The sequence below is a fragment of the Parapedobacter brassicae genome (assembly GCF_051400755.1).
Taxonomy (GTDB): Bacteria; Bacteroidota; Bacteroidia; order Sphingobacteriales; family Sphingobacteriaceae; genus Parapedobacter.
Genome location: NZ_JBLFFL010000001.1, coordinates 1 through 57671 on the forward strand (window position 1 = coordinate 1; position 57671 = coordinate 57671).

General features: G+C 49.9%; 52 protein-coding genes, 2 tRNA genes and 1 pseudogene (1 of these 55 running past the window's edge). 21 read left to right on the forward strand and 34 right to left on the reverse strand.

What is annotated here, in order from left to right:
- Positions 1 to 430: 430 nt before the first annotated feature.
- The 3 genes from ACMGDE_RS00005 to ACMGDE_RS00015 all read left to right on the forward strand — a co-directional run bounded on the left by ACMGDE_RS00005 (position 431) and on the right by ACMGDE_RS00015 (position 2489).
- Positions 431 to 1648 (forward strand): alpha/beta hydrolase, encoded by a 1218-nt coding sequence (locus tag ACMGDE_RS00005; protein WP_436830688.1) that lies wholly within the window; start codon positions 431 to 433, stop codon positions 1646 to 1648.
- A gap of 40 nt (positions 1649 to 1688) precedes the next feature.
- On the forward strand, positions 1689 to 1964 hold the full coding sequence (locus ACMGDE_RS00010; RefSeq protein WP_436830689.1) for a DUF6965 family protein: 276 nt from the start codon (positions 1689 to 1691) through the stop codon (positions 1962 to 1964).
- 222 nt (positions 1965 to 2186) lie between these two features.
- Positions 2187 to 2489 (forward strand): hypothetical protein, encoded by a 303-nt coding sequence (locus ACMGDE_RS00015; RefSeq protein WP_436830690.1) that lies wholly within the window; start codon positions 2187 to 2189, stop codon positions 2487 to 2489.
- 56 nt (positions 2490 to 2545) lie between these two features.
- Here ACMGDE_RS00015 and mobC read toward each other — a convergent pair whose 3' ends face one another.
- From mobC to ACMGDE_RS00040, 5 genes are all read right to left on the reverse strand, one after another.
- The gene (gene mobC, locus ACMGDE_RS00020; protein ID WP_436830691.1) at positions 2546 to 4561 is read right to left on the reverse strand and encodes a conjugal transfer protein MobC; all 2016 of its coding nucleotides are present in this window, start codon (positions 4559 to 4561) and stop codon (positions 2546 to 2548) included.
- Positions 4562 to 4618: 57 nt separating this feature from the next.
- Positions 4619 to 5956 carry a relaxase/mobilization nuclease domain-containing protein gene (locus ACMGDE_RS00025; RefSeq protein WP_436830692.1) on the reverse strand — a complete coding sequence of 446 codons (1338 nt, stop codon included), beginning with the start codon at positions 5954 to 5956 and terminating at the stop codon, positions 4619 to 4621.
- Positions 5938 to 6348, reverse strand: a complete 411-nt coding sequence (locus ACMGDE_RS00030) for a mobilization protein (protein ID WP_436830693.1) — start codon at positions 6346 to 6348, stop codon at positions 5938 to 5940. The genes ACMGDE_RS00025 and ACMGDE_RS00030 overlap by 19 nt, the downstream gene beginning before the upstream one ends.
- 179 nt (positions 6349 to 6527) lie before the next feature.
- Positions 6528 to 6707: a hypothetical protein gene (locus ACMGDE_RS00035; RefSeq protein WP_436830694.1), complete on the reverse strand. Its 180-nt coding sequence runs from the start codon at positions 6705 to 6707 to the stop codon at positions 6528 to 6530.
- A gap of 116 nt (positions 6708 to 6823) precedes the next feature.
- Positions 6824 to 7564, reverse strand: a complete 741-nt coding sequence (locus ACMGDE_RS00040) for a Cthe_2314 family HEPN domain-containing protein (RefSeq protein ID WP_436830695.1) — start codon at positions 7562 to 7564, stop codon at positions 6824 to 6826.
- A 173-nt stretch (positions 7565 to 7737) separates the two neighbouring features.
- Between ACMGDE_RS00040 and ACMGDE_RS00045 the strand changes: the two genes are divergently transcribed.
- Both ACMGDE_RS00045 and ACMGDE_RS00050 read left to right on the forward strand, forming a co-directional pair.
- Positions 7738 to 7908, forward strand: coding sequence for a hypothetical protein (locus ACMGDE_RS00045; RefSeq protein WP_436830696.1), 171 nt, complete (start codon positions 7738 to 7740; stop codon positions 7906 to 7908).
- Positions 7862 to 8644, forward strand: a pseudogene (locus ACMGDE_RS00050) (recombinase family protein); the annotation flags it as partial. The gene ACMGDE_RS00045 and the pseudogene ACMGDE_RS00050, both read left to right, overlap by 47 nt.
- A gap of 737 nt (positions 8645 to 9381) precedes the next feature.
- Here the strand turns inward: ACMGDE_RS00050 and ACMGDE_RS00055 are convergent.
- The 9 genes from ACMGDE_RS00055 to ACMGDE_RS00095 all read right to left on the reverse strand — a co-directional run bounded on the left by ACMGDE_RS00055 (position 9382) and on the right by ACMGDE_RS00095 (position 20178).
- Positions 9382 to 9464, reverse strand: a tRNA-Leu gene (locus tag ACMGDE_RS00055).
- 74 nt (positions 9465 to 9538) lie between these two features.
- Entirely contained in the window at positions 9539 to 10441 is a 903-nt protein-coding gene (locus tag ACMGDE_RS00060; protein WP_436830697.1) for a Ppx/GppA phosphatase family protein, read from the reverse strand.
- 1 nt (position 10442) lies between these two features.
- Entirely contained in the window at positions 10443 to 12512 is a 2070-nt protein-coding gene (gene ppk1 / locus ACMGDE_RS00065; RefSeq protein ID WP_436830698.1) for a polyphosphate kinase 1, read from the reverse strand.
- Between the two features lie 97 nt (positions 12513 to 12609).
- Positions 12610 to 13641: a Gfo/Idh/MocA family oxidoreductase gene (locus ACMGDE_RS00070; protein WP_436830699.1), complete on the reverse strand. Its 1032-nt coding sequence runs from the start codon at positions 13639 to 13641 to the stop codon at positions 12610 to 12612.
- A 15-nt stretch (positions 13642 to 13656) separates the two neighbouring features.
- A complete protein-coding gene (locus ACMGDE_RS00075) occupies positions 13657 to 14214 on the reverse strand; it encodes a DUF4142 domain-containing protein (RefSeq protein ID WP_436830700.1) in 558 nt (185 codons plus the stop codon).
- A gap of 86 nt (positions 14215 to 14300) precedes the next feature.
- Positions 14301 to 16877, reverse strand: coding sequence for a phosphoenolpyruvate carboxylase (locus ACMGDE_RS00080; RefSeq protein ID WP_436830701.1), 2577 nt, complete (start codon positions 16875 to 16877; stop codon positions 14301 to 14303).
- Positions 16878 to 16997: 120 nt separating this feature from the next.
- Complete coding sequence (locus ACMGDE_RS00085) at positions 16998 to 17639, reverse strand: response regulator (protein WP_436830702.1); 642 nt, start codon at positions 17637 to 17639, stop codon at positions 16998 to 17000.
- Positions 17640 to 17707: 68 nt separating this feature from the next.
- Entirely contained in the window at positions 17708 to 19930 is a 2223-nt protein-coding gene (locus tag ACMGDE_RS00090) for an ATP-binding protein (protein WP_436830703.1), read from the reverse strand.
- 116 nt (positions 19931 to 20046) lie between these two features.
- The gene (locus tag ACMGDE_RS00095) at positions 20047 to 20178 is read right to left on the reverse strand and encodes a hypothetical protein (RefSeq protein ID WP_436830704.1); all 132 of its coding nucleotides are present in this window, start codon (positions 20176 to 20178) and stop codon (positions 20047 to 20049) included.
- 145 nt (positions 20179 to 20323) lie between these two features.
- Between ACMGDE_RS00095 and ACMGDE_RS00100 the strand changes: the two genes are divergently transcribed.
- Together ACMGDE_RS00100 and ACMGDE_RS00105 are read left to right on the forward strand one after the other, a co-directional pair.
- The gene (locus tag ACMGDE_RS00100; RefSeq protein WP_436830705.1) at positions 20324 to 22486 is read left to right on the forward strand and encodes an FUSC family membrane protein; all 2163 of its coding nucleotides are present in this window, start codon (positions 20324 to 20326) and stop codon (positions 22484 to 22486) included.
- A gap of 39 nt (positions 22487 to 22525) precedes the next feature.
- Positions 22526 to 23500: a YpdA family putative bacillithiol disulfide reductase gene (locus tag ACMGDE_RS00105; RefSeq protein WP_436830706.1), complete on the forward strand. Its 975-nt coding sequence runs from the start codon at positions 22526 to 22528 to the stop codon at positions 23498 to 23500.
- Here ACMGDE_RS00105 and ACMGDE_RS00110 read toward each other — a convergent pair.
- A complete protein-coding gene (locus ACMGDE_RS00110; RefSeq protein ID WP_436830707.1) occupies positions 23475 to 24101 on the reverse strand; it encodes a TetR/AcrR family transcriptional regulator in 627 nt (208 codons plus the stop codon). The two genes, ACMGDE_RS00105 and ACMGDE_RS00110, sit on opposite strands and share 26 nt — an antisense overlap.
- 114 nt (positions 24102 to 24215) lie before the next feature.
- Here ACMGDE_RS00110 and murB point away from each other — a divergent pair, with 114 nt between their 5' ends.
- From murB to ACMGDE_RS00125, 3 genes are all read left to right on the forward strand, one after another.
- Positions 24216 to 25244, forward strand: coding sequence for a UDP-N-acetylmuramate dehydrogenase (gene murB, locus ACMGDE_RS00115; protein ID WP_436830708.1), 1029 nt, complete (start codon positions 24216 to 24218; stop codon positions 25242 to 25244).
- 203 nt (positions 25245 to 25447) lie between these two features.
- On the forward strand, positions 25448 to 25963 hold the full coding sequence (locus tag ACMGDE_RS00120) for an RNA polymerase sigma factor (protein WP_436830709.1): 516 nt from the start codon (positions 25448 to 25450) through the stop codon (positions 25961 to 25963).
- The gene (locus ACMGDE_RS00125; protein WP_436830710.1) at positions 25950 to 26204 is read left to right on the forward strand and encodes a cytochrome b5 domain-containing protein; all 255 of its coding nucleotides are present in this window, start codon (positions 25950 to 25952) and stop codon (positions 26202 to 26204) included. The genes ACMGDE_RS00120 and ACMGDE_RS00125 overlap by 14 nt, the downstream gene beginning before the upstream one ends.
- Before the next feature lie 5 nt (positions 26205 to 26209).
- Here ACMGDE_RS00125 and ACMGDE_RS00130 read toward each other — a convergent pair whose 3' ends face one another.
- A complete protein-coding gene (locus ACMGDE_RS00130; RefSeq protein WP_436830711.1) occupies positions 26210 to 27136 on the reverse strand; it encodes a PfkB family carbohydrate kinase in 927 nt (308 codons plus the stop codon).
- 91 nt (positions 27137 to 27227) lie between these two features.
- Here ACMGDE_RS00130 and ACMGDE_RS00135 point away from each other — a divergent pair, with 91 nt between their 5' ends.
- The 3 genes from ACMGDE_RS00135 to ACMGDE_RS00145 all read left to right on the forward strand — a co-directional run bounded on the left by ACMGDE_RS00135 (position 27228) and on the right by ACMGDE_RS00145 (position 31306).
- Positions 27228 to 27596, forward strand: a complete 369-nt coding sequence (locus ACMGDE_RS00135) for a hypothetical protein (protein ID WP_436830712.1) — start codon at positions 27228 to 27230, stop codon at positions 27594 to 27596.
- Positions 27597 to 27699: 103 nt separating this feature from the next.
- Positions 27700 to 30003, forward strand: coding sequence for a TonB-dependent receptor domain-containing protein (locus tag ACMGDE_RS00140; protein ID WP_436830713.1), 2304 nt, complete (start codon positions 27700 to 27702; stop codon positions 30001 to 30003).
- A gap of 4 nt (positions 30004 to 30007) precedes the next feature.
- Entirely contained in the window at positions 30008 to 31306 is a 1299-nt protein-coding gene (locus ACMGDE_RS00145; RefSeq protein WP_436830714.1) for a hypothetical protein, read from the forward strand.
- On the opposite strand, the gene pstB is transcribed toward ACMGDE_RS00145, so the two are convergent.
- From pstB to ACMGDE_RS00165, 4 genes are read right to left on the reverse strand one after another with little or no spacing between them, the layout of a single operon-like run.
- Complete coding sequence (gene pstB, locus ACMGDE_RS00150) at positions 31303 to 32064, reverse strand: phosphate ABC transporter ATP-binding protein PstB (protein ID WP_436830715.1); 762 nt, start codon at positions 32062 to 32064, stop codon at positions 31303 to 31305. The genes ACMGDE_RS00145 and pstB overlap by 4 nt on opposite strands.
- Positions 32061 to 32903 (reverse strand): phosphate ABC transporter permease PstA, encoded by an 843-nt coding sequence (gene pstA / locus ACMGDE_RS00155; protein ID WP_436830716.1) that lies wholly within the window; start codon positions 32901 to 32903, stop codon positions 32061 to 32063. The genes pstB and pstA overlap by 4 nt, the downstream gene beginning before the upstream one ends.
- Entirely contained in the window at positions 32900 to 33790 is an 891-nt protein-coding gene (pstC, locus tag ACMGDE_RS00160; protein ID WP_436830717.1) for a phosphate ABC transporter permease subunit PstC, read from the reverse strand. Before pstC ends, pstA begins: the two co-directional genes overlap by 4 nt.
- Positions 33791 to 33803: 13 nt before the next feature.
- Positions 33804 to 34634: a substrate-binding domain-containing protein gene (locus ACMGDE_RS00165; protein ID WP_436830718.1), complete on the reverse strand. Its 831-nt coding sequence runs from the start codon at positions 34632 to 34634 to the stop codon at positions 33804 to 33806.
- 199 nt (positions 34635 to 34833) lie between these two features.
- Here ACMGDE_RS00165 and ACMGDE_RS00170 point away from each other — a divergent pair, with 199 nt between their 5' ends.
- Together ACMGDE_RS00170 and ACMGDE_RS00175 are read left to right on the forward strand one after the other, a co-directional pair.
- A complete protein-coding gene (locus ACMGDE_RS00170; protein WP_436830719.1) occupies positions 34834 to 34992 on the forward strand; it encodes a FeoB-associated Cys-rich membrane protein in 159 nt (52 codons plus the stop codon).
- A 33-nt stretch (positions 34993 to 35025) separates the two neighbouring features.
- Entirely contained in the window at positions 35026 to 35868 is an 843-nt protein-coding gene (locus tag ACMGDE_RS00175) for a universal stress protein (protein ID WP_436830720.1), read from the forward strand.
- A gap of 91 nt (positions 35869 to 35959) precedes the next feature.
- Here the strand turns inward: ACMGDE_RS00175 and ACMGDE_RS00180 are convergent, their stop codons facing one another.
- The 5 genes from ACMGDE_RS00180 to ACMGDE_RS00200 all read right to left on the reverse strand — a co-directional run bounded on the left by ACMGDE_RS00180 (position 35960) and on the right by ACMGDE_RS00200 (position 43503).
- On the reverse strand, positions 35960 to 36745 hold the full coding sequence (locus ACMGDE_RS00180) for a nucleotidyl transferase AbiEii/AbiGii toxin family protein (RefSeq protein ID WP_436830721.1): 786 nt from the start codon (positions 36743 to 36745) through the stop codon (positions 35960 to 35962).
- A complete protein-coding gene (locus ACMGDE_RS00185) occupies positions 36742 to 37359 on the reverse strand; it encodes a type IV toxin-antitoxin system AbiEi family antitoxin domain-containing protein (protein ID WP_436830722.1) in 618 nt (205 codons plus the stop codon). Before ACMGDE_RS00185 ends, ACMGDE_RS00180 begins: the two co-directional genes overlap by 4 nt.
- 205 nt (positions 37360 to 37564) lie before the next feature.
- Entirely contained in the window at positions 37565 to 38641 is a 1077-nt protein-coding gene (locus ACMGDE_RS00190) for a phosphatidylinositol-specific phospholipase C1-like protein (RefSeq protein ID WP_436830723.1), read from the reverse strand.
- Between the two features lie 19 nt (positions 38642 to 38660).
- Positions 38661 to 40403 (reverse strand): RagB/SusD family nutrient uptake outer membrane protein, encoded by a 1743-nt coding sequence (locus ACMGDE_RS00195; protein ID WP_436830724.1) that lies wholly within the window; start codon positions 40401 to 40403, stop codon positions 38661 to 38663.
- A gap of 40 nt (positions 40404 to 40443) precedes the next feature.
- Positions 40444 to 43503, reverse strand: a complete 3060-nt coding sequence (locus ACMGDE_RS00200) for a SusC/RagA family TonB-linked outer membrane protein (RefSeq protein WP_436830725.1) — start codon at positions 43501 to 43503, stop codon at positions 40444 to 40446.
- Positions 43504 to 43956: 453 nt separating this feature from the next.
- Here ACMGDE_RS00200 and ACMGDE_RS00205 point away from each other — a divergent pair, with 453 nt between their 5' ends.
- On the forward strand, positions 43957 to 44163 hold the full coding sequence (locus ACMGDE_RS00205) for a hypothetical protein (RefSeq protein ID WP_436830726.1): 207 nt from the start codon (positions 43957 to 43959) through the stop codon (positions 44161 to 44163).
- A 241-nt stretch (positions 44164 to 44404) separates the two neighbouring features.
- The gene (locus tag ACMGDE_RS00210) at positions 44405 to 44788 is read left to right on the forward strand and encodes an HU family DNA-binding protein (RefSeq protein ID WP_436830727.1); all 384 of its coding nucleotides are present in this window, start codon (positions 44405 to 44407) and stop codon (positions 44786 to 44788) included.
- Between the two features lie 376 nt (positions 44789 to 45164).
- Here the strand turns inward: ACMGDE_RS00210 and ACMGDE_RS00215 are convergent.
- The 4 genes from ACMGDE_RS00215 to mgtE form a co-directional block, all read right to left on the reverse strand.
- Positions 45165 to 45238 (reverse strand) — tRNA-Asn (locus tag ACMGDE_RS00215).
- A gap of 131 nt (positions 45239 to 45369) precedes the next feature.
- Positions 45370 to 46458: a WD40/YVTN/BNR-like repeat-containing protein gene (locus tag ACMGDE_RS00220; protein WP_436830728.1), complete on the reverse strand. Its 1089-nt coding sequence runs from the start codon at positions 46456 to 46458 to the stop codon at positions 45370 to 45372.
- Positions 46455 to 47111 carry a hypothetical protein gene (locus ACMGDE_RS00225; protein WP_436830729.1) on the reverse strand — a complete coding sequence of 219 codons (657 nt, stop codon included), beginning with the start codon at positions 47109 to 47111 and terminating at the stop codon, positions 46455 to 46457. The genes ACMGDE_RS00220 and ACMGDE_RS00225 overlap by 4 nt, the downstream gene beginning before the upstream one ends.
- Positions 47108 to 48487 carry a magnesium transporter gene (gene mgtE / locus ACMGDE_RS00230; protein ID WP_436830730.1) on the reverse strand — a complete coding sequence of 460 codons (1380 nt, stop codon included), beginning with the start codon at positions 48485 to 48487 and terminating at the stop codon, positions 47108 to 47110. Before mgtE ends, ACMGDE_RS00225 begins: the two co-directional genes overlap by 4 nt.
- 39 nt (positions 48488 to 48526) lie before the next feature.
- On the opposite strand from mgtE, the gene ACMGDE_RS00235 reads away from it, so the two are divergent.
- A complete protein-coding gene (locus ACMGDE_RS00235; protein WP_436830731.1) occupies positions 48527 to 48691 on the forward strand; it encodes a hypothetical protein in 165 nt (54 codons plus the stop codon).
- Between the two features lie 602 nt (positions 48692 to 49293).
- The gene (locus tag ACMGDE_RS00240; protein ID WP_436830732.1) at positions 49294 to 51954 is read left to right on the forward strand and encodes a TolB-like translocation protein; all 2661 of its coding nucleotides are present in this window, start codon (positions 49294 to 49296) and stop codon (positions 51952 to 51954) included.
- A 3-nt stretch (positions 51955 to 51957) separates the two neighbouring features.
- On the opposite strand, the gene ACMGDE_RS00245 is transcribed toward ACMGDE_RS00240, so the two are convergent.
- The 3 genes from ACMGDE_RS00245 to sppA are packed head-to-tail and all read right to left on the reverse strand — an operon-like array spanning position 51958 to position 55825.
- Positions 51958 to 53148: a phosphoglycerate kinase gene (locus ACMGDE_RS00245; protein WP_436830733.1), complete on the reverse strand. Its 1191-nt coding sequence runs from the start codon at positions 53146 to 53148 to the stop codon at positions 51958 to 51960.
- Between the two features lie 53 nt (positions 53149 to 53201).
- Complete coding sequence (locus tag ACMGDE_RS00250; RefSeq protein WP_436830734.1) at positions 53202 to 54053, reverse strand: hydroxymethylglutaryl-CoA lyase; 852 nt, start codon at positions 54051 to 54053, stop codon at positions 53202 to 53204.
- Entirely contained in the window at positions 54053 to 55825 is a 1773-nt protein-coding gene (gene sppA / locus ACMGDE_RS00255; protein ID WP_436830735.1) for a signal peptide peptidase SppA, read from the reverse strand. Before sppA ends, ACMGDE_RS00250 begins: the two co-directional genes overlap by 1 nt.
- A gap of 148 nt (positions 55826 to 55973) precedes the next feature.
- Between sppA and folK the strand changes: the two genes are divergently transcribed.
- Together folK and ACMGDE_RS00265 are read left to right on the forward strand one after the other, a co-directional pair.
- On the forward strand, positions 55974 to 56543 hold the full coding sequence (gene folK, locus ACMGDE_RS00260; RefSeq protein WP_436830736.1) for a 2-amino-4-hydroxy-6-hydroxymethyldihydropteridine diphosphokinase: 570 nt from the start codon (positions 55974 to 55976) through the stop codon (positions 56541 to 56543).
- A 1-nt stretch (position 56544) separates the two neighbouring features.
- Entirely contained in the window at positions 56545 to 56898 is a 354-nt protein-coding gene (locus ACMGDE_RS00265) for an Hpt domain-containing protein (RefSeq protein WP_436830737.1), read from the forward strand.
- Here the strand turns inward: ACMGDE_RS00265 and purS are convergent, their stop codons facing one another.
- Positions 56899 to 57150: a phosphoribosylformylglycinamidine synthase subunit PurS gene (purS, locus tag ACMGDE_RS00270; protein ID WP_436830738.1), complete on the reverse strand. Its 252-nt coding sequence runs from the start codon at positions 57148 to 57150 to the stop codon at positions 56899 to 56901.
- 7 nt (positions 57151 to 57157) lie between these two features.
- Positions 57158 to 57671: the 3' portion of a CDP-diacylglycerol--serine O-phosphatidyltransferase gene (gene pssA / locus ACMGDE_RS00275; protein WP_436830739.1), read on the reverse strand. 200 nt of this gene lie beyond the right edge of the window; the window shows 514 of its 714 coding nt (coding positions 201-714); the start codon falls outside the window, past its right edge — the gene reads right to left on this strand; the stop codon is at positions 57158 to 57160.

A 57671-nucleotide genomic window follows, 5' to 3' on the forward strand; every position in this document is an offset into this window, starting at 1 on the left:
AGCTACAATGTCGTATTCGCGTCCGGCAATGGCGGGCAATATATCATGGTGATTCCAGAACTGGATACGGTTGTGGTGTTCATGGGCAACACGTACAATTCAAGGGCATCGAAGTTGCCTTTCCAGGTGTTGATGAAATATATCATACCGGCGTTGGACACACGCGAGCGTTAAGGGAAAGTGTTCGGATTCGGACAGGTATTGTCCGAATCCGAACACCATCCAAAACACAATCTGCGATAACCTTACCGCTGTGCATCTTTTGGCATTGGCAGGTTAGTTGTGGTGGCACATATACAACTAACGGTCCCATGATACGCAACTACTTCAAAATCGCTTGGCGGAACCTGGAAAAGCAAGTTCTATTCGCCCATCCCGGTGGAGTTTTTGCGCGACGAATGATGCATGCAACCTCCTAAAATCGCCCCCAATGAAAACAAAACTGTACATGCTTATTGCCTTGGTCGGCATTTTATCTCCCTGCCGGGCACAAAAAAAGGAAAATCAGCATTTCCAAACATTTATACAGCAGCTGGAGCGGGCGCCCCTGGCGGAGCGGCCGCGGTTGGTTGACCGGTATTTATCGGGAATCGAATCGACGCCCATTATCGAGGGGGAGAAAGACGTTCACTTTATCTGGTACGGAAAGGCAAAGGATTTGCAGATCGAAGGGGACTTGCAGCGGGCATGGGCGATTCCCGAAACGTTGAACAGGATAGCCTGCGGCGAACGGGATTTCTTTCACATTTCCTATACCATTCCCCCAGACGCCATTATGGAGTACCGTTTCATTGCCGATGGAAAAAGGGTGATTGACCTGGGCAACCCCCGGGTGACGCAAAGCTTTGATTACGGCAATCGCAATATCTTTTCCATGCCCGATTTCGCGCGCTCACCTTACCTAGACATCCGGCATGATATCGAAAAGGGCGTCGCCAATACCCTGGTTTTCCGAACAGGTGATTCCCTGTTTACCGACCGATTGATATGGGTTTATACACCCTACAACTACATGGAAGGTACGGAGTATCCGGTACTGTACGTGCATGACGGCATGTGGGCCATGTACCTGCGGCCGTTCATCAATGTGCTGGATAACCTGATCCATGAGGGAAAGATCGAACCCATCGTGGTTGTATTCGTTGCCTTTGAAGACAGGTGGAATGAATATGTCACCCGTAGCGCCGAGTACGCGAAGCTGATCGTCGAAAAGCTGATCCCGTTCGTGGAGGAAAATTTCGAGGTAAGCCGTTCTTCCGATAAAAGAGGGATAATGGGCGCATCAGCCGGTGGCCACAGCGCCGCCGTAACCGCTTTCAGGTATCCCGATTTCTTCGGGAATATCGCCTCGCAGGGTGGAGGGGCCGGGGGGTACCCCGGTTTGAACAAACTCGCCAACGAAGCCCTGGATATTTATTTGACGAAGAAAGACAACCATCCCCTGAAGCATATCTATACCGAGGTCGGCACCTACGACCTGGAGTTTCCGGACCAGAAAACGGGGCTCCTTGATGGAGCCCGCCAGTTCCACAAGCGGCTGGAAGAAAACAAGATCGGCCACGTCTATAGGGAAGTAAACAGCGGCCATACCGGTGATAGCTGGGATCAGGGCATCGATGATATTCTGATTCAGTTTTACGGGAAATAAAGGAATTGCAGGGTGTGGTCATCCATGTGATCGTACAGCATTGACAAGCATTCTCAATCCCGATAAGTTCATCGGGGTGAACCTCGCCGTTGCCAGGGAATGGGACCGGGATCTGGACAAATGCCCCAGTTATTGGCATTTATGCGAACTCGCGCGAATCTTGCAGGAAGCGGAGACTGCGTCATCAACGTACCGCAAGATCACCAGCGACAGCACTGAACCGAATATGTTGATCTACCTTGCCTACCTGGGCTTTGCTGTACTGGTATTTACGTTCATCACTCTCGGAATCGGGCTATTGCGGAAAAGCGGGTAGATACGCTTTTGGCGTTAGTCCAACCATCCTCGATACATCAAACTTACTGTCATCCTTGATTGTATGGATTTTTGCTGTCCTTTGGGAATGAAATATTGATTTCTAACATTGTAAAGTAGTCAAAAATACCCTGTCGTTTATCAGGGAATTTAATCCGACTACTTTCATGTTATGAATAATGAGGTATTAAATTATCAAAGAGCGTCCATGTACGAGGTCTTAATGAAAAGGGCCTACAGGACTGCTGAACGAAATCATGCCAAGGGCATCGATAATTCAGTCTATCGCCATCTGTACTACATTCCAAATGGCTTCTCGCTAACAGAAAAGAATTATGACAAGCAATTGGAAAAAGTCAAGCGATTTTTACTAAAAGCAACTGATCGGTTCTTACGGTTTAGGCTGGCTTCTGAAGAAGAACGGGGGATTTTACAATGCAGGAAAATCCTTCTTCATTCGTCTGATGAAGATGTTGTTTATGATTGTATCGTAAATCTGCTTGAAGCAACCCAGCGATTCAAATGATGTTATAATAGGGCTATCACAACGGTAGCCCTATTTCACTTCGTTAAATGGCAAGATCACATGGACAGTGTCGGATTGGATTGGTCGGTTACATTTTTTCCTTGCTGTATGGGCGTTTCAGGACTTTCCATCTCTATGCGCTCCAATTCATCCATCATCAGTTCCCTGACTTCGCGTTTGATGTTGAGGTAATTCTCGCGGATGTCCTCGGCGGTGACAGTGGCGATCCTTGGGATGGGCCGGTAGGTGGCTTCCTCGTGGGCGATGGCGGCGTGGTCATTCTGTATCTCACTATGGAACACCTTTAGCGCAATCTTTTCCTCGGGATTGTCGGCCACCATACCCACAAACGTGCCGGAAGAAAGCGTGGCAATCTTGGACGCGGGGATGGCGTGGTCAAGCTGCGCGGACTTGGTGAATGTAGTGTCGGAGCTGGAGAGCGTGCTGCTGGTGCGTTCCTGCACGATGCGGCCGAATGTTTCGGAGAGGGATTTGGCGGTGTCGCCGGTGACCTGCCCGCTGATGACATTGCCCACGATGCCCGCGATGACGTCTGCCTGTTCCGAGCCGTAATCCTTTTTGAGCTGGCTGAAATCCTGCACAGCGATGGTGGTGGCCACTTTGTTGGAGCGGGCGGTGGCGATGAGGCTGTCGATGTTATTGAAGTAGATGGTGGGAAATTCGTCAAAGATGAGGCTGCTTTTCTGTCTGTCCTTTTTGTTGACGAGCTTGATCATGCGGGAGATGTAGAGGGACAATACCGCGCCGTAGGTCTGGAGTTTTTCGGGGTTGTTGCCGACGCAGACGATCTTGGGATCAGTGGGATTATTGACGTCCAGCGTGAAGTCGTTGCCGGAAAGCACATAATACAACTGCGGTGAGGAAAGTCTCGCCAATCCGATCTTGGCCGATGCAATCTGTCCTTCCAACTGTTCCTTGGCGTTGTTCTGGAACGCTGAGATGAAGGGATTGATGAGAGTCTTGATTTCGTCCTGTTGGCTGAGTACGGCAAAGAGCGGATCATAGTCCATCTGCATGAGTTCAATCACGTGGGGGAGCGTGCAATAGATGCCATCCCGGTACCGGCGCAGGTACCAGATGATGGCGGTGAGGAAGTTGATGGGGGATTCGACGAAGAAATCGCCCTGCTTACGAATCCATTCTCTGTTGAGCCCGAGCATGATGGTGCGGCTGGCTTCGGTGGCATCGGTGATGTCGTCCATGCTGTGCGGGTCGAGCGGGTTGCAGCGGTGGGTGCGGCACGGGTCATCGAAATTGATGATATAGCATTTCGGAGGTGTTGGGTAATTCTTCCTGTATTGGAGCAGCTTGTTGTAAGCGATGCGGGTGAGGTCATCGTACTTGAAGTCGTAGATGAACAGGGTGAATCCCTTGCGGATGTGCTGGTCGATGATATGACGGATGACGAAGTAAGATTTTCCGGCTCCCGGCGTGCCGATGACGAGCAGGCCGCGAAAGGGATTGATGAAGTTGATCCAGCTGTCGCGGCACTTTCCCTTAAGGCTGTATTTAGCGGGCAGGTTGACGGAATATTCGTTCTCCAACAGCCGTTCTTCCTGTGGAAAGGTTTCGTTCTCGGTATTGAACGGATCATCCTGCAGGCCGAACCTGACGAGGCGGGAAAGGTGGGTGCCTCCGGTGAGCGTGAGCAGGTACCCCGCGGCCGTGGTGCCGATGTACAGGAAAGCGAGCGTGTCCACGGGCAGGGGCGCATACAGGACGAGGACTCCGGCGAAATAAAGGGAAAGGCCGGATGCGATGTAGGCAGTGATGCCCCGCCATCCGATTTTTTCATCTTTGCGGCCCTTGACGCCGAGAAGTGAAATGGCGAGGAAAATCAGGGCGATGAGCTTGGGAGTGGCCATGCCGTCAACGAATCCCGTGGTGATGAGATTGGCCAGCAGGCTGTCGGTGATAGTGGATGTCCAGCCCCAGAGGCGGAAGGCGAGGTAACAGGTGATGTAAGTGTGGATGCCGAGTACCGTGAGGCTGATGAGCCGGCCGAGGTCAGCGATTTTGCGCAGGGATTGGATGTCTTCTCCGGTGTTCATGTTTTAGCAATGAGATTTGAGACGTGTGATATGAGACTATGCGTTCTTACACAACTGTTATAGGGTGTGGCTGTGCGGATCACTGTCCGGGTGTTTCCGCCGTTTCCGTTTTTTCTTTTTCGGGATATGGGGGCCGTATTCGGGTGCCGTGCGGCCGAGCAGCGTGTCAAGCAAGCTTTTGCTGTCGGTGGTATGCGGAGTTGGTGGCCGGTTCTTGGCTAGTGTCCTTTGCAGGTAATTTGTCGGTGTTGGCGCGGGGCGCAGGAAGGTTTTGCGTTGGGGTGCGGGGGCTTGCTTCTGTGTGTTTTTTTGGGACGGAGGTGTTTCTCGCGGGATGTCTCTATTGCCGATTTTTTCGCCGATGGCCTTTGCGGTGTAGGCCTTGCCGAGGTGGCTGCCGTTGAATACCGTTCTGTGGATGTTGTCTACATAGGTGATGCCGTATAGCTGGCCCTTGTCGTTCTGCCGGAATTCTGCGTGGATACCCTCTCGCGCCAGTTCTTTGGTGAACGCGGATTTAGTGAATTGGATGTGGCTGTCCAATACTTTGCCGATTCGCTGGCGGAGCGCGTCTTTGTATTCCTTCCGTGACCCGGCGTTTTTTGCGAAGTGCTTTTCGAGGTTGGCAAGCGTAGGTTTTCCGTATATACTGCTGGCCTTGATCGGGATGCCTACCTTCTCCCCGCTCCCACCGATCAGTGCGTATTGCAGTCCGTTGCGCTGATGCATCCGGGTGCCTTCCTTGCCGCGGTCGGCCGTGACATTGAATTGGCTGAGAATGGCGTTCAGTTCTGCCAAACTGGTGAAGCTGTATTCCTTGATTATTGCGTTCACGACATTGGTGATGGCATGTTTGGTGGGGGACTTCCCATAGGCGGCTTTTCGGATGTCCGCCGCTTTGATGTCCTGCCCCTGCCCTTCCCCACGGCCTTCGGCCCTGACCAGGTTGTATTTCCTTTCGATTTCCTTCCTTGCCTGTTCCGATAACGTGCGCCCGATGTTATGGATGTCGATGCGCTTGCCGTCGGGTCGGATGTTGACCGTGGCGACGTGGATGTGGGGGTGCGCGGCATCGAGGTGCCGGTAGACGAGGAACGGCTGGTCGCCGAAGCCGATGCGCTCCATGTAGTCAGCGGCGATTTCCTGCAATTTCCGGTCGTCCGGCTTTTCCGAAGGGTCGAAGTTGAGGGATATGTGGATGGCGTTGGTCTTCACCCGGCCGTTGAGCATGGTGAGGTTTTCAAACCGCTGCTTCTTTTGCAGCCTGTCCATTGTGTCGATGTCCCCCGCGAAGCCGCTGGACAGGATCAGCCGGGCTTCACCCCGCTCCATCTTGTGTTCGTTGTAGTGGAGTACGCCGCCGATATCCTTGCCGCTTATGATCTTTGCAACCATCGTTGGGCCAGTTTGGAGATGAGGATAAGAAGCCGGTCAATCTTGGGTTCGAGGCGTCTGTATGTTTCGGTAGTCTTGATGTGATGGAATGCCCGTTCCGTCGGTGCTTCCGCGATGTGGAACTTATGCGTCTGCTGGTTGATGTTGATGCCGATAGCCTTGATTTCCTTGCGGATGAGTGCCATTTCTTCCATCGGGGCGTTGAGTGAGATATCGCGGTAAAAGCATTTGATGCGCTGGTTGGAGAGGATTTTGCGGACGACCTCGCCAATACTCTGGCAGTCGCTTTCCTTCTGGATTTTCTCCAGCCGGGCGTAGGTGGCCTCGTTGACCCGGACGACGATGGGCCGGCTGAGGAGTTCATCTGGGTTATTGAGTTTTTTCCTGGGCATGGGCATTTTTTACTGGCCGGCCACCGACTTCGCAAGTTCCGCAGCGAAGTCACCCGCCCACAGGCGGCAAGAGATTTTCGTATACGAAAATACATCTTGCTCCCCACCCGCGTGGGGCCACTGCTTCCCTGCCGGACGTGCGGAAACGGACGTTGGTGCATTGCTTTTCTTCTTGTATTTTATAGCTGTTCCGGCCTGTCCTTTAAATCCATCTTTTCCACCTCGGCGAGTGGTATGGACGCACGGAGTACCTGCCGGATGCGTTGCCGGGGGTTGCCTTTGGTTCTGCTGGCGGACCATGCGGTGCTGCGTGCCGGATGGCGGTTCCATTTGTTCCGTTTGGGAATATCGTTGTTCATGGCTATTGTGTATATTTATAGCCAAAGTTGGGGGGACGAATTGGGGTTGGTTGACAATCCTGTTGGGGAGGGGGAGGGAAATTATACGAATGCTCGTAAGACTCCACGACATTACATCACTTTAGGCTTTGCTTCATTTTTTCGTATTGTTCTGCCAAATCATCAAGGAGGGGCATTAATTTTTCAAAGCAGTTCTCATTCGTTTTCTCATATTCCTTCTTTCTATCAACGATGAATTTTGTTAATAGCGTTTTCCTTATTTCCTTTAATCCCAATGCCCTATCATTATCTTCCAAAATCCCCTTGGTTAATTGGGTATCATAAAACACCTGAATTTTTAGCAATTGCTTATTCAAGTAAGAGTGCCTATGAACAATGGTATTCCGCTCACCGGTATAATCCTTTAACGTTTTTTTAAATTCATTGAAATGCGGCGCAACACTCGTTCTTGCTACCTTTAAATTATTGATTATAACTCTTTCATTCACATCTTTTTCGTTTATTGCCAAATGGAATGTTGCGTTGATAACTTGAAGCACCCTATCTGACAGAGATGTCAGACGAATCATGTAATTTTCGATATTGTAAACTAAATGGTCCACCCGGCCAAACTCATTCTTTTTGTCATACCGGAAATTTGAGATTAGATTAACAGCGTTTTCTAGTTGTCGGCATAGTTCAAGCAAATGGACACAATAGAAACCCGTATTGTGGATGTAATATTCATATTCTGTGAAGTCAGGGTCTTCTTCAAACTCTATATCTGTCAATCTAAATTTATGGTCTCTAGCAATTACCCTGCTGTCGTTAATCAGGTTTTGAGTAAAACGATGTGATGTTATTTTATCGCTTGTCATTTTTCGGTTGGCATTATTTAGTAAGCTAATTTCAGTAATATGAATCGAACCGGCAATAATTATTTCAGTCTGTTGTGAAGCAGTTTAAAATTATAAGGCTCCCCGTGCGGATTGTCAAACATTGATTTTTAACGGTTGCACATTTACTCCTTTTCACCGTAAAAGGAATAAAAATGAGTAAACCAAATTCAATTCAATCAACTGAAAAACAAGAAATTAACCCTTGCATAGATGAGGATTTTTTTTTAAATTTAGTCGCGGAAATCATCATTGAGATCATTTTAAAAGAGGAGATTCATGAGCGCAATCGGTTACGTCAGGATAAGCAAAAAAGATCAGTCTAGGTATTCATTGGAATACCAGGAAAAAAGTATTCGTGATTATTGCGACACCAATAATCTTAAATTGGTATCCGTTTTTGTGGATGATGGTGAAAGCAGTTATACCTTTGACCGCCCGGATTACCGGGCTTTGGAGCGGTTCATCAAGGAGCAAAAAGGCGCCGTTAAATACCTCATCGTGCTGGATCACGACCGGTTTAGTCGTAACCTACCTGAGGCGTTGATGAAAATTGAGGAGTTACAGCAAAAATTTGGATTGAAGGTTTTGGCAACGAGCGAAACGGTGGATATCGACACCTCTGACCCTTCCGTATTTCTGCTCCGCGCATTTAAGTACCTCATTGCCAACCAAGAATTGTTTACCATCCGCCGTCGGGCTAAAATGGGTATTAGGCAAGCCCAGCAATCCGGCAGGTATGTCAACCTTGCACCCTTTGGATACCTCAATAACCGGGAGCCCGGCCAACGAAGCATGATCGTGGTGGATGAAACTAAGGCGTTTATCGTTCAGAAAATCTTTCGTGACTACTTATGTGGCATTCCCCAATTCCTGATTCAAAAGGACGTGGAAAAATTGGGATTCAAGCAGACAGCTAACGGAGCAATTGCGCGGATATTGGCCAATCCTGTATATGCTGGACTTGTGCGGGTAACTGGGACAGCGAATGAGCCGGAACGGATAATAAAAGGAGTCCACGAAGCCATCATCACCGAAGCAGAGTATTGGAGAGCACAGGAACTATTGGAAGCCAATCGCCGGGAAGAGAACCCTCATCCAAAAAGTGAATTTCCGTTGAAGACATTATTGTATGCCCCATGTTGCGGTGGCAAAGTCACGGCGGGAAGAACCAAGGGATACTCGAAACGCTATGTCTATTACCGCTGTATCAAACATTCCAGCACGAATCTCTCTGGCGCGAAAATGCATAAGAAAATGGAATTGATATTGGAGCATTTAAGTTTCAAGCAGGAGCATATCGACCGGATTACGGAAAAAGTATTGGCTGGCTTGGAGAAAGCTTCCTCCATCCGAAAGAAAGAGCTGGAAGCGACGAAAACCGAATTGGCAAAGGCAGAAGAAAAAATAATGGCCGTCGAGGAAAGGCTATTCGAAAAGGAAATTTCGAGCTTTACTTACAACCGCTGGCAGAAGAAACTGAATAACGAGATACTGCTATTGAAAGAAAAGATTGGTGAGCTCACCGTCAACATTACAGGCAGGGTCGAGAAGCGGTTAGAACTATTGAAATACCTAGTGGATGTGCCCAGTTTGATGAAAAAGGCCGAAGAGCACAGTTTCACAATGTGGTTGTCGCTGATGAACGCAAAGTTCAAACACAGGTTGACCTATGTAAATGGGGGTTTTAGAACTAATTACATCAACCCTGCATTCAAGCATAACCTACAGATACTCAAAGAGAAAGGGCTGCTATTTTTAGAGCAGCCCCATCCAGATTTTCTGAAATTCTCGTCTTGTGCGGAAGAGCAGATTCGAACTGCCACGCCCGTAGGGCGCCACCCCCTCAAGATGGTGCGTCTACCAATTTCGCCACTTCCGCAGAGGGATTACGGCCGCAAACTTAGATAAATTTGCACTGATATGCAAATTTATTGCAGTCCCATCTACCTTTCTTTATTCAAGCGTTTTTTCGGCAATAATTGGCGGCAGGTGTTTATCGATCAGCGTTTGGATGATCCCGTCCACCAGTCCTACGCGCGGGACAATGACCTGCCGGAGGCGGCCGTACTTCATCAAGGTCAGGAAAATCTCACAGGCGGGGATGATCACATCTGCACGGTCGTTGTTCAACCCCAATACATTAATGCGGTCTTTCAAGGAGAACGAATTGAGGTATTCGTACAGTGATTTCAGCTTATTGTAGGAAATGGGCCGATCTTCCTTGTCGCTGGCCAGTCGCGACAATTTGTTGATGTTGCCGCCGGTACCGATCCCGTAAACGGTTTTAAACATACGGGTATGGGTCTTGACCCACGCCTTCATTTCCTCCCACGTTTCTTCTTTGTCCTGATTGTCCAGTATGCGGATGGTACCGACGTTAAATGACGCGGATGCGACCAGCTTGGTATCGGCAAATACGGACAGTTCGGTGCTGCCGCCGCCCACGTCGATATATAGGTAGGCTTTCTTGTTGCCCAGCTGCTGTTCAATGTGGCTGTTATAGATGATCTTCGCTTCTTCGCTTCCGTCGATGATCTGCAGGTCTACGCCTGCTTCCCTGATTTCGTTTACCAGCGTTTTTCCGTTTTCGGCCTCCCGCATGGCCGAGGTGGCGCATGCCATGTAATGGCTCACCTTATAAACGTCCATCAGGTTGCGGAATGCGGCCATCGTCTTAGCCAGGTCCGCAGCCTTAGTCTCCGATATCCTGCGGTCGATAAAGGCATCATCCCCAAGACGCAGCGGTACCCGCACCAAGGTGTTCTTTTTGAATGACACAATATCGTTATTCTGAATAATGTCGGCTATCAGGAGTCTTACCGCGTTGGATCCAATGTCTATTGCTGCGTACCTCACGTTACTTGGGTTTATATTTTAAATAATTGTAAATGTCGTCCTGCGCACGGTGCCTGATCTTACGCCTAGCACCGATATATTGATTGTTGTTGAGCTGATTGATCTCACGGGCCTTGGTGTTGTCCCGCAACTGGATATCGATGATATCCCGTATTTCCCGCCCGATCCGCTCATCCAGGATCGGGAACGCCACCTCTACCCGACGGTCAATGTTGCGGGTCATCAGGTCGGCAGACGACAGGTAGATGAGCTCTTCTCCCCCATTTCCGAAAATCCACACGCGGGCGTGCTCCAGGTAGCGGTCTACAATGCTCCGCACGGTGATCCGCTCGCTGAATCCGGGTTGACCGGGCACCAGGCAGCACATGCCGCGCACAATGAGCTGTATGGTCACCCCGGCATTGTTGGCCTCGTAGAGTTTCCGGATGATCTCTTCATCCGACAGGCTGTTCATCTTCAGGATCATATACCCTCTTTTCCCCGATTTTGCAGCGTTGATCTCATTTGCGATGAGCTGATAGAACCGCTGGCGTGTTTCCAGTGGGGAGGTGATGATCGCCTGGTATCCGCGATAGAATGTTTGCTTCTCCAGCCCCTTGAAGAGCCTTCTAAGGTCTTTCGTGATCAAGGGATTTACGGTAAACAGACTGTGATCACAGTAGATCTGCGCTGTTTTCTCGTTGAAGTTTCCTGTGGCGAGGTTGGCATAATACACCAGTCCCTGTTTTTCCCGGCGGGCAATGAGGCAGATTTTGGCGTGTACTTTATACGCGACCACGCCGATATTGACATTCACGCCGCCCTCTTCCAGCCGATTGCGCCAATAGATATTGGCCTCTTCATCAAAACGGGCTTTCAACTCGAGCAAGCAGTTGACCTTTTTGCCGTTTTGCGCAGCGTTGATGAGCGCATTGATGACACTGGAGTTTTCAGCCAGCCGGTACAGGCAAATGCTGATTTCCTTGACCTTTGGATCAATGGCGGCCTCGCGCAGGAAATGCACGATATAGTCAAATGACTGGTACGGCAGGCTCACCAGGTAATCGCGCTGTGTCATTTGACTGAATATGCTCCGACCGAGGTCGAGATTGCTGAGGCGCAGCTGGGGCATGGGGGGATATTCCAACGACGGTCCGCCGACATTGGGGAAATCAATGAAGTCTTTGAAATTATGATATCGCCCCCCCGGTATGAGTGCCTCCGAATCCAAGTGCATACGTGATACGAGATAGTTAAGCGCATCCAATGGGATGTCACTGTCATACAGCAACCGCATGGGCCTGCCCTTATCCCGACGCTGCAAGCTCTGCGTCAGCGCATCCACAAACTTTTCGCTCATATTCGCATCGATATCCAGCTCGGCATCACGCGTGATCTGGATGCTGTAGGCCTCAGCCGTGTCATATTCGAAAATGAAAAACAGGTCATCCAAGCAATACCGGATGATATCATCGAGCAAGATGATAAATTTCAGTCCCTTGTTTTCGGGTAATATCAGAAATCGCGACATAATGGAAGTCGGGATCTCCACTAGCGCATATTTGACCTTTTTCCGGAAAATCAGCTTGACGATAAAATAGATATGTCGGTCCTTGAGCTCCGGGAACGGGTGTATGGAACCATGGCCTTCCAGCATGATCGGAACCAGGGTAGGCAACAGGTATCGCCTAAAATGCTCACGCACGTAAACACCCCGCCCCACGTTGAGCTGATGTTCATTGATAATGAAAATCTTCTGGGCTTCCAGCTCCTGGATGATCTCTTGTTCGTAGAGGTAATCGAAGCGCTTCTCCAATTTGACCACAATGTTTTTAATCTCATTCAGGATCTTCCTGGGATTAAAGCCGAGCATGGTCTTGGTCTTGTTATTGATGTCAACGAGCCGGTTGAGGGTGGCCACGCGCACGCGATAGAACTCGTCCAGATTGGATGAAAAAATGGCCAGAAAACGAAGCCGTTCAATCAGGGGAACGGTCTTATCTGCTGCCTCCTGCAGCACACGCTCGTTGAAATACAACCAGCTTATTTCACGATTTATCAGTGGAACTTTGCGCCTCACAACGGTTAACATATGGCCGTTTTTGTTTGGGGCCAATAATAACAATATAACGTTTTCTTAGTGTTAATCCTATGTTAATTCACTGTTACCAAACATCGTATTGTCGTCATCAACCGTTCCAAGCCGGCTGCTCAAGAATTTCCATTTGCCACAGGATTTCCTCCTGTTTCACAGGGAAGGGCTCATTCTTCCGGATCTGCGCGTATACTGCATTGAAAAGATCGTTATAATCGCCTTTTAGTGCCTCTCGATACCGAAGCTCCCGATCCCCGTTGGATTTGATAACGGTAATCAATCCCTCTTTCCCCGGAGGCTCTATTCCATATTCCGGGTCTTTTGGGGAGATGCCTGCCTGCAACTGGTCTTCCTGAACATCTGCCCGTACTTTTTGAAAAGACCCTTTGGTACCATGCAGCACATAGGCCGGAAGCGGGTTGGCAACCAGTAAACTGGCATGTATAAAGGCCGTAAAGCCATTGGGATAACTGAGTATCAACGTTGAAAAGTCATCTACCTCCGAACCTGGCCGATGCGTGGCGAGCAGCTTCAAACTTTTTTCGGGCTTGCCGAAGAGGCTGATCACCTGGTCGAGCAGGTGTGGACCGAGGTCATACAGCACGCCGCTGCCGGGAATATTTATTTCTTTAAAGGTCTTCGGACTTTTCTCCACGCGGTAACGATCGAACCGTACATGCAGCTCGATCAGTTCTCCTAGGGTTTCCCGTTCCACCACGCGTTTCAGCAGCTTGAAATCACTATCCCATCGGCGATTTTGAAAAACCATCACATGCTTACCCATTTCCTTGCCTAAGTCAAACAGCCGCCTGGCGTCTTCACTATTCGGCGCAAAGGGTTTTTCCACCAACACATGTTTTCCGGCCTTCAGTGCCTTCGTTGCATAGTCTACATGCGTATTATTTGGCGTATTGACAATGACGAACTCAATCTTGTCATCATTCAGCAACTCATCTACCGAGTCGTAACTGATGATGTCGGGATACCGCCTTTTGGCTCGCTTTTCATGTCGTTCCACCATGGCCCGCAACTCAAACCCACTTTTTTGGTCGATAAAAGGCGCGTGAAACACCCTTCCGGACATCCCGTATGACAAAATACCTGTGACGATGCTTTTCTTGGCCATGGCAATGCGCATTTATTAATGATGGGCTCCGTGATCTTCCTGCCCTCCGGCTAATGCAAACAGTTCCTTGACGGCAGGTAACTTTTCCTTTGCATAGTTTCTCAGGTTTTTATCCGTATTGCGATCTGCACGGTTCAACTGTTCCAGAATAGTTGCCTGTTCATGCTGCACGTGCGCGATGTACGCTTCGCTATCGAAGCTTCCCAGGCTATCTGCGCTGAAATGAGGGGGCACTGCGAAGCCCGGCATACCGGGATCTGGCAATACCACCAGATGTGCCTCAGCAAGGCTTTCGAGTTCGGCCCCGATCGGCTCATAGATCGCTACGACCTTTCCGGCCAGCTCCTTTGCCTTGGCAGAAGCGGATGATCCTTGTACGTGCTTAGCCAATTGCGTTTCGAACTCGGCCTTTTGGTGCACCGACTTAAAAAAGATGTAGCCTTCGGCATCGGCATTCGTTGCATTGTTGTAGAGTACCGCCCTACTGACGGGTTCGCCGGGATGTTTGGCACATGAACCCAAGGTAATAGCCGAAGCGAAAGCTGCGATAAAAGAAACATTCCTAAAACTCATAGTGAATCCATTTAATGCAACAAACTTAATGAAAATTGTGGTGCACATCAATAACTATTACACATCCGGGATCGCGTTGTTTACGGCTACGCCAAGTTGCGCCCGGCATTGACCACCCCATAGATGGTACGGGTCACCAATTTCGAAAACACCTCACTATCCGCTGCTTTAAGCCCGCTTTTTTGCAATTGTTTAATGGCATAATGCTGGATGATCAGCAGGGGCAACACGATCTTCTCCCGCATTGCGATCGACTCCCGCTCTACAGGATAGTTTTCCATGAGCACGTTGCTGTCACTGAGTTTCAGCACATATTGTTTTGTGCGATCGTACTCATCCCGCATTTTTTTCCAAAAGTCGCCGAACACCTTATCGTGCTGAATGTACGAGGTCAGCTCAAAATTTGATTTGGACATGGACATCATGCAGTTATCGATCACCGTCTTGAACATGCCCGAGGTTTCGTAGAGTTGCTTTACTTGGTCCCATTGCCCCGTTTCCTCGGCTTGCTTGAGGGCGGTGCCGACACCATAGAATCCAGGGATATTCTGTTTCAGCTGGCTCCAGGCGGTAACAAAGCTGATGGCCCGCAGGTCCTCCAGGCGTAGTTCCTTATCCGAATTGCGCTTGACCGGACGGCTGCTGATGTTGATCTGCGACAAGAATTTGAGCGGACTGAATTGCTCGAGGTATCGGAGAAACAGGGGATCGTGACGCAATGCTAAAAACTGCTCGTGGCTGGTATGCGCCATGTGATCAATCAGCTGCTTCTTCTCGGCCGACAGCGTATCACCATCCTTCTGTTCGATGGCCGAGGTGATGCCCGCATGCAGCAGCTGCTCGATGTTATAATGGGCGGTATCCAATGAGCCATATTGGCTGCTGATGGTCTGGCCCTGTATGGTCAATTGGATGTGGTCGTTGGCGATCTCCTTGCCCATAGAGGCATAGAAGCGCTGGGTCTTGCCGCCGCCGCGCGCAGGAGGTCCTCCCCTGCCATCGAAAAACACCAGGTCTACCTCATATTGCCGCGCGATGGCGGTAAGTTCTATCTTTGCCTTGTAAATGGACCAATTGGCCATCAGGTATCCCCCGTCTTTGGTGCTGTCTGAAAAGCCGAGCATGATGGTCTGTTTGTTGCCCCGCCGCTTGAGGTGCGCCTCGTATTGCGGATGCGCGTACAGCGCTTCCATCACCGCTGCCGCACGGGTGAGGTCGTCAACCGTTTCAAACAGCGGCACGAAATCGATATGCAAGGACGCGGTTTGCCAGCCGCTCCAGCCGAACAGCTCCATGAGCTCCAGGATATCGGAGGCTTGCTGGCAGTTGCTGATGATAAACCGCTGGGCGGCCCGTTCACCTCCCGATTGCTGGATCTCCTTGATCAAGCGGATCACGCCGAGGGTGTCCGCGACCAATGGATGAGCCGCATCGTCATGTTGCAGTTCATGTATTTCAAATTTCAGCGCCTGTTGCTTAGCCGCTTCGTCCAACTGCTCAAAATCAGGAGTAATCCCCACCTGCTTTGCATACTTCTCTCGGAGGTAAGCATGTGTCTGCCGGATCACGCTGCTATCCTGCCGGATGTCCAGGGTGGCAAAGAAGCTGCCGAACGTCCTTACTTTGCGGAGCAGATCATCAACCAGTTCTACAAATAGCCCATCGTGATAGTCGGTCAACACACGCTTGACTTCCTTTAAATTGTGCATGATTACCGTTCGCTCATCTTCAGGATTTTCCGAAGGATTGAAACTATTTTCATAAAATCGATCTTGCAACACATCCATGTACCGCTCGATGCCTTTAAAGGTGATGCGGCGCTTCAGCATCCGAAAATCGCGATAATAGCAGCGGAATAAAACCGTGCGCAGCAGCTGTGCAACCCGCTTGGTGCTTTCTACGGTCACATTGGGATTGCCGTCCCGATCACCCCCCGGCCAGAAGCCTAGCTCAATCAGCTGCTTATCCCCATCGGCAGGCATGTCAAATTCGTCTTCAATCTTGGACTGAATGGCCGAAGTTACCGGATAGAATACGTTTTCAAGAAACCATGCCAAGCTGACCGCCTCATCCACGGGCGTGGGTTTATTCTTCTTCATGAAGGGCGTCTTGCCCAATTGCTGCAATAAGAGGTGGATATTATTAATATCATTGCTTTTCAGCGCTTCCGTCAGATCGGTGATGATGGCCAATACCGGACCGGGATAAAACTGTGTCGGATGGGCTGTCAATACCAGCCTTAGGGAGAAATCATTCAGTTTCTTCACCAGCTTGCTCCGAAGCGCTTTGTTATTTTCGGTTTGCTTGAAGACCGAATCCAGCAACCCCGCTTCATCGGATCGACCCGTTTTGCGGAATGCCGCATCCTCTACCGCATCAAACAATACTACCTGCCGTTCGATATACTGAATGATCCGGAAGAGCAGGTCTATCCGGTCCGACTCGCGCACATATTGCTGATATTGCGCAAAGAAACTTTCGATAATGGCTTCAGGATCAAATTTCTCGGCCACACCACGTTCGCAATGGGTAGTAAAAAAAGGCAATAAAATGCCGGTATGTTTCACCTGATAAAACGGCAAGGTCATGAACAGGCTATTGAACAATTCGAAGCGCGTAAGCACCTCGCTTCCAAAGACGGCTTGTTTTTTACTTAACTTCATGCAACAGATCAATAAATGAAATTCATATAGGGGTGATCGCCAAATATATAAATATTCTTTAACGAAACCTCGTCTTTGTTGTAATGATAACAAAGACGAGCACAAAAAAATGAAAATAACTCAAATTACACCGTTATCGATGGCAAACCGGTAAAGCGATATTTTGGAGTCATCCAATCCGAGTTTCTTGACAATATTGCGCCGATGGGTCTGCACAGTGAATGTAGAAAGGTATAACTGATCTGCTATCTCCTTGGAGCTGTAATCGTTGCAGACCATCCGAATGATCTCGACTTCCCGTTTCGTCAGCTTGTACCGCTTCAGAAATTCATCGAAATACGAAAAGTTATCCGTTGCATGGTGTTCCCGCTGTGCAAAATCAGGAAACACCGGCTGACCGGCCAGCACATGCTGTATGCTGCTGCCTAGGCGATATAAGTCCTCGGATTTAACCAGGTAACCATCAGCCCCTGCTTCCCGGCACTGTTCGGCAAGTTGGGCGGACAAGTAGCTCGTGATGACAATGATTTTAAGCGATAGTTGAGATCTTTTGAGTTTATCCAGCACCTGCAGCCCATCGACGTTGGGCATGTTCAAGTCAAGCAACAGCACATCTGCTGCCGCCAATGCATCGGATTGCATCAACGACTTACCATCATTGAACGTGGCGATCACCTCAAACTGCTCGCTTTTATCCAAGACATCTTTAATGCCCTGTATCACCACAGGATGGTCATCTGCAATGATTACACGTTTCTTCATCATCTGAAATAGACATGGTCGGTGGCGTAGTGTAACGCAATACTACTGTTTTTTCGCGAAATCCGCAATTACATAGCTGAAGTGTCCGCTTTCGCTAAGGGCAGCTCAATCAAGACGAACGTTCCCTGGTTTTCGTGGCCACTGATCTCGATGGCTCCATTGAGGTATTCGATGTTGGTTTTCAGCAATTTGAGCCCCACACCTTCCGTCGCCACGTGTTTTTCGATTCCCTTGCCATTATCTTCCATGTAGATGGTCACGGAATTATCCAGCTCTACGATCTGCACCAGCACATGGGTGGCCTGTGCATGTTTGATGACATTGTTGAGCACCTCCTGCACAATGCGGTACAACCCCAGGCAAAACTCATTATTCCAATCACCTGTATCATCAAGCCCCTCTATGACCTCTTCGACCCTGATCTTGCCCGAAGCATTCACTGCACGGATCATGTCGAGGATAGCGGGTTTGAGTCCATATTTTTCGAGCGCGATGGGCATCAGGGTGTGGCTGATACCCCTCACCGTCTCGCTCACATCACCCAATAGCTTTTGCGCCGTTTGCAGTTTTATCGTCGCATCGCTGTCTGCTGCAAAAACATCCGGCACTAGCTGATCGATATTCAGCTTGGCGATGGAGAGCATAGCTCCCACCTCATCGTGTAGTTTGCCGGCAATTTTCTTGCGTTCTTCTTCTTCCACCTGCCGCAGGGCCTGAGCGGTACTGATCCGATGCTGCTGGGCAAGGCGCTGTAGCTGGGCCTGGTGGCGCTCCCTAACCTGCTTGCGGCGAAGAAGCAAAATACCCGTTACAGTGCCCAACGTGAGGACAACCAGCGCAGCGATCAGCAGGATATTGAATAACCGGTCGCGCTGTTTTTCCTGTTCAATGGTCCGCTCAAGGTCTCGTCTTTCCAGCTCATATTTCGACTCAGCTTTCAGCAGGTTTACCCGCTCGTTTTCTGTAAACATGCTCCTTTCGATATCCAGCAATTTGCTTTGGTACGCCGATGCCGTTGAAAAAACCGACTTCGCTTGATACAACTGCACCAAATGGGAATACAGATCCCTGAGATAAGTGGTGTTATGCTGCGTCCCTAATCGCTGCTCGGCCGCCAAAAGGTACCGCTCGGCTTCCGCTAAGTCGCCGGTCTCGACATTCAACTTCCCAAGGTTGGATAGTGTACTGCCAATTTCCAGATCGGACCCCACCTTCGTGCGGTATTCCAACGCCTTGATCATCTGCAGCTCAGCACGCTCGTACGCTTGCTCATCGCACAGAAAATTTCCATAATTATGATGCGCTAACCCCAACCCGCGGATATCATTAATAGCAGCAAAGCATTCGATTCCTTGATTGAAATAACTGGCAACGGAGTCCGTCTCTCCTTTTGCGATATACGCCACCGCGATATTCACCAAGCCCAATCCCAGCGCTTTGCGATCACCTATCTTGGTGGCTATTTCGATTCCACGTCGATGGTACACAATCGCCTTATCCATCTCATTTGCCCGTTTGAATACATTTGCAATATTGTTAAAAGACTGCATCAGGCTTGCACTGTCTTTCAACTGCTCCTTTATCCGGATGCTCTCAATGTGCAGTGCTACGGCTTCATCATACCGCGCGGTTTCCGTAAACGTATTGGCTTTATTCATATAGAGCACCGCGAGCAGCCGTTGATCATTTTGCTGCGTAGCCAATGCAATCCCCTCATCAAAATACGCAACCGAGGATTGAAATGCGCCCAGTATCCGGGTGATCACACCCAATTGATTGTAGTAGGTCTTCAACCTGTCTACGTCTGGTTCCGGAAATGACCGCTCTAATTCAAGCGCTTGCTGATAGTTTGCCTGGCCGCCCTTGATGTCGCCCATGGCATACAGCTCCCTTCCGATATTTCCATGCGCCAGTGCCTTCCCCTGTTCAAATTTTACCTCTTCGGCCAGTTTCACTGCTAGCGAATCGTATTTCAGGGCTTCCTGATATTTTTTGTTCTTGTGGTTGATGTTTCCTAACGTCACATACGCACGCACTACCGTCTGTGCATCATCGTTTTTTTGATGTTGAAAAAGAATGTTCTGGGTTTCCGCTATGGCTTGTTCATATGCTTCAACGGGATATTGAAGGGCACGTTCGAACATCAGCTCAGCAAGTCTTTTTGGATCTTTCTCTTTTTTGATAAGCCGATTAATACTATCGACGGCACGATCAGCGGATACCGATTGGGCATAGGGCAATTGCACGAGTGCCATCCCCAACGCGACAAGACAGGCTGATAGATCGTTCATGGTTGGGCGAGGTTGAGTTTAAATTCGTTTATTAGTTGATTTCTAAAGACAAGTATCGCTATTTTATTGGAAGTAAACAAAAAAAGGCAGCGCCTCCCAATGGCGCTTGCCTTTTTTTAAACAGGTTCAGGGATTGTGAGTTCCTCCGCCTCCGCGCACTGCTCGTCAATGCATACGCTCAATAGGCGGTCCGCTTCACCCAAGTACGCAAACATCGCTGCGATTGCTCCATGATCATGATGCACCATATGTGATGGAAGTGTTAAATAAATCTGTTGACTGTCGCAAACTTACTCCGGTGCGTGATGCCCTCAAATACCTACAAGTGAGTATTTTTAATATTTAGCCATCACAATCCTTTTGCGTACTTTTGTGCTTGCCATCCGTCAATGCATGAACAGGACTCAGGAAATCCAGAATTTTTTCTATAGCCAATACTTTGCAGATGGACTGCGCATCACCTTCGGAACACTCATCCCCGCAGTGATTTTTTCGTCGTTCGGCGATCTTCAGGTCGGCATCACCATATCGTTGGGTGCAATGGTCGTTGGCCTGTCGGATACACCAGGCCCCTTGAGCCACCGAAGGAACGGCATGCTGACCTGTACGGCTATCGTGTTAGTCGCGGCCATCATCACCAATGCCGTCAATAGCATGCCTGCGTTGCTCGCTGCGGTTATCGTATTGTTGAGCTTCCTGTTTTCCATGTTGTCGGTATACGGTGCACGTGCATCTTCGGTAGGCACCATGGGCATCCTCATCATGATACTCAACATCGATGCGGCAGACAGCACCTTCTTAAACGTGGCCATCCATATCGCTTACATTTTGACGGGGTGCGTGTGGTACATGGTACTGAGCTTATCGCTTCACCAAGTACGGCCATACCGGCAAGCGCAGCAGGAGCTGGCCGAGTCGATACACAATGTGGCCGACTACATCCGCATCAGGGCGAAGTTTTACGACACGAAGTCCAATATCGAGCAGAATTACCGCGACCTGATTGAGCAACAGATCGTGGTGAGTGAGCATCAGGACAACGTACGCGACCAGCTGTTCAGAAGCAAGAAAATCATCAAGGATACGACCAAAATAGGGCGGCGGCTCATCTTGATATTCACAGATGTGGTCGACCTCTTTGAACAGAGCATGGCGACGCACTACGACTACGATTCGATACGCGATCAATACGGCCGCACGGGGGTGTTGCAGCACTTCAACATCACCATCCGAAGGGTTGCTAACGAACTGGAGCACCTCGGTTATCAGCTCAACGCCAACAAAATCCCAAAGGCCCTGTATCAGTTCAAAACTGACATCGATCGAATACGTGCCGCTATTGATCAGGTAGAAAAGGCACACCAGCTCAACACCTTGCCGCTGAAAAAGGTCCTCATCAACATCCGTAACCTCATCCAGCGCATCGATGGCATGTATGCCTACTTCGACATGGAGTCCAAAAACACCTTTCGGAGAGAAGAGGCCGACCATAGCCGATTCATCGAACATAAGGAACTCGATCTTAAACAGCTGCGCGAAAACCTGACCTTGAAGTCGACCCTCTTCAGGCATGCCATCCGGATGAGTCTCGTGATGGGTATCGGCTACCTCCTTTCGCTGGCCATCAATGTCGGCAGTCACAGCTATTGGATCCTTTTGACCATTATGGTGATCTTGAAGCCTGGATTCAGCCTAACCAAACAACGAAATTTTCAACGGCTGATCGGCACCATCATCGGCGGAATCGGCGGGGCGCTCATCCTGATGCTGATCCATGACCAAACTTCCCTCTTCGTGCTCCTCCTATTATTTATGGTGGCAACCTACAGCTTGATCCGCATCAATTACATCGTCAGCGTCATGTTCATGACGCCTTACATCTTGATCATGTTCAGTTTCCTGGAAATGAATACCCTGTCCATTCTGCGCGAGCGCATCGTCGACACCCTGATCGGCTCGGGATTGGCGTTCTTCTCCAGCTACATCATATTACCCAATTGGGAGAGCATGCAGGTGCATAGCACGATGCGCAAGTTACTGATTGCCAATTACCATTACATCGCCCAAGGATTGAAGCTCATTGCCGGCCAGCCCTTGAGCGTGACCGACTATAAATTGGCTCGCAAAGCGGTGTATGTCACATCAGCCAACATGGCATCTACTTTCCAGCGGATGATTACCGAGCCCAAGAGCAAGCAGAAAGATGCGAAGGAGGTGAATAAATTTGTGGTATTCAACCACATCCTCTCCTCCTACTCGGTCACCTTGCTCAATACCGTCCGCGGCGCGGACAATGCCTCGCTGACGGGGGAGCATGTGCGGATTATCCGGAAGACGCTGTTTCTCCTCGCCCAGACGATCAGCCTATTTGAGCCGGAAGAGGGGGAAGACGAGTTTCGGGAAATCGAGATCGAGACCCCTGCCGGTATTGACAATAACAAGGTGGATTCGGATGACGCCAAGCTCATTACGGATCAGCTTCAATTTCTGAACCGGATAGTGGTTGATTTAACTAAAACCTGCGATCAACTGATGACACGGCAACGCGCAGAGTAGGTTTTGTTTTCGCCTTTTGGTCGTGTATCTTTGTGGCACATGGAGAAACGTTCAGCACTGTATGACCTGGTCATCATTGGCGGCGGCCCGATCGGGTTGGCCTGCGGTATCGCTGCCCAAGAAGCCGGACTGACTTACCTCATCGTCGAAAAGGGGTGCTTGGTCAATTCTTTATACCACTACCCCCAAAACATGACCTTTTTTTCTACGTCTGAGCGGCTGGAAATCGGCGAGGTCCCTTTTGTATCGATCAATCCAAAGCCCAAACGCGCCGAAGCGCTTGAATACTACCGCCGGATACAGCAGAAGTTTGCACTGCATATCCAGCTGTTTGAAGAGGTGACCGCAGTACATCAGCGGGTCGCCGGTTTTGACGTCGTGACATCCAAATCCACCTATCGCGCGCGTTATGTGGTGGTCGCCACGGGATTTTATGACATCCCCTGCTTACTGGACGTGGAGGGCGAAAACCTACCTAAGGTGAGCCACTACTACAATGACCCGCATTACTACGCGGGCCAGCGGGTAATCGTCGTGGGGGCCAGCAACTCGTCCGTGGATGCGGCATTGGAGGTCTACCGCAAGGGAGCGGACGTTACGCTGGTGGCCCGGGGAGCAGGAATCGGTCCCCGGGTAAAGTATTGGGTGCGACCGGATATGGAAAACCGCATTACCAGCGGCGAGGTGCGTGCCTTATTCAATAGCACGATCACCGCGATACGTCCCACCGAGGTGGATATCCGCACGCCGGATGGTCCCCTCACCCTCAAAAATGATTTTGTACTGGCGCTCACTGGCTATCAGCCCAATTTCGCTTTTCTGGAGAAAATCGGCATCAAACTGGCCGATGATCCTTCCCGCGAACCCTATCATGACCCGGAAACGATGGAAACGAACGTGCCCGGTCTATTTCTGGCCGGAGTGGTCTGCGGGGGTATGAATACACACCTTTGGTTTATCGAAAACTCCCGCGTGCATGCCCAGCAAATTATAAAGCGGATTCAATCTTCCTGACTTCCAGTCCTTTCAAAAACACCGTGGCCAATTTTTTCTGCAGATTCAATATCCGGTCAAATTCTTCCTTGGTGGGGAATAACATGCCTTTGAGATTTTTCAATATACTAAAGCGCATGCCTCCCAGTGCATACAGCATGATCTCAGCGGTCTCCTGTATATTTTCGACCGCTAAATGACCGGTTTCCACGCCTCTTTTAAAGATACCGCTGAGGAGGGCAATCTCCCGCACCTTCGATTCTTCCATCACACAAGCCATCTCATCGGGCATCTGCTGCACCAACGACAGCGAATGCTCGAGCAGGTTGTAGTATTTAGTAATAAACGCAATCCGCTTATCCAGGATGAACATTATGGCTTCGTGGCAGTCGTCTATCACGGTCAATCCGGCTTCAATCTCTTCGAACGACTGGTCAATCACATACCCCAACACCGCAGCATATAAGGCATTCTTGTCGGGAAAATAGTAATACAGCAGTGCTTTGGAAAACGAAAGGTCTTGCGCAATTTCGGACATGGTGGTCTTCGCCATACCGAAATGGGCAAACCGGCGGGTAGCGGCTTCTAATATCTGTGTGCGTTTTTTATCTGCGTTTATCATACATTGCAATCAACTTAATTGCGCTATCAGGTCAATAACTTATCTTTGGTGCTAAAGATAACACGTTAAAGTTACGTATTTGTTTAAACAATTGAAAATATCGGTCAGCATATTATGGGGCTATTGATCAGGGAGCATGTCTCACTAAAACACTACAACACATTCGGGGTGGAGGCATTTGCCAAGCAGTTTGTCGAAATCGATAGCGAAGAAGCGCTAATCCAGCTGTTTACCCGGGAGCGAGCGCTTACGCAAGCACCGCTCTTGGTCTTGGGAGGCGGGAGCAACATGCTGCTTACCCGCGATTTTGACGGACTGGTTATCCGGATCAACATCCAAGGGATCACACACACCATCTCGGGAGCGGACGTCACGGTCACCGCAGGGGCAGGCGTGGTGTGGAACGACCTGGTGTGGTATTGTGTAGACCGCCAATTCGCCGGTATCGAAAACATGGCACTGATCCCGGGTACCGCGGGCGCGGCTCCCATCCAAAACATCGGTGCTTATGGCGCCGAGCTCAAAGACGTTTTTGTCAGGTGTCGCGCATTTGATACACAACGTGGGGAAATTTCCACATTCGAAAAAGAAGATTGCAGGTTTGGTTATCGAGAAAGTATCTTCAAGAACGAAGCAAAAGGACGCTACATCATTACGCAAGTGACCCTATGTTTATCCCTCACCTCGACCCTCAATACCTCTTATGGTGCGATCGCAGCGGAACTAACCAAGCGAAACATCACGCAGCCTTCCATTAAAGACATTGCCGAAGTCGTATCCGCTATCCGCACCGATAAGCTGCCTGATCCATCAACCATCGGCAATTCGGGCAGTTTTTTCAAGAATCCGATCGTACCTGTAGCGGCGTTAACGCGGTTGCAGGCTGCATTTCCTGAATTGATGATTGTGCATTATCCCGTAGACGATGCGCACGTAAAGCTGGCCGCCGGGTGGCTGATCGAACAATGCGGCTGGAAAGGCAGACGAGTGGGGAATGCGGGTACCTGGAAAAACCAGGCATTGGTATTGGTAAACCATGGAAACGCCACTGGAACAGAAATATACGACCTTTCTGAACAGATCATCCAAGACGTGCGAATGCGATTCGGGATCACGTTGGAACGAGAAGTAAACATGATATAAAGTTATCAAAATTTTTTGCTACATTAGCCTAGTCTTAGATAACCATTATAACATTTAGCACGATACTTGCAGTATTCTCCACGACACTAATTAAACAACAAACAAACGTCAGTTTTCCCAATAAGCCCAAGCTTATTGCATCATAAATTGTTTAACTTGGAGATTCAGGGCCACCGACCTGAAATCCCTTAAACCGTAAAAAGATGACGCGATTTGAATTTAATACATTAGTGGTGCAACATACCGAGTCATTGAGGGGTTATGCACTGCATTTTACCCGTGATGATGAGGATGCGAATGATCTGGTACAGGACACTATGCTCAAAGCAGTCACTTACCATGGCAGGTTTAAAGAGGGCACAAACCTCAAGGGATGGTTGTATACCATCATGAAAAACACCTTCATCAATAATTACCGACGGTTTGTAAAGACGAGTATGCTGGTTTCGCAAACCGACGAGATTTCAAGCGCGCATTTGTTGCACAGCGCCGCGACCAACGGGGGTGAGCGCACGTTCGTGATGGATGACATCAAGCATGCAATGGCCGGATTGACCGATGAATATTATGTGCCGTTCAGCATGTATTTTGAAGGGTATAAATACCATGAGATCTCCGCACACTTGCGCATCCCCATCGGCACAGTCAAAACACGCATACATGTAGCGAGGCGAACGATGAAAAAAGCATTGACGGTGTACCAGTATGAGCGATCATAATGTGCTGCAAGGACTACCTGTGTACACCAGATCACAACTGGCGCTGCGAAATGGGCAAGACCGCCCGGAAATATGGATTGCCTACCAAGGGCGCATCTATGATGTCTCTGAGAGCCGCCTGTGGCTCAAAGGCATGCATTACGAACACTGGGCTGGGCAAGACCTTACCGAGGAATTGATAGATGCCCCGCACTCGGATACAGTATTTTCGAAGTTTGAAATGATCGGCACGCTGCTTTGAAGCCGCTACCCCTGGTTTTCAATTTCAAATTGACTGAGTTCCGTAAACCGGGTTATCCGCTCGCTGATCAGCTGGCCGTCCAATTCTCTTAACCGCTCCGTACCGAATTTTTCGACGCAGAAGGAGGCCAACACCGATCCAAAGATCACCGCATTTTTCATGTTATGAAACGTCAGCGTACCGACCTTGGCCAGGTACCCGATGAATCCGCCGGCAAAAGCGTCTCCCGCACCGGTGGGATCGTATACCGCTGCCAGCGGCAGGGCGGGCGCTGAAAATATCCGCCCGTCACCGAATAGCAGCGCACCATGCTCGCCTTTTTTGATGATCAGGTATTTGGGACCAAGCTCCAAGATCTTTTCCGCCGCCTTTACCAACGAATACTCGCCCGAAAGCTGCCTGGCTTCCGCGTCGTTGATGGTCAGCACGTCTACTCTTTTCAATACCTGCATCAGGTCATCCCATGCCGTGTCCATCCAAAAATTCATGGTGTCTAATACCACCAACTTCGGTTTGCGCCGCAATCGGTCTAACGTGGTCAGTTGCACCTGCGGGGTGAGATTGCCCAAGAGCAAATATTGGCAATCTTGGTAACTATCGGGAACAATGGGGTCAAAATCGGCCAGTACATTCAGTTCGGTGACCAACGTATCGCGGCTATTCATATCATTATGGTACTTGCCCGACCAAAAGAAGGACTTCTCCCCTTGCTTGATCTGCACCCCCTCGAGGCGTATCCCTTTGGATCGCAGTATATCCAGATTCTCCTCACCGAAGTCCTCGCCGACCACGCTGATCAATTTTACTTGGTCATATAGATAGGCCGCTGCAAGGCCGGCAAAGGTAGCCGCCCCCCCTACTATTTTAGCTGTTTTTCCGAAGGGTGTTTCTATCGCATCGAAAGCAACTGTACCGATGATAACTAAACTCATATGTATTGATTTTGGCCGCAAAGGTATGCCTTTTCGGGGGCATATGAAACAATAATTGGCAATGTCCAACTTTCATTGTAAGTTTGCCGCTATGCTTAATCGGCTTATCGCCATATTACTCGTTTGCTCCCTCTTCACGGAAAGTATTTCCCGGTTGCTGGTGACGGCTGCTTTTGAGCTCAACCAGCGGTACATCTCCGAGTATTTCTGCGTGAACAAGGATAAGCCGATGCTGCATTGCGACGGACACTGCTATTTGGCTAGGAAACTCAAGGAAGCCGAAGACAACGAAAAGAAATCCGAGAAGGAATCACATCACGTCAACTATCAGCCTGCATATATCACCGAAACGTCTGTGTGGATCTTCCCGGAGCCTTCGATCGTAACCCATCATTCCGCCGAACTGCCTTTCGATCTACCTACACAACTGGTGGAAATTTTCCATCCGCCACGGGCGTAACAACCTTCATCACGCTTTTAGGACGTCAAACCCGCGCCCGGACTGATCCGGCAGTGCGGAGGTTTCATACTGGTTTCTAGTCCAGCTTATCATATCATTACAGATGAACTTATACCGCTTTTTCAGCAATACACTCCCGTGTCTTGCCGCATGTATATTGCAGGCCAACGCGCAGGATAACGACTTAACAGGTCATATTTATGACACCCAGACCCGCCAGCCCTTGGCAGGTGCGACCATCCGTGACCATACCGGACAGCTCGTGGCCCAGTCCGATCGCAACGGGTACTTCCGGGTGAATCGCTATGCCATTCAGCATACCGTTGTGGTGACGTTGGTGGGCTACAAGACGCAGCATGTAATCGTTGCGGACGACCGGACGGGCATTAACATCCAATTGGAGGCAGATCCCGTCCAACTGGATGAAGTGCGCGTAGGACTCAATCACCGGGCTAACCGGGAAACACCGGGTGCGGTAGCGCTATTAACAGCCGACGATATCCAGCGTGGCAGCGGCGTGTCGCTGCAGTCGGCCCTCAACACTGTCGCCGGTGTGCGCATGGACCAGAGCACGCTATCCGACTCGCGTATCTCCATCCGCGGCAATGGTGTGCGATCGCCATGGGGCATCCGGGCGGTGAAGATGTACGTAAACGATATCCCCGTCACCGAGACGGACGGAACGACACGTATCGAGGCGTTGGACGTCAACAACATCGGCCGCGTAGAGATCATCAAAGGTCCGGCATCCAGCATCTATGGCGCGGGTACTGCCGGGGTCATCAATTTCCAGTTGCAGCGGGCGCCCTATGGCGAGCGCCGCCTGGAGGTATCCGGACTCACCGGCAGGTATGGTCTCAACCGGATAGCTACTGCCTATCGATCGGGCGGCGACAAGGCCAACAGTTATATCGCCTATGGTTGGCAGGAATACAACGGATACCGCACCCACAGCAACGATATGCGGCGTTTCATCACCGGAAATTTCCAGTTTTTCCCAAGCGACAAGCAAATTATCACGGTGCTGCTGAACCGGACGACACAGCATTCGCAAATACCGGGGGCGCTTACGCAGGACCAGATCGCGTCAAGTCCCATACAGGCGAACGCCGGCAATATGGATAAGGCCGCCGGAAGGTATCAGAACTGGACGCGTATAGGTGTGGGGCAGCAGTATCGCTTCAACGAAAAGCTGTCCAACAGCACCAGCGTGTTCACATACTTCTATGACCTCAACCATCCCCTGGCTTATGCATATATCCGCAATCACTATCAAAGCTACGGAGGGCGCACGCGCTTTACCTATGACCCTGGCTTCAGCTCCTTTGCCACCCTCTTCACCGTCGGTGCCGAGGTTAACCAAGGACTCACCAAAGGCAGCCAGTACGCCAATGAACACGGTACTGAAGGTGCCATCAACGCCAATGTCGACAACCAAAATACCTTTTATTCCCTTTTCTACCAATCGGAAACCGCTCTCGGTCCTAAGACGATGCTTACCCTAGGCTTGGGATTTAACAGTCTACGGTATGACGTGCGGGATTACCTATTGCCTCATCAAAGCGGCATCAAACAATTTGATCCACAGGCGGCACCGCGGGTGGCCTTGAGCCATACGTTCGACGAAGCGCTAAGCCTGCACGCTAGCGTCAGCACGGGCTTTACGCCACCAACCGGTTCCGAGATCAAGCTTGCCGATGGCGCCATCAACCCTTATTTACAGGCAGAGAAAGCAGTCAACTATGAGCTCAATGCCAAAGGTGCCCTATTCCGCTCGCGGCTCAGCTATGACCTCTCGGTGTTTAAAATGAACATGAGCGGCGAATTGATTGCCCAATCCGTACAGCAGGGCATCACCACTTACCATAATGCAGGCAAGACCGATCACCGGGGTGCGGAGTTGGCCCTTTCTTGGCTTGCACGCACGCAGGACGATAACGGGTGGATACGCCAGTTGCGGCCATTTGCCGCGGTGACCTATTCGGATTTCACGTTCGTCGACTACAAGATCCGGAATGTCGATCAGGCCGTTACCGCCGTGTATGATGGTCATGCCCTCACCGGCATCGCTCCTTGGGTGATCAGTGCCGGAGTAGATGTCGACACGGAAACAGGCCTTTATGCCCGTTGCAGTTACCTGTACAACGATCGCCTGCCGTTGGATGACGCCAATACCGTATACCATCCTTCGTATCACGTGTTGAGTGCCAAGATCGGCTACGCACATACCATCCGCAAGTACATCCGGATCGACGTATATGGTGGCATGGACAACCTGCTGAATGAGCAATACAGTTCCTTCGTGGCACTGAACGCCATAGCCTACGGTGGCGGCCAACCGGCATTCTACAACCCGTCCCCCGGCCGCAACGCCTATGGCGGCATTAATCTCAGTTATTTATTCTAAGACCATGAAGAAATCATTCATCATATATGCCCTAGCGGCGGTCGTGATTGCCGCCTGCACCACGCCGTCCCGCGACGACGAACCGGTCAAAACGCTCGATCTCGGCCACCGTTCAGCAGTAGGGCCTTATTTTACCAGCGACCACCACGGAAAGCCCGTGCTTTGCTGGACGGAAACGAACGGCCACGATAGCACCTATCGACTGGCATTTGCTTCGTACGACATTCAATCCGGTGACTTCGGACCGGCTACGGTGGTAGCGGGGTCTGAGGGTATCGGCACCTCTGCCGAGAGCATGGGCAAGGTGGCTTTCAAAGACGACGGTACCATTGTAGCCATTTTCGCGAAGCCCTTCGAACAGGAAAAGAACCCCTTTGCGGGGGCTATTTACTATACTGTTTCCACGGACAGTGGTGCATCGTGGTCAGTCCCCTTATTCCTGCATTCGGACACCGCCCATCATTATGGACGCAATTTCTTTGACATTGCGCGCCTCGGCAACGGGGAAATCGGTGCCGTGTGGCTGGATGGACGGGGCGAATCCATCGAAGGGTCTACCCTGTATTTCGCTGCCACTACCCCCGACCAAGGATTCACCGGGGAGACCGTGCTCCATCGCGGCACATGCGAATGCTGCCGGACAGACCTCCTTGTCGACGACAGCGGGGCGGTCCACGTAGCCTATCGCAGCCTCCAATACCCCGCGGCGCGGTTTGGCGAGCAAGTCCGTGACATGGCCTATGTACGCTCCGAAGACACCGGCCGGTCGTTTACCGCCGAAGTCGCCATCAGCGCGGACAATTGGGCCATCCGTGCCTGTCCGCATACAGGTCCGACGCTCGCCGCCGAAGGCGGACGTCTCCATGCTTTATGGTTCACCGCGGGCGGCAATGCCGGACTCTATTACACCCATACATCGCCGCAAAGCGGTCATTTCGGTAAACGCGCGCTGCTCACCTCTACAGGCAGTCATCCGCAATGGGTAGCCGCCGGTGCGGACACGCTGGTAGCGGTCTATGAGGACTTCTCCACGCCTAGGGCAGATCATGCTGCACATGGAATCACACAAGGGCATCACCACCATGAACACGCCGAGGCCAGCGGCGGATCGCGCATCCTCCTGCAACCGATCATCGCCGGGCGCCCCGTAGCGCCCATACCCCTTTCCACAGGCAAAGCGGCGAACCATCATCCGGTGATCACGCGGGTCCATGACCGATTGCTGGTCGCTTGGGTCTGTGAAGAAAACGGCAGGAAGGGCATCGCTTACCGCGAGACCACCGCACGAGGGCCTATGGATTAACCAAACCGTCCCTTCACGTAGTTGGCGGTCATCTCGTGTTCGGGTTGCTCAAAGAGGGCTTTGGTATCGCCAGCTTCGATCACTTCCCCGAGGTACATGAACACAGTTTTATCCGCGACCCGCTGGGCCTGTTGCATGTTATGCGTGACGATCACAATGGTATAGTCTTTTTTCAGCTCGACGATGAGCTCCTCGATTTTCAGGGTGCTCAGTGGGTCCAGGGCGGAGCAGGGTTCGTCCATCAGGATCACCTCCGGCCGGAGGGAGACTGCTCGGGCGATGCAGAGGCGCTGCTGCTGTCCACCGGACAACCGGGTGGCGGGCTTGTGCAGTTCGTCCTTTACCTCTTCCCAGATATAACTTTCCCGGAGCGCGTGTTCAATAATTCCCCTCCGCTGCTCCTTGGGTATGTTATTTATTTTCAGTCCGTAGTTGATGTTCTCATAAATACTTTTCGGAAAAGGGTTTGCCCGCTGGAAAACCATGCCGATCCGCCGTCGCACCTGCGTCACCGACAATCCCTTTTCATACAGGTCTTGGTCGTCCAGTAAAAACCGGCCTTCGATCCGGGCATCCGGCGACAGGTCATGCATACGGTTGAAGCAACGCAGCAGCGTGCTTTTGCCACAGCCCGAAGGTCCGATCAGCGCCGTGATCTGGTTGCGCGGAAATTCCACATGAACATTCTTCAACACATGCTTGCTACCAAACCATAGGTTTACCGAATCCGAAGATAGTTTCGTCAGGTTGTCATTCATCGTTTACTATGTTTATACCGGATGTAAAACGCGGTGAGGTTCAATAAAAACACCACCGCTATGAGCACCAGCGCGGTGCCATAGGCCAACGGCCTCACCGCTTCGATGGCGTGGTGCTGGGTCGAAAGCATATACAGGTGATAAGGGAGCGCCATGAATTCCTGATTAAGGGACCCCGAGGGACTGTTGATGTAAAAAGCGACACCTGTGAAGAGGATCGGGGCGGTTTCACCCGCTGCCCGGGAAAGCGACAGCACGACACCCGTCAATATCCCCGGCAAAGCCGAGGGCATGACCACATCGCGGATGGACTCAAACTGGGTGGCGCCCATGGCCAGCGCGGCTTCGCGCGTGCTTGCCGGAATGCGCCGCAGCGCCTCTTCTGTGGTGGTAATGATGTACGGCAGGGAAAGCAACCCCAGTGTCAGCCCTGCCGAGAGCAGGGACGTTCCCAGTTGCAAGGCCTGTACAAACAGTGCAAGGCCAAAGAGGCCATAGATAATCGACGGTACCCCGGCCAGGTTGCGGATGGAGGCCCGTATCAAACGGGTGAGCCAGCTATCTGTGGCATATTCATTTAGGTACACCGCACAGCTCACCCCGAATGGAACAGCCACCACCGCAGTGATCAGCGTGAGCAATACTGTACCCGTAATCGCCGGAAGAATACCCCCCTTGGTCATCCCCTCCGTCGGCAGTGCACTCACAAATTCCCAGGAAAGCGAAGGCGCACCCTTACTGATAAGATCCCATAGGATCGCGACCAGGAAAAAGCAGACCGTCCCTGTAGTAAGCAGCAGCGTACCCCACTCGATCACCGGTGTAAGTTTCTTCATCATGCGGAATGGTATTTTCGATACTTATTCACAAAATATTCACCCAACACATTGACCACCAGCGTGAACAGGAACAGTACAGCAGCAATGGCAAACAGGGAATAGTAGTGAGTGGTCTGATAGGGCACCTCACCCATCTCAATGGCGATGGTAGCCGTGATCGTCCGCACCGAATGGAAAAAACCTTTCGGAAAAGCAGAAGCATTTCCCGTAGCCATCAGCACCGTCATGGTCTCGCCGATGGCCCGGCCGACGCCCAGCATCACCGCCGCCAGAATACCCGGCGCCGCTGCAGGGATGGTGACCCGGATGAGGGTTTGCCACCGGCTCGCGCCTACGCCGTAGCTGGCTTCCTTATAGGAATTGGGAATACCCTGAAGGGCATCTTCGGCAACGGTGACAATGGTGGGAAGGGCCATAACCGCCAGCAGTATGGCGCCATTAAGTGCATTCAGTCCGTTGGACTGCCCGGTGAAACCCGCGATGCCAGGCCCCAGCACGACGATCCCCAAAAAACCGATGGCTACCGAAGGAACGGCGGCCAGCATCTCAATGGCGGGCTTCAAGATGCTCTTCAGCCGTTGGCCGGCATATTCGGAGAGGAACGCGGCCGTGCCGATCCCCAATGGGATGGCGATGGCCATGGCCCCGAGCGTGACCAGGCAGGTACTCACCAGCAAGGGCAATATACCATATAATGCCGGATCGCCCGAAGGGTTCCACTGCGTGCCGGTGATGAAATCAAGTGGTGCGATCTGCAAGAAAAACGCTGTGGTATTCCACACCAGCATGAAGAATATACCGCCGAGAATGGCAATAACCAAGAACCCCGTTGCCCTGACAAACAGCCTCACGGCCCCGTCGATGTTTTCCCTTACGCTCAGCTTCATCCTTTGAATTTGACTAATGAACAATATAATAACCCGATTCCTGAATCAGCCGTTGTCCCACCGGTCCCTTTTCAAAAGCGATGAAGGCAGCGACTTTCTTCCATGATGTTTCCGGGATGAACTGGTACAAGGGGCGCTGGAAATAATACCGTCCTTCGGAGATGGCCAGACTGTCCAACGGAGAAATAGCTCGTTCACCGACCGCCGGAGCAATTTTCAGCACTTTGACCGGTTGATTTTTCCCGTTATGGAGCACATAACCCGCACCCACATAGCCGATGCCTGTACCATCCATCTTGATGCCTTCGATGATCTGGGCGTTCCCATTCATTTCCTTTGCATCCCGACTGAACTGAATACTCAGCTTTTCACGCACAAAGGCGTGCGTCCCTGAATTGCTTTGCCGCCCGTAAATATTCACCGGCACGTCCCGCCCGATCACCGGCTTCCAGGACCTGATCTCCCCGCTCAGTATTCCAGCCAGCGTGGCCAGGTCAATACTATCCACGGGAAAATCTTTCCGCACAATAAATGCCGTGGCGTCCTCCGCAAAAATCACGGTCCGCAATGCGATATCCCGATTCTTGAACATTTCCTTTTCATCGGCATTCAGTGGCCTCGACGAATTGGCGATATCCGCCTGCCCGTTGAGGAGCGACGCGATGCCCAAGCCCGAGCCCCCGCCGGAAATGGCTACGCTCAGGCTGTCATTTTCGAAGTAAAAATGTTCGGCCAGCCCCACAGCCAGGTTCACTTCTGTGTCGGAGCCTTTCACCTTGATGGCCTTTTCATGATCGCTGCATCCTGTCAGCAGCATCAACCCCAAGTAGCCGAAATACCTCATATCAAAAACCATTACCTCCCAAATGTAAACAACGAACATTATGAAATTGTTAACCCAATATCAACAACGCCCCCATGGCCCATCCCTCCATCATTTTCCCGCAATCACGAAGTGGCATTCAAGCAAAAAGTCCACTTCACGTCAAACACTAACCCCTATTCGTTGTTGATATCAAGGAAATGATTGTTGGATAGTCGTCATGGAAATCAATTATATGATCGTGGCCCTTGTCCTTTTGGGCGTCATCATACTGGTGATCTGGTTGATCAGGCGGAACCAGAAAGACAAAAAAGAGCTGGAACGGAAGCTGAACCTTTCGGACCTCGAACCGGAGAAGCACAGCGAAGATGACCTGTGAAACGTTATGATTATATGATATACAATGACTACTATGCAAACCATCATCGTTGCAGCAGACTTTTCGGAATCATCCGTCATCGCCGCCCAATATGCTGCGTCGCTAAGTGATCAGCTCGGCATCGAGACTATTATTCTTTACCACTCATACGACAATGTTCCGGTAGCCACCGAAATTCCGATGCCAGAACCATCGGATACCCATCTCACGCACGAACGTAGCCTGTCCGCCCTCGAAATGCTGGAATCGCAAATCGAACCGTTCAAGTCCATGTATACCCGCGTCGAACTCGTGACCAACGACTCTCCCCTGCTCCTGGGCATCGAACGACTGGCGGAGCAGGAAAGGGCCGGACTGGTCGTTGCCGGCACCACCGGCAAAACCGGGATGGAAAAATTCCTGATCGGCAGCAATTCCGCCAATCTCGCCGACGCCTGCCCGATTCCCTTGCTGATTGTGCCCGATGGCATTGCATTTGAGCCGATCAGGCGGGCCGTCTTTGCCTGCGACCTCGACAAGGTGGATAAAACGACACCGTTGGGTCCGATTGCCGAATGGGTCAGCAAACTTGATTTAACATTGCTGGTCCTGAACGTCGAAAAACCCGATATGCGGTTCGACCCGGACATTATACCGGAACAATTCAAGCTACACGAACTGCTGGACGATTTGAGTCCCGAATATCATTACACCACGCACCCCGACATCGCCGAAGGCATCATGGCCTTTGCCGAAAGCCAACAAGCGGGTTTGGTCATTACCGTACCCAAAAAATATGGCTTTTTCGATAGCTTATTCCATCGCAGCGTCACCAAAACACTGGCACACCATACCCGGCTGCCCCTGTTGATTCTAAAGGCAGATCGCACGACTTAGTGAACGACAGCCAACCTTTCCCGAATTGGTTTGTCCCGGACTTAGCAAATATTTGGGACAAAAAAGAGGTACAGGGATGGCTGAAATAAACTCAGCTCAACGCCGCCATAAACTCACTGAAACGCAATACACGCACACTATTTCCTCGGTTAAATAGCAGATGTTCGAAATCCCGCTGCTTGATTTTCAGGTCCACCGTTTTCAGCCTTTCGGCAGTGGCCGCCTTCAATTGTTCCAGTGATACGATTCCGCATCGCCTCCCTAGAAAATCGTAGTCAGGTTTAGCCTGTCCCAGCAAAAACATCAGGTCATAAAAATCGCGCCCTTTAGCACGCGCCAGCATCGCCGCTATCTTCATGCTGCACAATACACCATCGGACGGCACAGGAAACGGGAAGAAAAACCCACAGCCATTGATATTCGCAATAACGGGCTGGTATTCCACACCCTGATCCTGGCTTTCGATCTTAATGAGAAACCGTTCTTCCCGATGGCCGCTCAGCCCCATGTCGAACAGTAATTCCGGAAAATGGATATTGCGGCGAAACGCGGTCAGCTTGGGATTATCCCGGTCACGTGTTTCCACTTGCCATCCCGAATGCTTTAAAAATCGGATAACCGCATCCGTCATCTCGAAAAACTCGTCTTTGGAAAAGTCTTTGCAGTCAAAATCAATATCTTCAGAAAATCGGTCAATCCCCTTGACCAGCCGGAGGTTTGTTCCGCCGATGAAAGTGGTCTTCCGTACGTAGGGCGTGGTTGATAGAAAATCCAAAATGGCCAACTGCAGGTACTCCTTGATCATGTGTTTGCCAAACGCCGCATTGTCTCTTATTGCGGCGGGGAAATAGTTCTTGATTTGCTCCAACTGTATCATATGCCGTATGTTGTACGCATTAAATCCAAACGTCGTTGCAGTGCTTTTCTTTGAAACCGCTTACCATATTCCATCAATAAGTCCTTATCAAGCTCGTCCTGCAAATAATCTTCATCCAAACGCAGTTCCTCCATTTCCGCCTCGTTGTCATAAAATGGATAGAGATAAAGCAAATCGAGTAACGCTTTTTCCGGTTTGGCGAACTGGATATTTCGGTTGTCTCCGATTGGTTTCAGGTCGTAACCGAACATCAAGTCCTCTCTTACATTGTGATAGGCGTATTCGCCAAAATCGTTCCTGAACGATTGCGTCTTCAGTGTTGTGATGCTGGTAATCTGCACCACCGATTCGGGGATCATCCCGTAGAAAGCCAATGCCGTATGGAGACTGATGTAGGAAGGCTTATAAATCCTGTTAGCGAAATATAGGGAATAGTCCACCTTGCCCTTATACTCAGGGAAGGTGTAATACCCTTGCCTTAACCGGACAAGATACCCTTTCTTGGTCCAGCGTGTCAGGTTGTTCCTGTCAAAATCCGGCTGCCATGCATACACCTGATCGGTACTGAAGCATGCAAGATCAAATAATCTTTCTTTGAATGTTAGGAAATCCATTTATTTGTTTCCATTACGCAGCAAATATAATGCATTTCGGAAACAAATAAGTTATTTTGTTTAAACCGATCTAATTCCACTTGTATTTAATTCCTCATACCTCTTACCTCTTACGGAAAATCGCAAAATACCGTGGAATCCCAATCAATATATATATATATGATTTAATAACATGGATCAAAGGCATTATTTTTAAACGTCATTTTTAGTTCCCAATTCTTTCGTACTTACCATTATTAAAGACAACTTTAAAGTCGGATTTAAAAAGTTTACTAGGCAGGTAGTAATCGGTAGTAATAACCTGTGCACCAGAAGCCTTAGCCCGTTCGAATCTAGTGTAATCATTATTTCTTGCCTCTTCGGTGCCCGCATCGGCACGGGTACGCACGATATACCCTTTTGCTACCAGCGATTTTATTTTATCAAAGCTGTCTATGGGATTATTGACGATACGGAAGGCCGCCTCAGCGTTTCCTTCTTCCTTGTTGACGAAAAGCGCCGCTTCTTTGAGTCCCGGAAACTTCTGCAAGTACAAGTCGATTTTAGCATCGCCTTCATCCAACACGAAGAGAAATCTTCCTCTAACGGCATCCAATGCCGGCCATCCATTTGTTAAAATGGCCTGCTCAAGGATCGACTCATCGCCACGCACCAAATCGGGCGAAATCAATTTATTCGCCGAAATAACATTTTTTATTTCCGTGTCCAGGTTTTGCAGGGCATCGGCATCAAAGGGAAGAGGATCCCGCAAGTTGGGGATGTTACCGTCCTTTGTATTGATTGTTATCATGATAGGTGTGTGCTTCGGATTCTTTTCGGACCATGCGAGCAATTCTGTAAGGGCGTCCTTAAAAAGGATTTGATGGCTTCTAAAATCTATATCCTGCACATGAAATACTTTAAGTCCAGGTACCTTTAATTTTTCCTCCGGATCAAAAGGTAATGGCGAATTTCCAGAAGACCGAACGATATCCAGACCAGCAGGATTGGAATAATAACCTCCTTCCGGATCGTGATAGACGTCGAGTTCCAGACTCCTAAGACCGAGCTGTAATTGTTCTGCCAATGGTATATGCTCGTATTGCAACGATCTTCCAATAGCCGAGTCCCGTTCAAACAAATAATCCAACAAAGGTTGTTCAATGGCAACTTTATAGCTATTGTGGCTACCGATCAGTTGAATTTCGTTTAATTTAATCTCCCTTAAGCTGCTTTCAGGCACCGAATCGCTGAAAAACACGATGGATACGATCAACGCCAGTATTGTGTACGAGATATTCATGTTACGGGGTTTATATCGATTAATATCCTTCGTTTTGTATTAAAAAACCTTCTTCACTAGAAGCCCCATCAATTGCTTGCTGAGGGATTGGAAACAATCTTTTCCTTACATTGTTATCCGTCTTTTCTGTCCAGCTATCCTCGTATTTACCAAACCGTATTTGGTAGTTTCTTCGAAAACCTTCCCAGTATAGCTCAAATCCGGTTTCACGGAACAAAATATCAAGGTCAATCGAAGTCAATTCACCAGGAGTTTGCTCTGGGCGAGCGATTCTTGAAGTCCTTAAGGTATTGACATCGGCCAAAGCTCCCTCAATATCATTGGTTCTCAACTTAGCCTCTGCCCGCATCAAATAAATTTCTCCCAACCGGATCAACACCAAATCAGTACTGCTATAAGAGCAGCAATCGGGAGCAGTGTGACTAAATTGGTATTTTGAAAAACGGTGTCCGGTATTATGTAAGCTTCCATCGGCGGTAAAATCAACTTTAAGTGTATGGTCAACATATCTCAGGTTTGCGCCACTGGTTCTTCTATTGATCACAGGATAGATTCTTACCCTACCATCACCGCATCTTAAAATATTACCTCCATCATCCTTCCGGGGGCCCCATATAATACCACGAAGTATTCCTCTATCAATCTCAAATTCCTCGGCCTCTACACAATAATAGTGCTCCGAATCATTAGTTGGGTCAATCCCGGTAAGATCTTTAAGATTAGCGGGTATAACCGTGTTTTCCTGAAAGAAACGGGCATCGGCATCGGCCGGGTCAACGTCACCATAGGCATCAACCCAAGTCTGGTAAAAATCAGGGGTGACCGCTACCGCGTCGGTTCCGCGTGTACTTGGGAATTCAGGTCTTGGAACCTGGTCTCCGGAAATTGGCCAATAGGCCCATCGTTGGTGCTCGGCTTGAAGGACGCCTCTTTGATCCAGTGCAAAAATAAGTTCCGGATTTGTATTGTTATTATCACTGAACAAATCAAAATATTCTTCCGATAAAGAATAAGGACCGGAAATAATATCACTGGTATATTGAATCACCTTATCCATATCGTCCTTTCTGAAGTCCGGCGTACCATAAGGGTCGCGATAGACAGCAGCATTTAAATATAAACGGGCCAATAACGCACTTACCGAATTTTTATTAAATCGGCCGGGATAATTATCGTCAGTAATAACACCTGCTACCGATAGAAGTTCACTTTCAATGTAATCTACGGCTTCCTGTCCTCTTAAGATTTCAGAAATATCTTCGGACCTTTCCTTTTTGAAAACCAGCCCCCAGTTGTCTAAGGCCAGCATATTCAGGTAAGCTTTCATGGCTACCATTTCATATAATGCTTTCTGGGCATTTGCATTACCATTTTCGGCTTCTGGCTGTAACCTTTCTGTAGCAATTACCGCTTTCGATAGCGTTAAGGTAATCTGGTTCCAGGCATCGCCGACCAGACTATTACTTGGGGTCATTAAATGCTGATGTACAGCGATGAACTTTCCGCCATCATACCAATCTGTACCACCGCGATAGGGAAGGATGGCCTCGTCGGAAGCAACTTCTTGCAGTCCAAAATTTACTGTATGTAACCATACATTACGGAGATTTCCATAAACGGGTGCTATCGACCCACTGACCACTTCAGCTTCCCCAGTTCCCGTCAGGGACTCATCAAGTACTTCCTCCGCTAAGTCAGTACAGCCAAAAAATGTAAATAGGAATACCATTAAGGAAAGTATTCTAAATCTTTTATTTTTCATCTTTTTCTATTTTGTTGCTTACTATTAAAAGAATCGTTCGTTAAAATGTAAGATTTAGGCCAATCAAAAAGGTTCTGGCCTTCGGATAGGTAAAATAATCTACTCCAAACGTTTGGATTCCCTCAGAAGCTGAACCTGTATTAACTTCTGGATCGAATCCTGAATAATCTGTTATGACAAATAGATTTTGAGCTGTTAACGAAAAACGGATATTTTGAAAGGCATCGCTTAATCCTATTTTGTCTGAACTTAAGTTATAGGCCAATGTGGCATTATTCAATCTTAAGAATGAACCGTTTTCTAAAAAACGTGTAGATACGGTATTGGAATTGGCTATAGACTCGTTGGGGTACTGCATTGCAAAATCCGTTGTATTGTTGGATCTGGACAGTTGCGCTTTGGTAAAAAGCGACATTTTTGTATGATTGTAGACCTTATTCCCTGCAATACCATTGAAGTTTAAACCTAAGTCAAAAGCTTTGTATTTGAAATTCAGATAATAGGCATAGCTGAATTTGGGGATTGCGCTTCCTACTACACTTCGGTCAATGTCCAATATTTCTCCATCGCCGTTAATGTCTCTAAACGAGTTTAGCCCATCGGCCCCAATGCCCTCAAACTGGAAAAGATAGAATGCCCCGATTGGTTCATCGTTTATATAGCCGTTAATGGTTGCGCCGGTTTGACCAGCACCTTGAGCCGCACCTGTGGTCAATACGGAATACGGCGAATCTTTTACCTTGTTCTGAATATAGGTGATGTTCCCCCCGATATTATAGGAAAAATCGCTCGTCGCATTACTATGGTAATCCAGCGCTAGTTCGAAGCCGCTATTTTGAATCTTCATGTCATCGATATTGTCCCAGTACGTAGCGGTAGGCTGTACGGGATCGGCGGGAACAATCTCTAGCAATATATTGGAAGACACCTTATTGAAATAGTCAAAAGTACCTGATAACCGATAATCAAAGAGTGCAAAATCGACACCGGCCCCAATTTGTGTAGAAACTTCCCATTGAAGATCGGGGTTTGCCAAACGTGTATATACGATCCCATATGGGTAACCGTCAATGGAGGTGGCATCGTTGCCTATAGGATAGGTGTCAGAACTTCCTGACCCCGTTATTAATCGATTTTCCGAATAACTTGCCTGCGTAATCTTGGAAGGAATTTCCTGGTTGCCCGTTTGACCCCAGCTTGCACGTAATTTCAGGTCGTTGAAAATGGAATTTTCCATGATTTTTTCATTGCCAATGTTCCATCCAAGGGCAAAAGAAGGAAAATAACCATATTTCCTGTTTTCCCCAAACTTGGAAGACCCATCGGCACGCAGGGTAGTTGTTAGCAGATATCGATCGCCGTACGAATAGTTTACTCTACCAAAGTAAGATTGAAGCTCGTTTTCAATCGCGGAGGAACTTACAGAAGTAGGATACTCGTCTGAACTGGTTTGGTCTTGGTATATTGGATCCACATTGTTATCTGCAAAACCCCTGTATGAAAACTGCCGGTTTACGTACATGAATTTTTGGTAAGAATGCCCTGCCAATACAATAAGGCTGTGTACATTCCTGTTCCAGTTATAGGTAAGCGTATTCTCCATAAGTTGATTGGAATTGGTACTCATATTGGTAACCACGTCCCCATTTGAGATATTGCTCTCATTTACAACTGAAGTATAAGGTTCATACTGCTGATCTCGGTTGGTGGCGGAATAATCTATACCAAAATTTAACTTATAGGTAAGCCCTTCTATAACTTCTATAGATGGGGAAATGGTAGCCAATATGCGGTTATTAGCGGCCTTGTCACTATAAATATTATATCTCGTAATAGGGTTCAAGGCATTGGTTCTCAACAAGGTAGGCTCACCATTGGTGTAGGCGGGCACCGTTGGATTCAAACCGAGCATATCACCGATGGTAGAGTTGATGCTTGGGCGTAGGTTTTCGGTATGGGCTGCCGTTAGGTTATAATCAATTTTAACCCTGTCGTTAAAGGCCTTTTGGTTGATGTTCAATTTGCCAGAATATCGTTCTAATCCACTATTTATCAAAACCCCTTCTTGATTTTGATAACCGACCGAAGTGAAATACGAAAAATTTTCGCTGTTTGCTCCGCCCATGGAAAAATCGAGATTTTTTGATTTTCCCGTTTGAGACAATTCATTTTGCCAATCGGTGCTTCCATCGTAATCTTCAAGAGAACCTCCGGAAGCAATTACCTGGGTACGAAACTCATCGGCATTGAATACATCTATAATATTGGACATAGAGGATACTGCGGTAGAAAGGGAAAGATTCATTTGCGTCTTTCCGGCCCTTCCCTTTTTCGTGGTAATAACTACAACACCGTTGGACGCCCGGGATCCGTAGACCGCCGTAGCACTGGCATCTTTTAGAACATCAATACTTGCAATATCGTTAGGATTAAGAAAGTTAAGTGGATTTGTGGCAACACCTATAGACGAATTGTCCAGCAAAAAACCATCGACAACGTAAAGTGGTTGCGTTCCCGATCGCAAACTACCAATACCTCTAATAATTACATCTTGTGAGGCACCAGGTTCCCCACTATTGGAAGTAATGTTCACACCTGCCATTTTACCCTGCAGAAGTTCTCCTGGGTTCGTTACAACTCCCTGGTTGAAATCTTCACTTTTTACTGAGGCAATAGAACCGGTAACGTCTGATCTTTTTTGGGTACCGTAACCAACTACGACAACATCATCCAATTGGGAAGCATCTGGGTCTAATTGAATCTCTATTTTTGATTGCCCGTTCACGGAAACCTCTTTTGTAGAATATCCCACAAAAGATATTTGAAGAATGGCATCGGCGCCAACCTCGATAACAAAGTTCCCGTCAATATCTGTTGCTACACCGTTCGTGGTTCCTTTTTCAAGAACTGTTGCGCCGGACAACGGTGTTCCTGTTTCATCTATTACAGTACCAGATACATTTTGTTGTACGGACACTAAAATTGATTCATTTTCCATGCCTTTATCAGGTGTATTCATGGGGACGGCACTAAAAGCGGCCATGGAGACCAAACACGCCGAAGCACAGATGATTTTAGATAACAGGATTTTTGAATACATAAAAACTAAGTGTTGGTTTACCGAGAATTTTTCAATACTTTTTTATCGAGCCTGTTCCAGCAGGCTCTTTTTATTTTGTCTCAAAACTAACTTATAGGCAATAGTATATTGTAACGAAAACTTTAAGATTGCATTAACAATAAACCACATCATCGCGATACCGGTCATTCCATTTTTGTAACCAGCGATCTTTCATTGTTGGCTGTATCTGTGGTGACTGCAATTCATAACGGGTCAGTTATCGTTGATGAACGTGTATATTTTCTGCATGTAATTGCAGGAGCGATGTTGCCATTTTCATAATCCACGTACTACCACCATTTGAAATATGGAAATCGTCATGCGACTGATATTATGAAAGTTATAAAAATCAACAATAAACAGCAGAAAATCAGCGATATATTTTCTCACGTTTTGCATATTTCGTAATTTTGCATATGCTATTTGGCAGATATGGAAATATCTTTACCAAGATTAGCTGTTTATCCCGCGGATCTGCAACGGATCACTGGCCAGAGCGAACGTACCTGCCAGCGGCTCATCAACAAGATCCGGGATGTGTTTGGGCTGGATAAGCACCAGCATGTAACGGTTTATCAGGCTTCAGATTATCTGGGCATTCCGGTAGCGGAAATTTCCCGCTTCATGCACCGATCCTGACCTAAACATCCGGCAAAGGGTTTGCCGGGACAGCGAAAGATTTTATGGGATAACCGTGGCGGCAATCGACCGCCACGGTTTTTTTTACTAACCCGCCCGCCAAAACCGACAATTCCGCCAATTCCGCCAATTCCGACAGTACCTCTTGACATCCTCCCGAACTTTGTCTTGTCAACGGGAAAGGTACCGCCCGGAAACAACGAGTAATGGTTTAATTTTTTAACATTTTAATTTTTTAACAATGGCAATCAAGTACAACATTCTGGAAATCGGTAAGCCGGGAGACCCGGACGCACCGAAGAAGTTCTATGCACGGCCGGTCCATGCTGGCGAGATCACACTTGAAAACCTGGCGACAGATATTTCGTACTCCTCATCGCTGACCGAGTCCGATGTCTATGCCGTCCTGCAGAGCCTGGTGCGCGAAATTCCTCGCAACATCTCACACGGGTATATCGTCCGCTTGGGCAACCTCGGCGCATTCCGCCTGGGCAGCAACAGCACGGGAAGTGACACCGGAGAGGAAGTGACCGCGGGCAATATCTTCCGCACACGCCTGCTGTTCCACCCCGGTAAGCATGTCAAGGCCGTCATCGACGGTTTAACTTTCGAGAAAAACCGCTAAAACGGATTCCTGCAAACCGGATTCTCCAGCCGCCCCGATGTTCCCGGGGCGGCTTTTTTTGTTAAAAATCGCCAAAAATGACGCTTGGTCACTTTGAAAAACGACTTCGGAGCGTTTCCAAAGTCGCCGAAGTCGTTTTAAAATCCGCTTCGGAGACTTCTGAAAGTGACTTCGGAGACTTTTTTGGCCGGATTGGCGACTGTAAAAATAAACTACAACGAAATTTATGATCCCAATGAAGTCGATCACATGATGCGCAGGCAACCTGATTTACCACCTGTACCGTGGCCCTTGCGCGTGTCCAGCGTTTGCCCGTTTATGCGTCAGTGCATAAAAAAAGCCCTTTTTTTTACAAAAAAGAGCTTAATAAAATCGGCTCCTGAAGCTGGGCTCGAACCAGCGACCCTCTGATTAACAGTCAGATGCTCTAACCAGCTGAGCTATTCAGGAGTATTGATGCTGGTACACCCCGTTTTCGGGACTGCAATATTCGGAACTTTCCATCTAATAAACAAAAAAAAAATTAAAAAGTTCGCAACTCGTTTGCTGTCAATCGTTAGGCTCGTGTATGCGTTTTCGGATTACTGTTCAACAACATATTCATAGGGGTAAACGAGGACTTCCCAGCCCGCTCCGCCGTCGTGGGTAACGAATAGCCTGTCCCTGTCATACACAATCCCTTGCCGTTCATCATAGAAATGCAGGTCCGTGCCCGTGACACCGATACCGCGTGCTTGTGCTTCCAAGGGCAGCCATGTGACACCACCATCGGTGCTTTTGCCTACGGCACTGCCGACCGAAAGCATGTAGATCACCTCGGCAGATACCGCTTGGCATGCCTGTATTCTTCCCATACCGGTGAGTATTGGCTCAACTGTCGCTCCGCCGTCTGCCGAAAGAAAAGCATTGTCCGCTTGACCGTATATCAATAGCTTGTCATCCGATATGGCTTCAATGGATGGTTGAATGATGTTGTCCAGCACCGCACCACCGGACCAAACGCGACCCCCATCGGTCGTCTTCAATAGATGAATATTACCCTGCGGTCCCGCGGGATCTGCCCATAGCAGCCAACCGTGGTGCCTGTCTACAAAATCGACGGCCAGGGCCAGTGCGTGCATTTTTTTCAATAACGCTTCGCTGGTGCCGTTAACCAGGTCAATCCGATATAACATCGCCCGCCTCCCTGCGCCGATATGTTGCTGGCAAAGCAACCAAACCACTTCATCATCCCCTACCAGTACGCTCACCGGATACACCTCCCCCAGTATGGCATCGGCCTCATCTACAATAGCCTTATCGAATGTTGTCCAGGACTGACCATTGTCTCTCGAATACCGCAACGCAAATGATCGTCCATCCATTGGGGCCTGCACGACCAGATCCCTACCAAATCCGACGGCGCGCTGGTCCTCGGGCCAAGCGTATGGCTGGAAGCTGAACGCATTAAACCGATCGTCCGCTGTGAATCCTCCTTTTTCGGTCACACCGGTGATGCGGTTACGCCCGCTCAATTGCGTGTGGATGATCCCGTTATCCCGGATCAGCAGGTGTGCCTCGGGATTTACGATTGGGTCTATGGGATATAAATCCAATAGGGTGCCGTCGCCCTTGCAACATGTAAGCAAGGCGACCAACAAGGAGAGCCCGGTGAATTTAATTACGTTCATTTCATTCCTACTGTCAACCCCACGGAGAGGTTTATGGTATTGAAATTAAAGGGGTGCGAGATCGGTGTGATGTAACCCGCAGCCAAATCTTCATCGATGATGCTTTTCCGGACGCGCAGCCGGGTATCGAAAAATTCGTAGCCCAACTTAATATACATCTCGCGGTATTGTACCCGAAGACCAATCGCCTGTGAAAAACCCGCTCCCCTTAAATAACTATCCGAAAAAGATACGTTTTCATCGTCGCCCGAGCCGCCGTCGCTCTCGGCATCGTAATTGGCCACCCAATTGAAATCTGCCGCCGCATACGGGAAAAAAGTCGTCTGCCCAATATAGAATGCATCGTAGCTCACCTGCCCGCCCAACCGAAGGAAGCGGAGATGCTCGGTAGTCCACTCATCCAATTCGTTGAAAAAAAACTTGGCGCCCGCGTGAGGCCGGAGCCGGAGCCGTCCCTGATCGGCCAAGGCAAACACGGGACCGGCGCTTACGTGAATTCCCACCGGGAAGACCTTATTCACCTCCCCATCGCTGAAGCGGCTGACACCTCCCTCCAATTCCCAAAGGACCCTGAGATCATCCTGTGCGAATAATGCGGTCGCCGACAATGACAGCCATAACCATACTGCACAGCATATCGCAACGCTTCTCATAACAGCACGCCGGTGAGGATGAGTGTGGCTACGGTGAAATAGATGATCAGCCCCGTCACGTCTACCAATGTAGCCACGAAAGGCGCCGAGGAGGAGGCTGGATCGGCACCCAGCCGGCGCAGGATGAAAGGCAACATGGACCCCACCAATGACCCCCACATCACAATCCCTACCAGCGACAGACTCACGACCAATCCCACCGGCACCCAATGTGCGCCGTATTCATGTGAAAATGCCTGCCAGGTGGCGATACGGATGAAACCCAATACCCCCAGCAATAACCCCAATGTCAGGCCCGAAAGAATCTCACGTCGCATCACCCGCCACCAATCGGCCAACGTCACCTCACCCAGCGCCATTGCCTGGATGATGAGCGTGGCAGCCTGCGAACCGCTGTTTCCCCCGCTTGACATGATGAGTGGGATGAACATCACTAATATCACGGCCGAGGCCAGTTGACTCTCGTAGTGTTCCATTACCGTAGCGGTCAGTAGCTGCCCCAGAAAGAGCACGATGAGCCATCCGGCCCGCTTTTTTACCAGATGAAGTACAGACACATCCAGGTAAGGTTCATCCAGGGCTTCGGTACCCCCTATCCGCTGCATGTCTTCGGTGTATTCTTCGTTGGCTACCCAAAGGATGTCATCTACTGTCACGATGCCGAGCATGATGTTCTGTTCATCGACCACCGGAAGTGCCACGCGGTTATTCATCCGGAACACGTTGATGGCCTCCTCTTGCGGATCGTTTGCATTGAGGGCAATAAGTCGGTTATCTACCAGGTCTTTTACCTTGGTCTCCGGATCTGCTAGCAAAATATCCCTGATCCGGATATCATCCAAGAGCTGGCCATCCTTGTCAATCACATAGAGCACATCGATGGTCTCCGAAGCCTTCCCATATCGGCGGATATGCTGCAGCACACGGGCGATATCCCAATGCTGTTTGACGGTGATGTAATCCGGCGTCATCAGCCGGCCCACGCTATCCTCCGGATACCCCAATAACGCCAGCGCTTCCTTACGATCGGCCGGCGGCATGAGGATGATCAATTGCTTCACCAAGTCGCCTTTCAGCTCGCTGAAAAAAGCCGTCCGATCGTCCGGCGGCATCTCGTTAATGATCTCCGAAATCTTGGGGCCGGAAAGCTTCTTGAGGATGCGTTCTTGGGTTGGAAAATCCAGGATGCGGAACACGTTTACAGCCCGGTTGACGCTAAGCGTTTCGAGGAACTTTGGACCGTATTCGGGCAGCTCATCGATGAGGGCTTCCACATCCGAAATGTTCAGTTCATCGAGGTATTCTTTGAGCTGCTGTTCGTCGCCTTCGGCCAGAAGCAATTCCGTTTGTTCTACCAGCGTATCCAATTCGTCCATGAGCCCTCCTATTTGTTAACGATATCCTACATCGATGCAATGATTTTGCATGCAAAAGTCGGCTTTTTAAATGAAAAGAACGAACAAGTAAACATTAAAAAACCATCGCAGAAAAGCCTGTTAGTGGTAGGCAAGGTTGATACGGAACTGGACAAAATGACAGCACCGGGTTTATCGGGCGTCGCCACCGGTTTCTGCCGGTGATACAGCGATGCTGTGTATCCATTGCTGCGACACCTCGGCAGCATCACCGCTGTCGGCCGCGCGCCCGCTGACGGCAGCGCACTTGCGATAACGGTGCCGCTCATATAATGATGTCCGGGTGCGAACCGAGTAGGGGCGGCCCCGGCCGTTGCCTCGGACACGAGCAGAACGGATATGAAATTCGGACGGGCATGTCTGAAGATAGTGTACAATGCGCCGATGATTTTATCTTTAGGCCATTCGTATGCAGATATCAAATTTTATGTGCATTTTTACCAAATAAATAATCAAAAATAGTCAATATAAGGTTATTTATTAAAATCATTAACATTTAAAAATCAGATGTTAACAATAATTACATAAACATTAAATAGACTATCGGCACGGGTACGCCCAACGCAAATTACCAAAAATATTAGCAAACGCATATGAAGTATGATATTAAATCATTTAATAAATTTATAATCAGTATTTTACTGGTATATATATTATGTATACATTCACAATGTAGTTTTGCGCAAATTTTCAACGCCGATCAGTACCCACCAAGTGTAAAGTGGAGACAATTAACTACCGAAAATTTTCAATTGATCTACCCCGCTGTGCTTGAAGAAACTGCCCAGCAGCTGGCCAGCGAATTGGAAGGAATGCGGGAACGCGTCAGCGAAACACTGGGGAAACAGCCAAGGAAAATCTCCATCATCCTGCAAAACCAAACGGTAGAATCCAACGGAAATGTACAGCTTGCCCCCCGCCGTTCGGAGTTTTATACCACGCCCCCACAGCAAAGTGATTTTCAAGATTGGCTGAACAACCTGGCCATCCATGAGCTTCGGCACGTGGTGCAGTTTGACAAGTTGACAGGCTATCTGAGGGCTCCACTGTTCGAGCAACTGGCGCTTGCCATCTACGGCGTCACGTTACCGTCCTGGTTTTTTGAGGGCGATGCGGTGATCACCGAAACTAATCTATCTAACGCCGGCCGCGGACGCCTCCCCTCTTGGGAAATGCCGCTACGGACGAACCTCCTCAGCGGCCGAAAATACAGCTATCAAAAGGACTATTTAGGATCCCTCAAAGACGTCACGCCGGGGTTCTATGAACTCGGTTATTTCATGACCTCATCCCTGCAAAAGGAGTATGGCGCGGCGATCCTCGACAGCCTCATGACGCGCATGGCCAAGCTACCGATCCGCCCCTATAATTTCAGCAATTCGTTGAAAAAATACACCGGCTACACTACCCGCAAATGGCATGAAAAAACCCGTGATGAACTGACCCTGAAATGGCAGCAACAGCTGGCAAAAAACGACCCTACGGACTACCCGGTATGGCCCGCTAAACCGACCGGAAAACCGGAGAGCTGGCTGCTGCCGCGGGCACTGCCGGGAGGGTCAATCATCGCCCTGCACCAGCATGCGGGCAGGGTGCCCGCCATCGTCGTAATGGACACCACAGGCGAGCTGCGGGAGGTCGTAAAAACCGGCCGGCAGACGCTGCCTCACTTCTCTTATGCGGCGGGGAAAGTGGTCTGGGATGAGGTGCGGCGGGACGTCCGTTACGGCAAACGCACCTATGGTGTCATCCATGTATACGACTTGGATACGCGCGCACGCCGGCAGCTGTCACGCAAAAGCCGCTATTTCGCTCCTGCTCTCCGACCCGATGGCAAACAGTTGATTGCGGTGTCTATAGCTGAGGATAATGCCATCAGCTTGGTACTGCTGGATACGGATAATGGGGACATCATCGGCCGATTCCCCTCGCCTGCTAACATCCAACTGCAGACACCTGCTTTTGATGAAACCGGCTCGAAGGTCATCGCCACAGGGATATCCCGACAGGGTGCGGCGCTCGTGGAGCTCGACATCCCATCGGCCACCTACCGCATCCTTCTCGGTTGGGAGGCGCAGCAATTTGAGCGACCGACCTATGCCGACGGGCAGATCGTATTCAAAGCCCACTACAATGGAATAGATAACCTGTATGCGCTGGATACGCTCACTAACACGATCCGCCCACTCACCAATGCCCGCTTCGGCGCGTTTAACCCTTCGTTTGATGCGAAAAACGGGCGTATATGGTTCAACAACTACCAACGGGATGGCTATCGCATCAGCCACCTGAAAATTACGGATTCTCATTATAGCCATTTTAAGGCCGGTGTAAGCCATGAAAGCAATTTTTGGACGTTGGATACATTTGCGATCAAAAAAACCGCTTCAACGCCTTATAAAGGATTCAAAAATCTGGTCAACTTCCACAGCCTCTCCGTCGATAACGGAAATTTCGACAACCTCGATGAGATCAACCCCGGGATTTACTGGCTGTCGGACGACCTGCTCAACACCACGCAAATCCGATTGGGGTATACGTATGATGGTGATATCCGCAGCAGTGAATACCTAGCGTCGGTAAGCTATCAACGCTTCTTCCCGAAGTTTTCCGTGGAGTATATGAACCGGGGGCAAGTGGGTGCGGCGAGGGTAACCTCCGACGGCGAGGAACGCGTCATCGGTTTTCGCTGGCGGGAACATGTATCCACCCTGCGAATGGATATCCCGTTGGCGTTTTACCGGCTCAACGAGGTGTTCAGCACGGGCTTCAGCGCGGCTACGTCGTATACCGGGCGCTATGGTTTGAGTGAACCGTCATTGCAGGATCGGTTCATCGACCGTATCCGCTTCCCCCTGCACTATCAGTTTTATTTCAACCACAACGTGCGGCAAAGCATGCTGGATCTCGCGCCGCGCTGGGGACAGCAATTCAGTGTCACCTACCGGCACTTTCCGTTTGATGCGGCAATCTCAGGTGAGCATTTCGCCGTGCGCACGGCCTTCTATTTTCCGGGGCTGTGGCCCAACCATTCGTTGCTGGCCCGGTTCAATTACCAGCAGCGCAGCGGTACGTATGAAATGGCTAATGACATCCCGTTGGTGAGCGGCTATGACCAACTGCGCGCCGTGCCGGTAGATAATACGCTATTGTTTAGCTATCGATTTCCGATCGCCTATCCCGACTGGTCCATTGGCCCTTTGGCTTATATCAAGCGTTTCAAAGGCGGATTGTTTGCTGACTTCCAGAATGTGCGTTCGGGAGCGGCATTCAGTCCGCGTACATTCGGCCTTGAATTGCGGTCAGATATGAATCTATTACGTTTCTACCTACCCAACTTCGACATCGGGGTGAAGCTCATTTACGCCAACGAAGCCCGTACGCCGCAGCGCATTTTCGCTACGTACAGTATCGGGTATAGCTATTGATTATTATTCGTTTATCGCTTTTACGCCCGGCAGCTCCTTGCCTTCCATGTATTCCAGCAAGGCCCCTCCGCCGGTGCTGACATAGCTCACGTGTTCGGTCATGCCAAACTTGGTGACCGCTGCCGCAGAATCGCCGCCGCCGATCAGTGAAAAGGCACCGCGCTCGGTAGCCGCCACTACGGCATCCGCCACAGCCTTGGTACCCTTGGCAAATTTGTCGAATTCGAATACTCCCATTGGTCCGTTCCACAGAATGGTATTGGAAGCCATGATCACTTGAGCAAAATGCTCCCCTGATTCCTTGCCGATGTCCAGTCCCATTTTTTCAGCCGGGATCTGGTCGTTCGGTCCATCGTATGCCGGGGAGTCCGGCGCAAACCCGTCAGCAATCTGCGAATCGGTGGGCAGCACCAGGTTGACGCCCTTTTCTTCCGCATGTTTCACCAACTCATTGGCCAGGTCCAATTTATCCATTTCGACCAACGACTTGCCGATTTCACCGCCCCGGGCTTTGATGAAGGTATAGGCCATCCCGCCGCCGATGATCAGGTTATCCACCTTATCGAGCAGGGCTTCGATCAGTTCAAGTTTGTCGGATACCTTGGCGCCGCCCATGATGGCCGTAAACGGCCGCTGGGGGTTATTGAGCACTTTCTCGGCATTGCCGATCTCAGCAGCCATCAGATAACCGAAATACTTGGCGTTCGGGAAGAACTGCGCAATCACCGCCGTTGATGCATGCGCACGGTGTGCCGTACCGAATGCGTCATTGACGTATATATCGCCAAGCTTGGCCAGTTTTGCCGCGAAATCTGGATCGCCTTTCTCTTCCTCTTTATAAAAGCGCAGGTTTTCCAGCAGCAGCACCTCTCCCGCCTTCAATGCTCCGGCTTTGGCATACGCCTCATCGCCGATGCAATCATCTGCAAACTGCACAGCCACACCCAGCACATCGGAGAGGTGCTTGACGATGTGCTTCAGCGAGAATTTCTCGGTGGGACCGTCTTTGGGCCGTCCGAGGTGCGACATCAGAATCACGGCGCCGCCGTCACTCAGGATCTTCTTGATGGTAGGTGTCGCTCCCTGGATACGGTTATCATCTGTGATGTGGTACTGCTCATCGAGGGGAACGTTGAAGTCTACCCGTATCAACGCTTTCTTGCCGGAAAAATCTAACTTGTCTATGGTCTTCATATCTAATCGTTCGAACTATTTGGGATAACAAAACTACTATAAGTATTGGAAATTCAAAACACCGCTTTACTATATAGCATGGCTGAGGTCCAGGCATCCATATCCAGTCCGGTATCCACGCCCCGCTCATAGAGCAGTTGCAGCAAGGTTTCTGTCGCGATGTTGCCGGTGAGCTTATCGTCCGCCATGGGGCATCCGCCAATGCCGCGCAATGCCGTATCGAACCGCGTGCACCCGGCGTCTAATGCTGCACGGAGTTTATCCCGGCTGCTGTCCGGGGTACTATGCAGGTGCAGGCCCAGCTCAACCGCCGGAAAGGTTTCAGCAATATACGTATACAACGCCGCAATACTTGCCGGTGTAGAGCTACCGACGGTATCTGCCAGCGCCAGGTGCCGCACCCCAAGGGCCACCAGCTCGGCGGCATAATCGGCCACGATGGCCGGGCTCCAAGCATCGCCATAGGGATTGCCAAACCCCATGGACAGATATATTAAAGGAATTTTGCCCTTCGCATGGCAAAGGGCTACTAATTGCTTTACCGTATCCAGGGCCTGCTTGATGCTGCTGTTGGTATTGCGCTGTTGAAACGTTTCGGATACCGAAAACGGAAACCCCAGGATGGCGATCTTATCCGATGGTACAGCTGTCGTTGCCCCGCGCACATTGGCGACAATGGCCAGCAATTGTGTGGTACCGATGGAGGTATCCAACTGATCCAGCACCTCAGCCGTATCCCGCAGTTGGGGGATGGACTTGGGCGATACGAAACTGCCGAAATCCAGTCGGTCAAAACCTACCTTGAGCAATAACTGTAGATACGTTGCCTTTACTGCGGTGGGAATAAAGCGATGTATTCCCTGCATGGCGTCTCGCGGACATTCGGTTATCGAGACATGCTCCATCAATGGATTTCCATGGTAAACGGAAGCCGGGCCTGTATGCCCCGCAGCTGCAAGACCATCTTCAGCTGCTCGTAATGCCGATAATGCTCGCCAAGTTCGCGCTGGGTAAACCACATGCCGATCCGATCGGTCGTGTTGCCCAGCAGCGCCTCAAAGGGTTTCTTGATCGCTGGGTAGGTGACGATCCGGTATTCGCCGAGCCCGGCCTTCTTGGCTGCCGCCGCGATGGCGTCTTCAATGCTCCCAAGGCGGTCGACCAAACCGATGTCCAATGCCTGTTGCCCACTCCATACACGGCCTTGTCCGATGCTATCCACCTGTACCTTGGACAGACCTCGGCCGTCAGCTACCCGCTGCAAAAAAGTGTCATATATGCGCTCTACTTCCATTTGCAGGATGTTTCGTTCATCTGCCGTGAGTGGTCGGTCAAACGTCGTCAAAAAATCGGCATATTTACCAGTTTTGACATTATCGTAGGTGATGCCCAGTTTGTCATTGTAGAGGCCCTGCAGGTTGGGTATCAGTCCGAACACGCCGATCGAACCCGTTATGGTATTCGGTTGGGCAAAAATGGAGTCTGCGGCCGCGGCGATGTAATACCCGCCGGACGCCGCGACATCCCCCATGGAAACAATGATCGGCTTTTCCTTTTTCAAGAGTTCGACCTCCCGCCAGATTACATCCGAAGCCAGCGCACTGCCTCCGGGCGAATTGACGCGAAACACCACAGCCTTCACCTTATCGTCCCGGCGCACCTTGCGCAACTCGCGCGAAATCCGCTCAGAGCCGATCATCTGGTCGTCACCCTCGCCCGACACGATCTCACCCACGGCATACACCACGGCGATGCGGTCGCGCACCGATGCACCGGCAGGCTGTGCCTTGGGTTGGTACCGCGTGAGCGCGATGGCGTTGAGGTCTTGATCTTCGTCGATATTCAGCGAGTCTTTTAGTTCAATCAGGAGCTCGTCCTTATATTTCTTGCCATCGGCCAGCCCATAGGTGACCGCATCATCCGCATTGCGTACCGCATAGCGGTCTGCAAAGGCAAACAGCGAATCGGGACTCAGTTTGCGACTTGCGGCTATCTCCCCGACAAAGTGGTTATAGATACTGCCAATAAACGAGCCGACCTGCTCCCGGTTGGCGTCGCTCATCTTATCCAGCATAAAGGGCTCCACCGCGCTCTTGTATGTCCCCACCTTGACCACCTGCGCTTCGATGCCCAGCTTATCGAGTGTCCCCTTCAGGAACATCGTCTGGGAGGCCAGCCCCCTAAAGTCGATCGTCCCTTCGGGATTGACATACACCCGATCTGCCGTGGACGCCAAGTAATACGCCCGTTGGGTATACAGCTCGCTGTAGGCAACAATAAACTTGCCCGACTCTTTGAAATCCAGTAAGGCATCTCTGATCTCCTGCAATGAAGCAAAGCTGACCGATACCATCGAAAGGTCCAGGTAAATGCCCTTGATCCGATGATCATCTTTGGCTGCCGCAATGCGTTTCAGGATATCATCCAGGCCCAGGTTTTTGGTGAAAATAAGTCCGGGAACATCCAGCCCATCGAACGGATCGGGAACGGTACGCTCCGTAATTTCATGCTTGAGGTCTACGACCAGCATGGAATTATCCGACACGGGGACCTCCTTATCGGCGCTCATGGAACTAACCATCCCAACGATAATCATCAGACCAACAACAAACAACAGGATAACCGAAAGAACGATGCCTGTCACCGTGGCAAGCACGTATTTAAAAAAAGACTTCATATACTACCAATTCTTATTATGCCAAACTTAGCCAAACTCGGCTGCATATGCAAACGACATACGCATCACCACCCCTGTTTGATCACGAAACTTCAAGATCGTTACACCCGCTAATGATGGGTTGCCGGCGCATGTTTGCGACTTGCATATGAGCAGGTATTTAGCTAAGTTTGTCGTGACGCCTAATAATATCGGTTTTTTGGACATGTCGACACCAGTTACAGTAGATGCTTATCTTTTATTGGGCACCAACATGGGCAATAGGGAGGAGCGGCTACAGGAGGCCCTTAGGTATCTTGAACAGGAGGCAGGCTACATCACCCAAACGTCTTCGATATATGAAACCGCCGCATGGGGGAACGAAAACCAACCTCACTACCTCAATCAGGTCGTATTGGTGACCACGGCCCTTCAACCGTTTCAATTGCTGGAAATCATCAACGCCATCGAGGGCAAAATGGGCAGGGTGCGTGTCACTAAATGGGAATCCAGACCGATCGATATTGACATTTTGTTTTATGGCGATCAGGTGATCGATACAGCGGAGCTGCAAGTACCTCATCCCCAGTTACCCAATCGCAGGTTTGCATTGATGCCGTTGCAGGAAATTGCACCGCTGTTGGTGCATCCTGTGTTGCGGAAAACGATTGCGGACGTGTTGAGGCAAACGCCGGATCGCTTACCTGTGCACCTTTACAAGACCAATACATATGACTAACATGAACTTTGAACAGGCCAACATGAGTTACCTGGAGGACCTTTCAGGAGGCAATACGCAACTCATCAGAGAAATTCTTGAACTTTTCATCAAACAGACGCCAGCGGACGTGGATCTGTTGGCATCCCATATCGAACAGGGAGATTGGGAAAGCGTCTATAAACAGGCCCATCACATCAAACCCACCTTTGCCTATGTGGGTGCAAACGATATGCGCGGAGCACTGCAAGAAATAGAAAGTCTCGCCAAAAACAGGCAAGACCTCGATTTGATACCCGCTAAATTCAGTGCGCTGACCCCTCAGCTCCAAGTGCTTTACAGCGAGCTGAGAGCCTATTTGCTGCTCATTGACTAATCAGATTGCCTTGATTTCGAAATCATAGCTTTCCATAATCAGATTGGCCAACAACTTTTTGCAAGCTTCATCAACCTGCTGGCGTGCCGTTTCTTCATCGGGCGCATCGACTTCTAAGGTGATGTGCTTACCGATCCGTACATTGCTTACCGCAGTAAGCCCCAGGTTTTTCATGCTACCTGTCACCGCTTTTCCTTGGGGATCCAGGATTTCCTTCAGGGGCATCACATTGATTTCTGCCAAAAAGTTCATATGTAAATTATTTGCTGTGCTTAAAATGAATATACGAAAATAAAAAGTACGACACCAGTATCGCCGGAACCGCCGCAAATTTAAGCAAACCGACCAATACCGCACTCAAAATTATAAAAATGAATTTCCACCTGTTCTCCTGCCATGACCATGTGCTCATCTTCAGCGAAAACAGCCGAATATTGCTGACCAGCAACAGGCTTGTCAGCACAATGCTGCCGATGAGGAAAAACGGATGGTAGATGATCGCCCCATGTGTCTGTGCGATAAAGGGTAAGGACACCACATAAAACGCATTCATCGGGGTATTGAGCCCCACGAAATCCGTCGATTGGCGTTCATCGATGTTGAATTTGGCTAAGCGGAGTGCTGAAAACAGGGTCACGGCAAACCCGAAATATGGCAGGTAGTTGCTTGTCGGAAAGGCCGTGCCGAGCAGGTGATAGCACACCGCTCCCGGCACGAGACCGAAACTCACCACATCTGCCAATGAATCCAGCTCCTTGCCAATAAGCGATTTT

Bases quoted from the DNA above. Each gene is read 5' to 3' on its own strand.
- ACMGDE_RS00005 (WP_436830688.1), top strand. From the start codon at position 431: ATGAAAACAAAACTGTACATGCTTATTGCCTTGGTCGGCATTTTATCT.
- ACMGDE_RS00015 (WP_436830690.1), top strand. From the start codon at position 2,187: ATGAAAAGGGCCTACAGGACTGCTGAACGAAATCATGCCAAGGGCATC.
- mobC (WP_436830691.1), bottom strand. From the start codon at position 4,561: ATGAACACCGGAGAAGACATCCAATCCCTGCGCAAAATCGCTGACCTC.
- ACMGDE_RS00025 (WP_436830692.1), bottom strand. From the start codon at position 5,956: ATGGTTGCAAAGATCATAAGCGGCAAGGATATCGGCGGCGTACTCCAC.
- ACMGDE_RS00030 (WP_436830693.1), bottom strand. From the start codon at position 6,348: ATGCCCAGGAAAAAACTCAATAACCCAGATGAACTCCTCAGCCGGCCC.
- ACMGDE_RS00035 (WP_436830694.1), bottom strand. From the start codon at position 6,707: ATGAACAACGATATTCCCAAACGGAACAAATGGAACCGCCATCCGGCA.
- ACMGDE_RS00040 (WP_436830695.1), bottom strand. From the start codon at position 7,564: ATGACAAGCGATAAAATAACATCACATCGTTTTACTCAAAACCTGATT.
- ACMGDE_RS00045 (WP_436830696.1), top strand. From the start codon at position 7,738: ATGAGTAAACCAAATTCAATTCAATCAACTGAAAAACAAGAAATTAAC.
- ppk1 (WP_436830698.1), bottom strand. From the start codon at position 12,512: ATGTTAACCGTTGTGAGGCGCAAAGTTCCACTGATAAATCGTGAAATA.
- ACMGDE_RS00070 (WP_436830699.1), bottom strand. From the start codon at position 13,641: ATGGCCAAGAAAAGCATCGTCACAGGTATTTTGTCATACGGGATGTCC.
- ACMGDE_RS00075 (WP_436830700.1), bottom strand. From the start codon at position 14,214: ATGAGTTTTAGGAATGTTTCTTTTATCGCAGCTTTCGCTTCGGCTATT.
- ACMGDE_RS00080 (WP_436830701.1), bottom strand. From the start codon at position 16,877: ATGAAGTTAAGTAAAAAACAAGCCGTCTTTGGAAGCGAGGTGCTTACG.
- ACMGDE_RS00085 (WP_436830702.1), bottom strand. From the start codon at position 17,639: ATGAAGAAACGTGTAATCATTGCAGATGACCATCCTGTGGTGATACAG.
- ACMGDE_RS00090 (WP_436830703.1), bottom strand. From the start codon at position 19,930: ATGAACGATCTATCAGCCTGTCTTGTCGCGTTGGGGATGGCACTCGTG.
- ACMGDE_RS00095 (WP_436830704.1), bottom strand. From the start codon at position 20,178: ATGGTGCATCATGATCATGGAGCAATCGCAGCGATGTTTGCGTACTTG.
- ACMGDE_RS00100 (WP_436830705.1), top strand. From the start codon at position 20,324: ATGAACAGGACTCAGGAAATCCAGAATTTTTTCTATAGCCAATACTTT.
- ACMGDE_RS00105 (WP_436830706.1), top strand. From the start codon at position 22,526: ATGGAGAAACGTTCAGCACTGTATGACCTGGTCATCATTGGCGGCGGC.
- ACMGDE_RS00110 (WP_436830707.1), bottom strand. From the start codon at position 24,101: ATGATAAACGCAGATAAAAAACGCACACAGATATTAGAAGCCGCTACC.
- murB (WP_436830708.1), top strand. From the start codon at position 24,216: ATGGGGCTATTGATCAGGGAGCATGTCTCACTAAAACACTACAACACA.
- ACMGDE_RS00120 (WP_436830709.1), top strand. From the start codon at position 25,448: ATGACGCGATTTGAATTTAATACATTAGTGGTGCAACATACCGAGTCA.
- ACMGDE_RS00125 (WP_436830710.1), top strand. From the start codon at position 25,950: ATGAGCGATCATAATGTGCTGCAAGGACTACCTGTGTACACCAGATCA.
- ACMGDE_RS00130 (WP_436830711.1), bottom strand. From the start codon at position 27,136: ATGAGTTTAGTTATCATCGGTACAGTTGCTTTCGATGCGATAGAAACA.
- ACMGDE_RS00135 (WP_436830712.1), top strand. From the start codon at position 27,228: ATGCTTAATCGGCTTATCGCCATATTACTCGTTTGCTCCCTCTTCACG.
- ACMGDE_RS00140 (WP_436830713.1), top strand. From the start codon at position 27,700: ATGAACTTATACCGCTTTTTCAGCAATACACTCCCGTGTCTTGCCGCA.
- ACMGDE_RS00145 (WP_436830714.1), top strand. From the start codon at position 30,008: ATGAAGAAATCATTCATCATATATGCCCTAGCGGCGGTCGTGATTGCC.
- pstB (WP_436830715.1), bottom strand. From the start codon at position 32,064: ATGAATGACAACCTGACGAAACTATCTTCGGATTCGGTAAACCTATGG.
- pstA (WP_436830716.1), bottom strand. From the start codon at position 32,903: ATGATGAAGAAACTTACACCGGTGATCGAGTGGGGTACGCTGCTGCTT.
- pstC (WP_436830717.1), bottom strand. From the start codon at position 33,790: ATGAAGCTGAGCGTAAGGGAAAACATCGACGGGGCCGTGAGGCTGTTT.
- ACMGDE_RS00165 (WP_436830718.1), bottom strand. From the start codon at position 34,634: ATGAGGTATTTCGGCTACTTGGGGTTGATGCTGCTGACAGGATGCAGC.
- ACMGDE_RS00170 (WP_436830719.1), top strand. From the start codon at position 34,834: ATGGAAATCAATTATATGATCGTGGCCCTTGTCCTTTTGGGCGTCATC.
- ACMGDE_RS00175 (WP_436830720.1), top strand. From the start codon at position 35,026: ATGCAAACCATCATCGTTGCAGCAGACTTTTCGGAATCATCCGTCATC.
- ACMGDE_RS00180 (WP_436830721.1), bottom strand. From the start codon at position 36,745: ATGATACAGTTGGAGCAAATCAAGAACTATTTCCCCGCCGCAATAAGA.
- ACMGDE_RS00185 (WP_436830722.1), bottom strand. From the start codon at position 37,359: ATGGATTTCCTAACATTCAAAGAAAGATTATTTGATCTTGCATGCTTC.
- ACMGDE_RS00190 (WP_436830723.1), bottom strand. From the start codon at position 38,641: ATGAATATCTCGTACACAATACTGGCGTTGATCGTATCCATCGTGTTT.
- ACMGDE_RS00195 (WP_436830724.1), bottom strand. From the start codon at position 40,403: ATGAAAAATAAAAGATTTAGAATACTTTCCTTAATGGTATTCCTATTT.
- ACMGDE_RS00200 (WP_436830725.1), bottom strand. From the start codon at position 43,503: ATGTATTCAAAAATCCTGTTATCTAAAATCATCTGTGCTTCGGCGTGT.
- ACMGDE_RS00205 (WP_436830726.1), top strand. From the start codon at position 43,957: ATGGAAATATCTTTACCAAGATTAGCTGTTTATCCCGCGGATCTGCAA.
- ACMGDE_RS00210 (WP_436830727.1), top strand. From the start codon at position 44,405: ATGGCAATCAAGTACAACATTCTGGAAATCGGTAAGCCGGGAGACCCG.
- ACMGDE_RS00220 (WP_436830728.1), bottom strand. From the start codon at position 46,458: ATGAACGTAATTAAATTCACCGGGCTCTCCTTGTTGGTCGCCTTGCTT.
- ACMGDE_RS00225 (WP_436830729.1), bottom strand. From the start codon at position 47,111: ATGAGAAGCGTTGCGATATGCTGTGCAGTATGGTTATGGCTGTCATTG.
- mgtE (WP_436830730.1), bottom strand. From the start codon at position 48,487: ATGGACGAATTGGATACGCTGGTAGAACAAACGGAATTGCTTCTGGCC.
- ACMGDE_RS00235 (WP_436830731.1), top strand. From the start codon at position 48,527: ATGATTTTGCATGCAAAAGTCGGCTTTTTAAATGAAAAGAACGAACAA.
- ACMGDE_RS00245 (WP_436830733.1), bottom strand. From the start codon at position 53,148: ATGAAGACCATAGACAAGTTAGATTTTTCCGGCAAGAAAGCGTTGATA.
- ACMGDE_RS00250 (WP_436830734.1), bottom strand. From the start codon at position 54,053: ATGGAGCATGTCTCGATAACCGAATGTCCGCGAGACGCCATGCAGGGA.
- sppA (WP_436830735.1), bottom strand. From the start codon at position 55,825: ATGAAGTCTTTTTTTAAATACGTGCTTGCCACGGTGACAGGCATCGTT.
- folK (WP_436830736.1), top strand. From the start codon at position 55,974: ATGAGCAGGTATTTAGCTAAGTTTGTCGTGACGCCTAATAATATCGGT.
- ACMGDE_RS00265 (WP_436830737.1), top strand. From the start codon at position 56,545: ATGAACTTTGAACAGGCCAACATGAGTTACCTGGAGGACCTTTCAGGA.
- purS (WP_436830738.1), bottom strand. From the start codon at position 57,150: ATGAACTTTTTGGCAGAAATCAATGTGATGCCCCTGAAGGAAATCCTG.